58 protein-coding genes, 1 pseudogene and 2 other annotated features (1 of these 61 cut by a window edge) are annotated in these 57671 nt (G+C 46.2%); of the genes and pseudogenes, 57 read left to right on the top strand and 2 right to left on the bottom strand.

Annotated elements, in window-relative coordinates; genetic code table 11:
- Nucleotides 1-1014: the 3' portion of an IS1182 family transposase gene (locus tag BN1765_RS19135; protein ID WP_050614516.1), read on the top strand. 555 nt of this gene lie to the left of the window's left edge; only the last 1014 of its 1569 coding nucleotides appear in the window; its start codon lies off the left edge, out of view; the stop codon is at nucleotides 1012-1014.
- Between the two features lie 223 nt (nucleotides 1015-1237).
- On the opposite strand, the gene BN1765_RS19130 is transcribed toward BN1765_RS19135, so the two are convergent.
- Entirely contained in the window at nucleotides 1238-1756 is a 519-nt protein-coding gene (locus tag BN1765_RS19130; protein ID WP_050616619.1) for a DUF2529 domain-containing protein, read from the bottom strand.
- Nucleotides 1757-1982: 226 nt separating this feature from the next.
- Here BN1765_RS19130 and BN1765_RS19125 point away from each other — a divergent pair, with 226 nt between their 5' ends.
- The 56 genes and pseudogenes from BN1765_RS19125 (at nucleotide 1983) to spoIID (ending at nucleotide 56742) form a co-directional block, all read left to right on the top strand.
- Nucleotides 1983-2354 (top strand): response regulator, encoded by a 372-nt coding sequence (locus BN1765_RS19125; RefSeq protein ID WP_050616618.1) that lies wholly within the window; start codon nucleotides 1983-1985, stop codon nucleotides 2352-2354.
- Between the two features lie 260 nt (nucleotides 2355-2614).
- Nucleotides 2615-3472 (top strand): class II fructose-bisphosphate aldolase, encoded by an 858-nt coding sequence (locus tag BN1765_RS19120; RefSeq protein WP_050616617.1) that lies wholly within the window; start codon nucleotides 2615-2617, stop codon nucleotides 3470-3472.
- Nucleotides 3473-3916: 444 nt separating this feature from the next.
- On the top strand, nucleotides 3917-5203 hold the full coding sequence (locus BN1765_RS19115) for a UDP-N-acetylglucosamine 1-carboxyvinyltransferase (protein ID WP_050616616.1): 1287 nt from the start codon (nucleotides 3917-3919) through the stop codon (nucleotides 5201-5203).
- 155 nt (nucleotides 5204-5358) lie between these two features.
- Entirely contained in the window at nucleotides 5359-6324 is a 966-nt protein-coding gene (gene glpX / locus BN1765_RS19110; protein ID WP_050616615.1) for a class II fructose-bisphosphatase, read from the top strand.
- A 427-nt stretch (nucleotides 6325-6751) separates the two neighbouring features.
- Entirely contained in the window at nucleotides 6752-8035 is a 1284-nt protein-coding gene (gene rho, locus BN1765_RS19105; protein WP_050616614.1) for a transcription termination factor Rho, read from the top strand.
- 186 nt (nucleotides 8036-8221) lie between these two features.
- Nucleotides 8222-8434 carry a 50S ribosomal protein L31 gene (gene rpmE, locus BN1765_RS19100; RefSeq protein WP_050616613.1) on the top strand — a complete coding sequence of 71 codons (213 nt, stop codon included), beginning with the start codon at nucleotides 8222-8224 and terminating at the stop codon, nucleotides 8432-8434.
- Nucleotides 8435-8943: 509 nt separating this feature from the next.
- Nucleotides 8944-9576, top strand: coding sequence for a thymidine kinase (locus tag BN1765_RS19095; RefSeq protein WP_050616612.1), 633 nt, complete (start codon nucleotides 8944-8946; stop codon nucleotides 9574-9576).
- A gap of 114 nt (nucleotides 9577-9690) precedes the next feature.
- Nucleotides 9691-10758 (top strand): peptide chain release factor 1, encoded by a 1068-nt coding sequence (gene prfA, locus BN1765_RS19090; protein WP_050616611.1) that lies wholly within the window; start codon nucleotides 9691-9693, stop codon nucleotides 10756-10758.
- 2 nt (nucleotides 10759-10760) lie between these two features.
- Nucleotides 10761-11627: a peptide chain release factor N(5)-glutamine methyltransferase gene (prmC, locus tag BN1765_RS19085; RefSeq protein ID WP_050616610.1), complete on the top strand. Its 867-nt coding sequence runs from the start codon at nucleotides 10761-10763 to the stop codon at nucleotides 11625-11627.
- Between the two features lie 174 nt (nucleotides 11628-11801).
- Entirely contained in the window at nucleotides 11802-12734 is a 933-nt protein-coding gene (locus BN1765_RS19080) for an ABC transporter ATP-binding protein (RefSeq protein ID WP_050616609.1), read from the top strand.
- Between the two features lie 12 nt (nucleotides 12735-12746).
- Complete coding sequence (locus BN1765_RS19075; RefSeq protein WP_050616608.1) at nucleotides 12747-14009, top strand: ABC transporter permease; 1263 nt, start codon at nucleotides 12747-12749, stop codon at nucleotides 14007-14009.
- Nucleotides 14010-14011: 2 nt separating this feature from the next.
- Nucleotides 14012-15118 (top strand): ABC transporter permease, encoded by a 1107-nt coding sequence (locus tag BN1765_RS19070; protein WP_050616607.1) that lies wholly within the window; start codon nucleotides 14012-14014, stop codon nucleotides 15116-15118.
- 85 nt (nucleotides 15119-15203) lie between these two features.
- On the top strand, nucleotides 15204-15974 hold the full coding sequence (spoIIR, locus tag BN1765_RS19065) for a stage II sporulation protein R (protein WP_050616606.1): 771 nt from the start codon (nucleotides 15204-15206) through the stop codon (nucleotides 15972-15974).
- 320 nt (nucleotides 15975-16294) lie between these two features.
- A complete protein-coding gene (locus BN1765_RS19060; RefSeq protein WP_050616605.1) occupies nucleotides 16295-16723 on the top strand; it encodes a GNAT family N-acetyltransferase in 429 nt (142 codons plus the stop codon).
- Nucleotides 16724-16902: 179 nt separating this feature from the next.
- Nucleotides 16903-17934, top strand: a complete 1032-nt coding sequence (locus BN1765_RS19055) for an L-threonylcarbamoyladenylate synthase (protein ID WP_050616604.1) — start codon at nucleotides 16903-16905, stop codon at nucleotides 17932-17934.
- Between the two features lie 142 nt (nucleotides 17935-18076).
- The gene (locus BN1765_RS19050) at nucleotides 18077-18592 is read left to right on the top strand and encodes a manganese efflux pump MntP (RefSeq protein WP_050616845.1); all 516 of its coding nucleotides are present in this window, start codon (nucleotides 18077-18079) and stop codon (nucleotides 18590-18592) included.
- A 251-nt stretch (nucleotides 18593-18843) separates the two neighbouring features.
- A complete protein-coding gene (locus BN1765_RS19045) occupies nucleotides 18844-19290 on the top strand; it encodes a low molecular weight protein arginine phosphatase (RefSeq protein ID WP_050616603.1) in 447 nt (148 codons plus the stop codon).
- An 83-nt stretch (nucleotides 19291-19373) separates the two neighbouring features.
- Nucleotides 19374-19724 (top strand): annotated as a pseudogene (locus BN1765_RS20860) (HAMP domain-containing protein); the annotation flags it as partial.
- Nucleotides 19701-20663 carry a methyl-accepting chemotaxis protein gene (locus BN1765_RS19040; RefSeq protein ID WP_390621211.1) on the top strand — a complete coding sequence of 321 codons (963 nt, stop codon included), beginning with the start codon at nucleotides 19701-19703 and terminating at the stop codon, nucleotides 20661-20663. The pseudogene BN1765_RS20860 and the gene BN1765_RS19040, both read left to right, overlap by 24 nt.
- Nucleotides 20664-20840: 177 nt before the next feature.
- Nucleotides 20841-21293 carry a ribose 5-phosphate isomerase B gene (rpiB, locus tag BN1765_RS19035; protein WP_050616601.1) on the top strand — a complete coding sequence of 151 codons (453 nt, stop codon included), beginning with the start codon at nucleotides 20841-20843 and terminating at the stop codon, nucleotides 21291-21293.
- A 12-nt stretch (nucleotides 21294-21305) separates the two neighbouring features.
- Nucleotides 21306-21881 carry a TIGR01440 family protein gene (locus BN1765_RS19030; RefSeq protein ID WP_050616600.1) on the top strand — a complete coding sequence of 192 codons (576 nt, stop codon included), beginning with the start codon at nucleotides 21306-21308 and terminating at the stop codon, nucleotides 21879-21881.
- Between the two features lie 340 nt (nucleotides 21882-22221).
- Entirely contained in the window at nucleotides 22222-23463 is a 1242-nt protein-coding gene (locus BN1765_RS19025) for a serine hydroxymethyltransferase (protein WP_050616599.1), read from the top strand.
- A gap of 433 nt (nucleotides 23464-23896) precedes the next feature.
- Nucleotides 23897-24526: a uracil phosphoribosyltransferase gene (gene upp / locus BN1765_RS19020; RefSeq protein WP_050616598.1), complete on the top strand. Its 630-nt coding sequence runs from the start codon at nucleotides 23897-23899 to the stop codon at nucleotides 24524-24526.
- Between the two features lie 18 nt (nucleotides 24527-24544).
- Nucleotides 24545-25696 (top strand): non-hydrolyzing UDP-N-acetylglucosamine 2-epimerase, encoded by a 1152-nt coding sequence (gene wecB, locus BN1765_RS19015; RefSeq protein ID WP_050616597.1) that lies wholly within the window; start codon nucleotides 24545-24547, stop codon nucleotides 25694-25696.
- A 129-nt stretch (nucleotides 25697-25825) separates the two neighbouring features.
- Nucleotides 25826-28045, top strand: a complete 2220-nt coding sequence (locus tag BN1765_RS19010) for a S8 family serine peptidase (RefSeq protein ID WP_069203111.1) — start codon at nucleotides 25826-25828, stop codon at nucleotides 28043-28045.
- 445 nt (nucleotides 28046-28490) lie between these two features.
- On the top strand, nucleotides 28491-28877 hold the full coding sequence (locus BN1765_RS19005; RefSeq protein ID WP_050616595.1) for an ATP synthase subunit I: 387 nt from the start codon (nucleotides 28491-28493) through the stop codon (nucleotides 28875-28877).
- A 6-nt stretch (nucleotides 28878-28883) separates the two neighbouring features.
- Nucleotides 28884-29594, top strand: a complete 711-nt coding sequence (gene atpB, locus BN1765_RS19000; protein WP_050616594.1) for a F0F1 ATP synthase subunit A — start codon at nucleotides 28884-28886, stop codon at nucleotides 29592-29594.
- A gap of 59 nt (nucleotides 29595-29653) precedes the next feature.
- A complete protein-coding gene (gene atpE / locus BN1765_RS18995; protein ID WP_050616593.1) occupies nucleotides 29654-29866 on the top strand; it encodes a F0F1 ATP synthase subunit C in 213 nt (70 codons plus the stop codon).
- Nucleotides 29867-30037: 171 nt separating this feature from the next.
- Nucleotides 30038-30559, top strand: a complete 522-nt coding sequence (gene atpF / locus BN1765_RS18990; RefSeq protein ID WP_050616592.1) for a F0F1 ATP synthase subunit B — start codon at nucleotides 30038-30040, stop codon at nucleotides 30557-30559.
- Entirely contained in the window at nucleotides 30556-31092 is a 537-nt protein-coding gene (locus BN1765_RS18985; RefSeq protein ID WP_050616591.1) for a F0F1 ATP synthase subunit delta, read from the top strand. The genes atpF and BN1765_RS18985 overlap by 4 nt, the downstream gene beginning before the upstream one ends.
- Before the next feature lie 24 nt (nucleotides 31093-31116).
- Nucleotides 31117-32625 (top strand): F0F1 ATP synthase subunit alpha, encoded by a 1509-nt coding sequence (gene atpA, locus BN1765_RS18980; RefSeq protein WP_050616590.1) that lies wholly within the window; start codon nucleotides 31117-31119, stop codon nucleotides 32623-32625.
- A 36-nt stretch (nucleotides 32626-32661) separates the two neighbouring features.
- Entirely contained in the window at nucleotides 32662-33519 is an 858-nt protein-coding gene (locus BN1765_RS18975; RefSeq protein WP_050616589.1) for a F0F1 ATP synthase subunit gamma, read from the top strand.
- Nucleotides 33520-33605: 86 nt separating this feature from the next.
- A complete protein-coding gene (gene atpD, locus BN1765_RS18970; protein WP_050616588.1) occupies nucleotides 33606-35003 on the top strand; it encodes a F0F1 ATP synthase subunit beta in 1398 nt (465 codons plus the stop codon).
- A gap of 24 nt (nucleotides 35004-35027) precedes the next feature.
- Complete coding sequence (locus tag BN1765_RS18965) at nucleotides 35028-35432, top strand: F0F1 ATP synthase subunit epsilon (RefSeq protein WP_050616587.1); 405 nt, start codon at nucleotides 35028-35030, stop codon at nucleotides 35430-35432.
- Between the two features lie 154 nt (nucleotides 35433-35586).
- Nucleotides 35587-35961 carry an NADH-quinone oxidoreductase subunit A gene (locus BN1765_RS18960; RefSeq protein ID WP_050616586.1) on the top strand — a complete coding sequence of 125 codons (375 nt, stop codon included), beginning with the start codon at nucleotides 35587-35589 and terminating at the stop codon, nucleotides 35959-35961.
- Entirely contained in the window at nucleotides 35952-36464 is a 513-nt protein-coding gene (locus BN1765_RS18955; RefSeq protein WP_050616585.1) for a NuoB/complex I 20 kDa subunit family protein, read from the top strand. The genes BN1765_RS18960 and BN1765_RS18955 overlap by 10 nt, the downstream gene beginning before the upstream one ends.
- A gap of 2 nt (nucleotides 36465-36466) precedes the next feature.
- Complete coding sequence (locus tag BN1765_RS18950; protein WP_050616584.1) at nucleotides 36467-37261, top strand: NADH-quinone oxidoreductase subunit C; 795 nt, start codon at nucleotides 36467-36469, stop codon at nucleotides 37259-37261.
- A gap of 4 nt (nucleotides 37262-37265) precedes the next feature.
- On the top strand, nucleotides 37266-38366 hold the full coding sequence (locus BN1765_RS18945; RefSeq protein ID WP_050616583.1) for an NADH-quinone oxidoreductase subunit D: 1101 nt from the start codon (nucleotides 37266-37268) through the stop codon (nucleotides 38364-38366).
- A complete protein-coding gene (gene nuoH / locus BN1765_RS18940; RefSeq protein ID WP_050616582.1) occupies nucleotides 38366-39364 on the top strand; it encodes an NADH-quinone oxidoreductase subunit NuoH in 999 nt (332 codons plus the stop codon). Before BN1765_RS18945 ends, nuoH begins: the two co-directional genes overlap by 1 nt.
- Before the next feature lie 76 nt (nucleotides 39365-39440).
- Nucleotides 39441-39860, top strand: a complete 420-nt coding sequence (gene nuoI, locus BN1765_RS18935; RefSeq protein WP_050616581.1) for an NADH-quinone oxidoreductase subunit NuoI — start codon at nucleotides 39441-39443, stop codon at nucleotides 39858-39860.
- Nucleotides 39857-40372, top strand: coding sequence for an NADH-quinone oxidoreductase subunit J (locus BN1765_RS18930; RefSeq protein ID WP_050616580.1), 516 nt, complete (start codon nucleotides 39857-39859; stop codon nucleotides 40370-40372). Before nuoI ends, BN1765_RS18930 begins: the two co-directional genes overlap by 4 nt.
- Nucleotides 40369-40683, top strand: a complete 315-nt coding sequence (gene nuoK, locus BN1765_RS18925) for an NADH-quinone oxidoreductase subunit NuoK (RefSeq protein ID WP_050616579.1) — start codon at nucleotides 40369-40371, stop codon at nucleotides 40681-40683. The genes BN1765_RS18930 and nuoK overlap by 4 nt, the downstream gene beginning before the upstream one ends.
- A gap of 76 nt (nucleotides 40684-40759) precedes the next feature.
- Nucleotides 40760-42625 (top strand): NADH-quinone oxidoreductase subunit L, encoded by a 1866-nt coding sequence (gene nuoL / locus BN1765_RS18920; protein ID WP_050616578.1) that lies wholly within the window; start codon nucleotides 40760-40762, stop codon nucleotides 42623-42625.
- Nucleotides 42622-44142 (top strand): complex I subunit 4 family protein, encoded by a 1521-nt coding sequence (locus BN1765_RS18915; protein WP_050616577.1) that lies wholly within the window; start codon nucleotides 42622-42624, stop codon nucleotides 44140-44142. Before nuoL ends, BN1765_RS18915 begins: the two co-directional genes overlap by 4 nt.
- 6 nt (nucleotides 44143-44148) lie before the next feature.
- Nucleotides 44149-45666: an NADH-quinone oxidoreductase subunit NuoN gene (gene nuoN / locus BN1765_RS18910; RefSeq protein WP_050616576.1), complete on the top strand. Its 1518-nt coding sequence runs from the start codon at nucleotides 44149-44151 to the stop codon at nucleotides 45664-45666.
- A gap of 86 nt (nucleotides 45667-45752) precedes the next feature.
- Nucleotides 45753-46003: a binding site (T-box leader), on the top strand.
- A gap of 32 nt (nucleotides 46004-46035) precedes the next feature.
- Nucleotides 46036-46292: a binding site (T-box leader), on the top strand.
- Nucleotides 46293-46364: 72 nt separating this feature from the next.
- Complete coding sequence (trpE, locus tag BN1765_RS18905) at nucleotides 46365-47744, top strand: anthranilate synthase component I (RefSeq protein WP_050616575.1); 1380 nt, start codon at nucleotides 46365-46367, stop codon at nucleotides 47742-47744.
- The gene (locus BN1765_RS18900; protein WP_050616574.1) at nucleotides 47741-48346 is read left to right on the top strand and encodes an anthranilate synthase component II; all 606 of its coding nucleotides are present in this window, start codon (nucleotides 47741-47743) and stop codon (nucleotides 48344-48346) included. Before trpE ends, BN1765_RS18900 begins: the two co-directional genes overlap by 4 nt.
- Nucleotides 48343-49365 carry an anthranilate phosphoribosyltransferase gene (gene trpD, locus BN1765_RS18895; RefSeq protein ID WP_050616573.1) on the top strand — a complete coding sequence of 341 codons (1023 nt, stop codon included), beginning with the start codon at nucleotides 48343-48345 and terminating at the stop codon, nucleotides 49363-49365. The genes BN1765_RS18900 and trpD overlap by 4 nt, the downstream gene beginning before the upstream one ends.
- Nucleotides 49365-50144 carry an indole-3-glycerol phosphate synthase TrpC gene (gene trpC, locus BN1765_RS18890; RefSeq protein WP_050616572.1) on the top strand — a complete coding sequence of 260 codons (780 nt, stop codon included), beginning with the start codon at nucleotides 49365-49367 and terminating at the stop codon, nucleotides 50142-50144. The genes trpD and trpC overlap by 1 nt, the downstream gene beginning before the upstream one ends.
- Nucleotides 50141-50755, top strand: a complete 615-nt coding sequence (locus BN1765_RS18885) for a phosphoribosylanthranilate isomerase (protein ID WP_050616571.1) — start codon at nucleotides 50141-50143, stop codon at nucleotides 50753-50755. The genes trpC and BN1765_RS18885 overlap by 4 nt, the downstream gene beginning before the upstream one ends.
- A gap of 1 nt (nucleotide 50756) precedes the next feature.
- Nucleotides 50757-51959, top strand: a complete 1203-nt coding sequence (trpB, locus tag BN1765_RS18880; protein WP_050616570.1) for a tryptophan synthase subunit beta — start codon at nucleotides 50757-50759, stop codon at nucleotides 51957-51959.
- A complete protein-coding gene (trpA, locus tag BN1765_RS18875; RefSeq protein ID WP_050616569.1) occupies nucleotides 51956-52741 on the top strand; it encodes a tryptophan synthase subunit alpha in 786 nt (261 codons plus the stop codon). The genes trpB and trpA overlap by 4 nt, the downstream gene beginning before the upstream one ends.
- 345 nt (nucleotides 52742-53086) lie before the next feature.
- Nucleotides 53087-53323 carry a DUF1146 family protein gene (locus BN1765_RS18870; RefSeq protein WP_050616568.1) on the top strand — a complete coding sequence of 79 codons (237 nt, stop codon included), beginning with the start codon at nucleotides 53087-53089 and terminating at the stop codon, nucleotides 53321-53323.
- A 145-nt stretch (nucleotides 53324-53468) separates the two neighbouring features.
- The gene (locus tag BN1765_RS18865) at nucleotides 53469-54200 is read left to right on the top strand and encodes a YwmB family TATA-box binding protein (RefSeq protein WP_050616567.1); all 732 of its coding nucleotides are present in this window, start codon (nucleotides 53469-53471) and stop codon (nucleotides 54198-54200) included.
- Between the two features lie 32 nt (nucleotides 54201-54232).
- Nucleotides 54233-55531 carry a UDP-N-acetylglucosamine 1-carboxyvinyltransferase gene (murA, locus tag BN1765_RS18860; RefSeq protein WP_050616566.1) on the top strand — a complete coding sequence of 433 codons (1299 nt, stop codon included), beginning with the start codon at nucleotides 54233-54235 and terminating at the stop codon, nucleotides 55529-55531.
- A 176-nt stretch (nucleotides 55532-55707) separates the two neighbouring features.
- Entirely contained in the window at nucleotides 55708-56742 is a 1035-nt protein-coding gene (gene spoIID, locus BN1765_RS18855) for a stage II sporulation protein D (protein ID WP_230199550.1), read from the top strand.
- A 58-nt stretch (nucleotides 56743-56800) separates the two neighbouring features.
- Here spoIID and BN1765_RS18850 read toward each other — a convergent pair.
- A partial coding sequence (locus BN1765_RS18850) for an IS3 family transposase (protein WP_147554275.1) occupies nucleotides 56801-57671 on the bottom strand: 871 nt, incomplete at its 5' end.

Raw genomic sequence — 57671 nt, 5'->3', positions numbered from 1 at the left:
CAGGAAAGTGAAGAAGAGTTAACGTTGGAAGAGCTCACTCAAATCGTTGAAAAAGTAGATGAAGTGATTTCTGAGTACGATCAAAAAATAGAGGCATCAACGAATGGAGCCGAGCGAAAAGCGTTGAGAAGTGAACGGAAATTCCCAAAACAAGCACGAAAACAATTAATGGACCATATCCAACGAAAACAGAGATATCAAAAAGACTTTGAAATATTCGGCACACGAAATAGTTATTCAAAGACAGATCCCGACGCGACCTTTATGCGTATGAAAGATGATTATATGAAAAATGGTCAATTGAAAGCCGGTTATAATGTACAAGTGGCAACAGAAGGACAATACGCGCTTGCCTACAGCCTCTTTTCGAATCCAACTGATACCCGTACATTAATCCCGTTCTTAGACCAAATTGAACAACATTATTTTGAGTTGCCAAAGCACATCGTCGCAGATGCAGGATATGGAAGTGAACAGAATTATGATGATATCCTTTCAAATCGTAAACGAGAAGCGTTAATTACCTATGGAATGTACGTGAAAGAGCAAAAGAAGAAATATAAACAAAACCCATTCAATACAGCGAATTGGCAGTATGACAAAGAAAAGGATGTATACACGTGTCCCAACCAACAACAACTTGTCTTTAAAAATTATTCAGTACGAACAGATAAAGAAGGCTTCACACGTGAATTTAAGATTTATGAGTGTGAAAACTGTTCAGGATGCCCATTGCGTTCCTCATGTACAAAAGCAAAAGAAGGAAACCATCGAAAAGTAATGGTGAATGAAAAATGGGAACAACAAAAAGAATACGTAAGAGCGAAGCTTTCAGAAGAAGAAACGAGTTCCATTTATCGTAAAAGAAAAATAGATGTGGAACCAGTTTTTGGATTCTTGAAGGCTAATTTGCATTTCAATCGATTTTCAGTTCGAGGAAAATCGAAAGTTGAAAATGAAATGGGCCTTGCATTAATGGCCGTGAATTTAAGGAAATTCACGGCTAACAGGTAAGGATGATTAGAGAAGAATAGAAAAAAGTGAAATTGAGCGCACTCAATTTCACTTTTTTCATTACTTTTTTCATTATTGAAGCTAGTTCTGTCCCAGCCTCTTTTTTATTGCCTCTATTCAGCTGAAAAAGGCTGGCCATCCATTAATCACAGCCTTCATCGATAAAAATGTGGGAGTGTGCCAGAAAGAATGGTATTATTTTCTTATATGGAAGATGTTGCTATCAATCCTGATACTCCTCTAGCAATTCTGTCAATGTGAAGTGTATGCCATGATAGGCATACAGTGCGGCCATTAGCGCCGGGAAGCCGATGCGCCCGCCATTGTCAGCAGGGACAAGCCCTCTTTTTACACGTAGATCGAGGTGCACATCGCACCAATCCTGAATGCCGTTTTCATCGTTTACGACGGTGCTCATGGCGACGAATGGAATCTGTCTGTCATATAGGTCTTTTGCCAACTTGATTGCTTCTGGGTCGTTGTGGTGGCGGACCGCTAGCAGGACGCGATCGGCAGTCGTGACTCCATCCAGCTGATTGAAAGGCTTGCAACTTGGAAGGGCATCGGTGCCTTCTGTTGCTTGCGGAATCAACCCTTTCATTTCAGCAAACCCGGCTATATAAATGGTTCCATCACCGACAGCAGCTTGAGCCAATAGGCGCGCTGCATCCTCGAAGGCAAACTCATCATCATTAATCGCTTTGAACACGCCGCTTAGCTGTGTAGAAAAAATCTTAAGCATAGTAAAACTCCTTTATCACAAGAACTATGTGAATTATATCGGATTCCGGCAACATTAGCGAATCAAAGCTAGTGAAAAGGATGCAGAAACGTTGGATAGTAAAGATGAAGAAGTGCAAGCGGGAGCCAAGTGCCAGTATGGACTCGATTGGTCAACTAATGGTCGGCGAAGGATGAAAAATCCTCCCGATCGATATTTCACTATATAAAAATCAAGGAGTGGTAAAATGGCTGGAAAAATACTCATTGTAGACGATCAATTCGGAATTAGGATTTTATTGAATGAGGTGTTGCAAAAAGAGGGATATGAAACATTCCAAGCAGCAAATGGCGTCCAAGCACTTGATATTGCAGAGAAATATTCGCCGGATCTCGTCCTTCTTGATATGAAAATACCTGGAATGGATGGCATCGAAATCCTCAAGCGGATGAAAGCGAAAGACCAGGGAATAGCGGTGATCATCATGACTGCTTACGGGGAGCTTGATATGATCCAGAAGGCAAAAGACCTAGGTGCCATCACGCACTTTGCCAAGCCGTTCGATATTGACGATATCCGGAGCGCCGTGAAGAAGTATCTTCCTCTTAAAAAGGTTTAAAAGGCAAAGTGAAAGGGAATACAAATTTAAATATTCTATTAATGGACAAACATTTGAGATAAAATAATAACAATTTTTACCCATTCCTGCCAACATGTTGAGAAATGACAGAACAATTGGTATGCTTAACAATGGATTTTAAATTGTTTACTGTTCGCCTATTTTTTCGTATAGTTTACATACCCTTTTGGGAAGTATTCTAAATAGGGAACTCTGCGAAAAAAGCAGTGTGAACAGCTATAACATAAGGAGGAAATAAAATGCCTTTAGTTTCAATGACTGAAATGCTAAACAAAGCATTAAAAGAAAAATATGCAGTTGGTCAATTCAACATCAACAACCTTGAATGGACACAAGGAATCCTTGCAGCTGCTGAAGAAGAAAAATCTCCTGTCATCCTAGGTGTTTCTGAAGGTGCTGCACGTCACATGGGCGGCTTCAAAACAGTAGTAATGATGGTTAAAGGTTTATTAGAAGATATGAAAATCACTGTTCCTGTGGCTATCCACTTGGATCATGGTTCTTCATTCGACAAATGTAAAGAAGCGATCGACGCTGGCTTCACTTCTGTCATGATCGACGCATCACACCACCCATTTGAAGAAAACGTAGAAACAACTAAAAAAGTTGTTGATTACGCTCATGCAAAAGGTGTTTCTGTTGAAGCAGAACTTGGAACAGTAGGTGGACAAGAAGACGACGTAATCGCTGACGGCGTAATCTATGCTGACCCTAACGAATGTAAACACCTTGTTGAAGCAACTGGCATTGACTGCCTAGCTCCAGCTCTAGGATCTGTACACGGTCCTTACAAAGGTGAACCAAACCTAGGATTCAAAGAAATGGAAGAAATCAAAGATCTTACAAACATGCCTTTGGTTCTTCACGGCGGAACTGGTATCCCAGAAGCAGATATCAAAAAATCCATTTCTCTTGGAACTTCAAAAATCAACGTTAACACTGAAAACCAAATCGCTTTTGCTAAGAAAGTCCGCGAAGTCCTTGACAACGATAAAGAAGTTTACGATCCACGTAAATTCATCGGACCAGGACGCGAAGCTATTAAAGCAACTGTTGTTGGCAAAATCCGTGAATTCGGTTCAAACAACAAAGCGTAATGATCTAAAAGGCCGGAATGCAATCGATGCATCCGGTCTTTTTTTATGATCGCAACCATTTTAGTTCTGAAGCTTATGTTGCGAATCAGTCTTTCAGTAACTTCCCCTGTACATTCCACCACATGAATCCTCCATATTGGGTATAATCATTGTTCTTGTAAAAAAAGTTCTTTCTTTTTAAAATGATTGGGAGAGTTCTTTTTTGTTTAAGTAAGAAACGTTACAAAGCTACTAGAAGTTTGTTACAATAAATGGTATATCAATTGGTCATAGGTAATAGAAAGAAACCTATGACTCCTTTTTTTCTATTTTTTACATGATATTTTGCTTTTTGAGTACACTATGTTTTATGTAGAATGGCAGAGTATTTGAATTTGTGTTGGTATATAATGGAATAGTGATCTGTGAGCCCATGGAACTGCTTGATGTAGAAGGGAGCAAATTATGGATAAACTTAAAATTGCCGGCGGATATCCTTTAAAAGGAACAATTCGGGTGAGCGGGGCGAAAAACAGTGCGGTGGCCTTGATTCCAGCCACTATACTGGCCGATTCACCTGTTACGATTGAGGGACTGCCTGATATATCTGATGTTGGACTGCTGAAAGGATTATTGGAGGAAATAGGCGGGGATGTGCAATTCACCGACGGAGAAATGACGATTGACCCGCGCAGTATGGTTTCGATGCCACTGCCCAATGGCAAAGTGAAAAGACTCCGCGCCTCTTATTATCTGATGGGAGCTATGCTTGGACGCTTCAAGAAAGCCGTTATCGGGCTTCCTGGAGGCTGCTATCTTGGCCCGAGACCAATCGACCAGCATATTAAAGGATTTGAAGCACTCGGCGCCCACGTGACGAATGAACAAGGAGCCATCTATCTCCGCGCTGATGAGCTGCGGGGAGCGCGCATTTATTTGGATGTCGTATCCGTAGGGGCAACCATCAATATTATGCTGGCCGCGGTAAGGGCTAAAGGGCAAACGATCATCGAGAATGCGGCCAAAGAACCGGAAATTATTGATGTGGCCACCTTATTGACGAATATGGGAGCCAAAATTAAAGGGGCCGGAACGGACGTGATCCGGATTGACGGTGTGGAAAAACTAAGCGGCTGCCGCCACACGATTATTCCTGACAGAATAGAAGCTGGAACATTCATTATAATGGCGGCTGCTGTTGGCGAAGGCGTGCTTATTGATAATGTCATTCCCCAGCATTTAGAATCGTTGATTGCCAAGCTGCGGGAAATGGGCGTCAACGTTGAGACAAGGGATGACCAAATTTTTGTGTCGCCTGGTGATCGATTGAAAGCTGTGGATATCAAGACATTGGTATATCCCGGTTTTGCCACAGACCTTCAACAGCCATTCACGGCGTTTTTAACAAAAGCGACTGGTTCAAGCGTTGTCACGGATACGATATACGGGGCACGCTTCAAGCATATCGATGAACTGCGCCGCATGAACGCCAATATAAAGGTGGAAGGGCGGTCTGCAATCATTACAGGCCCTGTTCAGCTCCAAGGAGCAAAAGTGAAAGCAAGCGACTTGCGGGCCGGGGCAGCTTTGGTCATAGCAGGCCTGATGGCAGAAGGAATAACAGAAATCACTGGCGTGGACCATATTGACCGCGGCTACAGCCATTTAGAGGACAAGCTGAGCGGATTGGGAGCCACCATTTGGCGGGAAGAAATGACGGAAGAAGAACTGGAACAGTTAAAAAGTTCATAAATTGGAACAGCCTTTTCGCCGATTTTTTCGAATGATATGCATGAACAACAGTTGGAATAGGATAAAAATAGCTTTATCTGCATATTTTCCCTGAATGTGTTATTATATATCTGTAATTGTGATATACTAAATGATTCGTTGGAGGGGAAAGACAAGTGGAGAGAAGTTTATCGATGGAACTTGTTCGTGTCACGGAAGCAGCTGCATTAGCTTCTGCCCGTTGGATGGGTAGAGGAAAAAAAGCAGAGGCCGATGATGCAGCTACAACAGCTATGAGAAATGTGTTTGATACAATTCCGATGAAAGGGACAGTTGTCATTGGCGAAGGGGAAATGGATGAAGCGCCAATGTTATATATCGATGAAAAACTGGGAACCGGCTATGGGCCGCGCGTTGATGTAGCTGTCGATCCACTCGAAGGAACGAATATCGTTGCTTCAGGAGGATGGAACGCGCTTGCAGTCCTGGCGGTTGCAGACCACGGCAATCTACTTCATGCACCTGATATGTATATGGATAAAATCGCTGTTGGGCCGGAAGCGGTGGGGAAAATCGATATCGAGGCGCCGGTCATGGATAATATCCGTGCGGTTGCCCGGGCGAAAAATAAAGATATTGAAGACATTGTGGCCACTATTTTGAACCGTCCGCGCCATGATGAAATCATTCATACACTAAGAGAAGCCGGCGTCAGAATTAAGCTGATTAATGATGGAGATGTTGCTGGCGCCATCAACACAGCATTCGACCAAACCGGCGTCGATATATTGCTCGGCTCAGGCGGTGCCCCTGAGGGCGTCATCGCGGCTGTCGCATTGAAGTGCCTGGGAGGGGAGCTTCAAGGAAAATTGCTTCCGCAGAACGACGGCGAATCGGAACGCTGTAAACGTATGGGGCTGGATACCAATAAAATCCTGCTAATGGATGATTTGGTGAAAGGCGACGACGCCATTTTTGCCGCTACAGGCGTCACGGACGGCGAATTGCTGCGCGGCGTCCAATACAAGGCTAACTACGGAGAAACACAATCAATCGTTATGCGTGCAAAGTCGGGCACTGTCCGTTTTGTGGACGGCCGGCATAGCCTGAAGAAAAAGCCGAACCTGGTGATGAAGGCATAGTGGGCTATAAGCTCTTCATAGGCGGGGAATGGGCAGCGGCTGCTGCCCATTTTTATTTTGTTCGGCGCTATAGCGAATTTTAGAGAATTATATGTCACAAAAAAATATATTTTTTGAATATTTTTAAGTAAAATAGACGAAGTTGAATATGTGTGGTATAAGTAATGAATAAGCTTACTCTATTTCAATGGAAATGGGTTCTAATTGAACTTGTTCTATGCAAGAAGTAGAATACAGATATGCGGCAGGTCATTCTTAGGCCCGTATCTACAAAATAATCCTTCTAATCTTCAATTTTATTGGCGATTTCCTTCATTTAATTCTTCATTAAAAAAAGCTATTATATTCATTTCCTTTATTAAGTTGTAGCTAAATGTGTATGAAATGCCAATTTATGATTGCTATTAATAAAAAGTGTGGTGTACGTATGAATTTAACTATTTCCCATCTGGAACACATGAAGCTGAAAGAGCTTTATGAGTTAGCAAAAGAATTCAGAGTGTCCTATTACAGTAAATTAACCAAAAAAGAATTGATTTTCGCTATTTTGAAAGCCCGTGCTGAACAGGATGGCTTTCTTTTCATGGAAGGAGTATTGGAGATCATTCCTTCCGAAGGGTTCGGTTTCTTGCGCCCAATCAATTACTCGCCTAGTTCCGAAGATATCTACATATCTGCTTCGCAAATCCGCCGTTTTGATTTGCGAAACGGGGACAAGGTATCCGGCAAGGTTAGACCCCCGAAAGAAAACGAGCGCTATTATGGCCTTCTTCATGTAGAGGCAGTCAATGGAGACGATCCAGAGACGGCCAAAGAAAGGGTCCATTTCCCAGGATTGACGCCACTGTACCCTAATCGGCAAATTAAATTAGAAACAACCCAAAGAAATCTTTCTACCCGCATAATGGATATCCTCGCTCCGGTCGGGTTTGGACAGCGCGGACTGATTGTTGCGCCTCCGAAAGCGGGTAAAACCATGCTGATCAAAGAGATCGCCAACGCTATTACAACCAATCATCCGGAAGCGGAATTGATTGTCCTCCTGATCGATGAACGCCCGGAGGAAGTGACAGACATCGAGCGCTCTGTTGCCGGCGACGTAGTCAGCTCCACATTTGATGAATTGCCTGAGAACCATATTAAAGTCACGGAGCTGGTCATTGAAAGAGCAATGCGGCTTGTTGAACATAAGCGGGATGTCATCATTCTAATGGATAGCATCACCCGTCTGGCAAGGGCCTATAATTTATATATTCCGCCAAGCGGACGTACGCTTTCCGGTGGTATTGACCCGGCAGCTTTCCACCGTCCAAAACGATTTTTCGGGGCTGCGCGGAATATTGAAGAAGGCGGCAGCTTAACGATTCTGGCCACTGCCTTGATCGACACGGGTTCCCGCATGGACGATGTGATTTATGAAGAATTCAAAGGGACAGGCAATATGGAATTGCATTTGGACCGCTCTCTGGCCGAAAGACGAATCTTCCCGGCCATCGATATCCGCCGTTCCGGAACACGGAAAGAAGAATTGCTTATTCCAAAAGATCACTTGGACAAATTATGGGCAATCCGGAAAACGATGTCCGATACGCCTGATTTTACGGAAAAATTCCTTCGCAAACTGCGCCAAACGAAGAGCAACGAAGAGTTTTTCGATATGCTTGAGGTTGAAATGAAATCTGCGGCATCGCGGCGCACGAAAAGTGAATAAAGTTTTGGCAACAGGTAAAAAATAGGGATTGAAGAGTATATCGTTTAGTTGCATTTGCCCTGTGGACTTGTTATAATGAGATTATTGTTGACCTTTCATATAGGGCAACAAGAGGGTGGAAAGACCTTTCACCTTCAACATAACTCTGGTTCAGGAAATGAGTCAGGGCGGAAGGAGCTGAAAAGAATGAAAGCAGGAATTCATCCTAATTACAAAAAAGTCACAGTTAAATGTGCTTGCGGTAATGAATTTGAAACTGGTTCAGTAAAAGACGAGGTGCGCGTTGAAACGTGCTCTGAATGTCACCCATTCTATACTGGCCGTCAAAAATTTGCTGAAGCTGGTGGACGTGTTGACCGCTTCAACAAAAAATATGGTATCAAAACAAAACAACAATAATCCGATTATTGGTTTAAAGACAGGCAAGTTCTCTTCTTGCCTGTTTTTTTTCTGAATTTGCCGGAATCCATATACTTGTTACGGGTTTTAAGACACCCGCTTTCATATAAAAGTGAAGACGGAGAAGTGTGAGTGGCAGATCCATTCGGCAGTAGGCTAATGGAAGGCCTCTTATCGAAATAAAGTTTCACTTTCCTGTGCCTTTTCGAAACGGCAAAAGTTATTTGCTGCTTCGAAAAGGCATATCTTATGTCCTTTGGGTTTTTAGAAGAAGGTTGGTCAAACAGGATGGCAGTTAAACCAGTTGAAAGGCATCTGTTGCTTGAAGGCAATCATATCAACCCCATTATTTTACAAAGTCTAAAATGCGACTGTATAAAATTTCTATGGCGTATAGGTGATATTGAGAGGTCATCGACAACAATATAGGTTAAACTAGAGTATATGGTTTTTTGAAGAAGCGCTACCTATGTTAGTAGGCTTTCACATAGGAAGGAGAGAGATATACATTGTACGAAAAGAAACAGGCAGGCTGGATGGAGATCATTTGCGGAAGCATGTTTTCGGGTAAATCGGAAGAGCTGATCAAGAGGGTTCAGCGCACACAATTTGCCCGCCAAAAAGCAATTGTTTTTAAACCGGGCATTGATAACCGCTATGCAGAAGAGGCGGTCGTTTCGCATAATGGGACATCTGTTATTGCTAAGCCTATCAACCAATCGAAAGATATATTCCTTCACATAGAGAACGATTTAGATGTCATTGCCATCGATGAAGTCCAATTCTTTGACGAACATATTATTGATGTGGCACAAGAGCTTGCCAATCGAGGATTCCGGGTGATTATGGCCGGGCTTGACCAAGATTTCCGGGGAGAGCCATTTGGTCCTGTTCCTGCTTTGATGTCACTGGCTGAATCTGTGACAAAACTCCAAGCGGTTTGTTCTGTTTGTGGCAGAGCCGCCAGCAAAACACAGCGTTTAATCGATGGAAAGCCGGCCAACTACCATGATCCGATCATTATGGTTGGCGCTTCGGAGGCTTATGAACCAAGATGCCGCCACCATCACGAAGTACCAGGAAATGATAAAGGGATGGAAGGGCTAGGCGCTTATCGAGTTGACCAAGCGATGAACCAATAAGGAAAAAGACTGCGGTTCTGTTCGCCATTTAGCGAAATGGAGGATTTTGACTGTTATTCTTTTGCTATACTATAATACAGTAAATAGATAGAGAAAAATCTCGAGGTGACTATAGTGATAGACCGATTGCAGGCAGTAGAAGATCGTTACGATCAATTAAATGAACTACTAAGTGATCCTGAAATAGTAAATGATCCAAAAAAATTACGTGACTATTCTAAAGAACAGGCAAGTATACAGGACACGGTCGAAGCATACCGGCAATATAAAGAGCTGCGTACACAATACCAGGATGCAAAGTCGATGCTGGACGAGAAGCTCGATGCCGAAATGAAAGAAATGGTTAAGGAAGAAGTACACGAATTGGAAGATTCCATGGAAAAGCTTGAAGAGAAGCTGAAGATTCTGCTTATTCCTAAAGACCCTAACGATGATAAGAACGTTATTATGGAAATAAGGGGAGCAGCTGGCGGCGATGAAGCTGCATTGTTTGCCGGAAGTCTATACCGCATGTACAGCCGCTATGCTGAGATGCAGGGCTGGAAGACCGAAGTGATCGAGTCGAATCCTACCGGTCTTGGTGGCTATAAGGAAATTATTTTCATGATTAATGGCCAGGGAGCTTATTCGAAATTAAAATTCGAAAATGGGGCCCACCGCGTTCAACGGGTGCCGGAGACAGAGTCAGGCGGCCGCATTCATACATCTACCGCCACTGTGGCTGTATTGCCGGAGGCGGAAGAAGTGGAAATCGAAATCCATGATAAGGACATCCGCGTCGATACGTTTGCATCATCGGGCCCTGGCGGACAAAGTGTAAATACAACTATGTCTGCTGTCCGTTTGACACATATACCGACTCAGACGGTTGTTTCCTGCCAGGATGAAAAATCCCAAATAAAAAATAAAGAAAAAGCCATGAAAGTTCTTCGTGCGCGTGTTTACGATAAATTCCAACGCGAAGTACAGGCCGAAATCGACCAAAACCGTAAGTTGGCTGTCGGTACTGGGGACCGTTCCGAACGGATCCGGACGTACAACTTCCCGCAAAATCGGGTAACAGACCACCGTATCGGATTAACGATTCAAAAACTGGACCAAGTGATGGAAGGAAAGCTTGATGAAGTAATCGATGCATTGATCATTGAGGACCAAGCAAGCAAACTCGAAAGCGGTGAATGAGCATGAGCGTACATCGTTATGAAGCCCTGAACTGGGCTTCTTCTTTTTTAAAAGAGAACGGACGGGATGAAAATGCGGGGGAGCTGCTGTTGCGCCATTATCTTCAGTGCAGCCGTTCACAGCTTTTGGCTGATATCCGGGAAGCGGTTCCGGAAGAAGTGCTGCAAAAGTTCCGGGAAGGCGTTTATCAGCATGCGGAAGGAGTGCCGGTTCAGCATCTGATCGGACACGAAGAATTCTATGGGCGTGAGTTCACTGTAAATGGTGACGTACTGATTCCCCGTCCGGAAACAGAGGAACTGGTATACCATGCCTTGAAGAAAATTCCCGCGTTATTTAAGGGGAACGAAGGCTCGTTGAAGCTTGCGGATATCGGTACAGGAAGCGGTGCAATCGGCATAACAATGAAATGTGAAATGCCGGCGCTGGAGGTGATCCTCAGCGACCTCATGCCTAATGCACTGGAGATGGCAAAGCGCAATGCATCTGCATTGAATGCAGATGTTTCCTTTGTGTTGGGCGATGGCCTGCAGCCGTTCATACAAGCTCAAGAGCGCTTGGATGTGGTCCTTTCCAATCCGCCGTATATTCCGGTCGGTGATGCGGCAAGTATGTCGGAAGTAGTAACTGAACATGAACCGCATACCGCCCTTTTTGCCGGGGAAGATGGTCTCGATCTCTATCGCCGGCTGGTTCAGGAGCTCACTGCTGTATTGAACAAACCGTCCCTTGTCGGATTTGAAGTGGGGGCGGGACAGGGAGAACAAGTGGCAAGCCTGCTGCGCGCCGCATTGCCTGCTGCGCAGGTAACCATTGAATATGATATCAACGGCAAAGACCGGATGGTATTCGCCGAAACGCCAGCTTAGCAATGAAGCTGGCGTTTTTTTTGTATATAGATTTAAAACGATATTGTTGTGGCCCCTATCCATGACTTCAGTCACGTTATTGCCATTAATTGATGACTGAAGATAGTTATCTATCTTTTCAAAAAACTTATAATAAATATAGAGGAGATGAAGAGTGCCGAGGAGGAATGGAACTTGCTTGAAGTGACTGGCCTTACGAAAACATATAAACAGAAAAGTGTAGTCAAGAATGTCAGCATGTACTTGAATAATGGTGAAACAGTTGGCCTGCTGGGGCCGAATGGAGCTGGTAAAAGCACGGCAATCAATATGATTGCTTCTCTCTTAATGCCCACTAAGGGTGATGTATTGCTGAATGGGAAAAGCATTATGAAGAATCCTGCTGATTTGCGAAACATTTTGGGGGTCGTCCCCCAGGAAATCGCCTTGTATGAAGAATTGTCCGCTGAGGAAAATTTGACTTTTTTCGCCCGCATTCATGGTTTGAAAAAAGCAGAATTGCACGAGCGTGTTAATGATGTGCTTGACCTCATCGGTTTAAGTGACAGAAGGAAAGATATTGTCAAAACGTATTCAGGCGGCATGAAGCGAAGGCTGAATATCGGGGTGGCTCTTCTGCATAATCCAAAGCTGATCATTATGGATGAACCGACAGTCGGCATCGACCCGCAGTCGCGCAACTATATTCTTGAAGCCGTTAAGAAACTCAATGAGGAAAAAGGAATCACTGTTTTGTATACCTCGCACTATATGGAGGAAGTGGAGTTTCTATGTGACCGCATCTACATCATGGACCATGGTGAGATTATTGCATCCGGGACGACGGAAGAGCTGAAGGGCATACTCTCTTCAGAAAATACGCTGGTCGTCAAACTGGAACGGTCATCAGAAGAAATGGTGGAAGAATTGAAAAATAGGGCTGACATTAGCTCGGTAAAGGTGAAGGATACAGAGTTAACACTAATTGCACCTAAAAATGTTAACTTGTTTTCTTTAGTCATTGCCTTATCTGAAAAGTGGCAGGTGGCCATTACAAGTATTGAACTGAAAAATCCGACGCTGGAAGATGTATTTCTGCATCTGACTGGCAGAGTCCTGAGAGATTAGGGGTGAATGAAGATGTTCATCCATTTGGCCAAGAAGAATATGCTGGTGCTTTTAAGGAATAAGAATCTATTATTCACCCTATTCCTTATGCCGATGGTGTTGATTGCTATTTTAGGGACCGCCCTTGGGAGTCTGATGAATAGTGAAACAAGCGCCATCAAAGCAAAGGTCTATCTATATGACGAGGGCTCGGAGACGAAGGATGTAGAGCGATTCATCAAGGAAGTGAACCAGTCAGCTTCTATTCCCACTCCAGTGAAGAAGCAGCTGGCCGATGCAGTGGGGCAGATGTTGCCGATTTCCATATTGAAAGAGGAGGTGCTGGGAGGCGAGGAAAACCATAAAAACATAAAATTTCATGCGATCAGCGGAGAGGTTGGCAAATCTCTGCAGAAGAAAGATACCTCTGCTGTTATCCAGGTGCCTGAGCATTTTACCTATGATTTTCTCCGCTATTATTTGCTGAAAGAAGGGCAGCCGCCAACATTGACAATCATCGAGAATGAAAATGAACAGATTTCAGCCGGGATCGTCGATAATATGGTGGATGATTTACGCAATGAATATGCGTTTAGAGCCATTCTCCAAAAAAATGGGCTTCCGGTTGATTTGGCGGCGGTCAATAAAGAAATCAACGTAGAGAAGAAGATGGTTAGCGGCGCACAACCAATCAATGCATCCATCTACTATACATTCGCCATGAGTTCTATGTTTGTTCTGTATGTGGCGTCAACAATGGCTTCTTTCGCCCTGCGGGAGAAAGAGATATTTATCTATAAGCGCATTCAGCTAGCTTCTGTTTCTCCGTGGTCTTATTTGGGAAGTGTCCTGTTTTCCGGATCAGCCATTGCATTCGTTCAATTGCTGCTCCTATATCTGTTTGCCCATTTTTGCTTTGGTGTGGATATTCCGTCCATTCCGATTTTTCTATTGATCACCCTCTTGCTCAGTTTTGCCATCGGCGGACTATCGTCTCTGTTGGCCGCTTTTAGTTTCAAGGACCGCACAGAATCGATCGCCGATGCCTTTGGCGGGATAGTCGTGTCGGTTTTAGCATTTATAGGAGGGAGTTTTGTGCCGCTGGACGTTTTTCCGGATTGGTTTCAGAAAATAGGTGAGTTATCCCTGAATGGAGCGGCTTTAAAAGCATTCATGAAGATGGCGCAGGAATACGATGTTGGGGCCATTTACCCGTATCTAACAACGATGCTGGCCTATGGGATCATCCTTTTGGTTGCGGCTGTGCTGATTTTTCCGCGGAAGGAGGCTGACTAATCATGTTTGCTGTTCTAATGATTAAAATACGTTTATTACTCCGCAAACCGTGGACATTCATTATCATGTCAGCGACGCTTTTCGGATTTGCCTATATGGTCGGATTAAATTATGAGACGAAAGTCGAAGTGCCGGTGTTCAGTTCCTTGCCACAAGAGCAATTGAAGCCTATTCTAAAAGAATTGAATCAATCGGAGACCTTCCAATTCAAGGTGGAGGACAGCAAGAAAGCGAAAGAGGAGGTGAATGAGAGCAAAACCGAAATGGCTATCCAGCTGAATAAAGAATCTGCTGCCATCTATATATCTGCTGCGGGAAAGAATGATGAACTAGTGAAATACGAGATCAAGAAAGCCTATCAATCTTTGAACAAGCGTCAAAATGCCATAAAGGAAGTAAATATATCTTCCCCGCAAAAAGCGGATGAAGTCGATCAACAGCTCAGCCATTTAGATCAAGAGGCACCTTTCACGATTGAGAAGAAAGGCTTCATGGCCAAGGATTCTTTCCGCTATGATTCAAGACTGCAGGCGATTTTCGGTTTCGGGCTGTTTTTCGTCATATTCACGATTGCGTATAACGTTGTTTCCATCCTGATTGAGAAGAATCAGGGGGTATGGGATCGCTTGTTGCTGTCTCCCCTGAAAAAATGGGAGCTGTATGCCGGCAATCTGCTCTACAGTTTTATCGTTGGCTATGCCCAGATGGCGTTGGTGTTCTGTCTATTCCGGTTTGTCCTTCAGTATAATTTTTACGGGGCTTTCGGAAAGACGCTGGTCATCCTGGTTCCCTATACATTTGCAATCATTTCGATCGCATTGATGGTCGCAGCTTTGGTGAAAAACCTGAAGCAGTTCGAAGTGATCATTTCATTTCTTGCCGTATCCATGGCTATGATTGGAGGCGCTTATTGGCCGCTTGAGATTGTGACCTCCAAATTTCTGTTGCTGTTAGCCAAAATGGATCCGGTCACTTACGGGATGGAAGCCTTAAAAGGAGCAACGGTTTACGGTCAATCATGGAGTGAATTATTGGCGCCCATTGGGTTGCTATTCTTGATTGGAGCCGTCCTGCTTGGAGCCGGAATCAAGATTATCGATCGGAAATAAAGCCCCCTGTTAAAAAAATCTATTTTGCTAGTTTAAGATAGAGAACTCCTGCCCATAATGAGTGATACAAAGGGGAGTGAGTGAAATGAAAAAAACAAATTTTGCGGGGCTGTATGTTGTGATGATCTGCTTGGGTACCATCCTGAGCTTATATATACCAAAACCTGAACAAACACAGGCGATGGAAGAAGCCGTGGTTATTCCGAAAGAGGCGATTCGCCTGCGCATCCTGGCCAATAGCGATACTCAGGAAGATCAGGATCTTAAACGCGCCATCCGTGATGAAGTGAATGCGAATATTACGGAGTGGGTTAAGGACCTGACCTCGATTGAAACGGCAAGAACAGTGATTAAAAGCCATACTGAAGATATTCAACAGTTGGCAGAGCGGCACGTAGCAGAAGCGGGAGCCAACCAATCGGTGAATGTCACGTTCGGAAAGGCGAATTTTCCTACGAAGCTGTACGGACAGTTTTTGTATCCGGCTGGTGAGTATGAAGCGATTGTCATTACGCTTGGTGCCGGCGCAGGCGCCAATTGGTGGTGCGTCCTGTTCCCGCCTCTCTGTTTCCTTGATTTCTCTAACGGTACAGCCGTTAGTGCCCAGGCGATGAGTGACGATGCTGAAGCGGACGAACAAAAAGATGAAGAAAAGAATCAAAAGGAAGAAACAGCGGAAGAACACCATCTGTCACCGGCTGCACAGGTAGAAGACCAGCCGCCGCTATCACCGGAATCTGCACGTGAAGAAGAGTCCTCCGTACAGGAACCGCTGTATAACGCTCAGGATGAAGAACCGTTGAAGGTAGAAAAGAAATGGTTTTTTGCCGAAATGATGAAGGATTTATTTGAATGAGAATAGATAGAAGAGGGAGCCTGCATGAATGAACCGGGCTCCTTTTTTGTCACATTCTCACTGGCGCTAAGGCTCCCGCTTCGACTGATGCGCGAAATGAAGAAGTGTAAGTGGGGATGAGGCGCCAATAAGAATCTGATTGGTTCAACTAATCATCGGTGGGGATGAATAAAAACGCCCGTCATCACTTTATAGCCAAAACCATGGGGTTGTGAATAACCCTGTGGATATCTTTTTTTGTAAACTCTTACATCCTATTCTATTTTGCTCGATTCTTTCATAGTCATAATAGTAAGCAAAACAGAAAAGGGGGAATGAAGATGTTAAGGTTGATAGTAGGGAAGAAGGAAGATGAAAAAAGAATCCAGTCGTTTATCAAAGCGAGTGAAGCAATCTATGACGCAGACTGTATGTTCATCCTGGCAGAAAATGAGGGTGAGGAGCTGTTGGCCGTCATGGGGTTTCAAGTGATCGATCAGTTTTGTTTATTACGCTCATTTGTCTTTTCATCCGGCTTCCCAGCGGAAAATCTGCCTCTTGTTTTCGAAAAGATTATCGGTAAAGCCAGGGAATTGGGTTGCCATTCAATTGGCCTAGCAACCCATAAGGAAACGAATATAACCTTCTTTGAAGCATTCGGTTTTTCCTGTCTGGAAGAAGGGAAAGTGCCGGATGCCGTTAAGTTATCAACAGCATATAAGAGGATACAGGCATTTTCGCCGCTCTTTTTCATGTGGAAAGCACTGTGATTTATATACATATCCACAAAATTATCCACTGTTTATAAGTTATTATCCACAATTTGTGGATAATAACCCTCTTATGCACAAGTTTTTCCGGAGGTACAAGGGATGCGTTCGATTGGCAATTAGGGTTATAATAGAAACAGAATGCAAGACGAATCGTCTTAAAGTAGAAGGTGTACACATTGAAAACAATTGTTTGGAAAATAGATCCGGCCATTGAGCATGCTCCACAGATCAAAGCGGCGGCCGAGTTGTTGAAGGGAAATGAAACCGTGGCATTCCCCACGGAAACGGTATATGGATTGGGGGCAAATGCAACCAATGACCAGGCTGTCCAAAAAATATTCGCGGCAAAAGGACGGCCTAGCGACAATCCGTTGATTGTCCACATAGCCAAAGTCCAACAGCTGGAGGATTTGGTTGAGGAAGTGCCTGAACATGCGCGGAAACTGATGGAGGCTTTCTGGCCAGGCCCTCTTACCATCATTCTAAAGAAAAAAGGTAGATTGTCGGACAGCGCGACTGCTGGTTTGGATTCGGTCGGCATCCGCATGCCTGACCACCCAATTGCGCTTGCCCTGATTGCAGCGGCAGATCTGCCGATTGCAGCGCCAAGTGCCAACCTGTCCGGCAAGCCAAGCCCGACGACTGCGGGGCATGTAGCCAATGACCTGACAGGCCGAATCAGCGGAATAGTCGACGGAGGAGAAACCGGGGTCGGACTGGAATCAACCGTGGTGGATTGCACTAGAGCGGTTCCGGTCATTCTGCGTCCCGGCGGTGTCACAAGAGAGGAACTGATGGCTGTCGTGGGAGAGGTGCGAGAAGATGTGGCGCTCCATAATCCAGAAGAAGCCCCTAAAGCGCCGGGAATGAAATATACCCACTATGCGCCGGATGCACCGTTCATTTTAATGGACGGCAGCGTGCGATTCATACAAGCCGCAATCGATCAGAGCAAGTCTGAAGGGAAAAAGACAGGCGTGCTTACAACAGAAGAAAATAAAGATGCCTATACAGCGGATACCGTCATTTCCTGCGGCAGCAGAAAAGACCTGGCGACAGTGGCTGCCGGTATCTACGATGCGCTACGCACTTTTGATGAAAGCGGGACGGATGTCATTTATGGGGAAGTATTCCCTTACGAAGGAATCGGCGATGCTATTATGAACCGGTTGATGAAAGCTGCAGGGCACCATTTAATGAAAGAATAGAATGAAAGAAGCCGTAAAAGGCTTCTTTTTTTCGCCATTCGCCTTCTAAAGGAAGTGGGACGGGCATATCTTTAGAGAGCAAGTCCAAGGGAGGTTGAAAAATGTGCATGCGGCAATCGGCGAATTCGTTACATTATTATTGATGGCTTTTGCGCTTGGAATGGATTCATTCTCTGTGGGCCTCGGGATGGGAATGTATAAGCTGCGTTTAAGGCAAATCGGGATCATAGCTGCCACTGTGGGCCTTTTCCATATTGTTATGCCATTGATCGGCATGTCGGCCGGGCGTTTTCTATCCGATCAATTTGGTGCTTACGCCACCTACGCGGGGGGCTTATTGCTTATTTTGCTGGGGGCGGGCATGTTCATTTCCGGATTGAAGGGTGAGAGCAACGGGTTTATCGTACCGGTCGGTTTTGGGCTGATTGTATTTGCCTTAAGTGTCTCCCTTGATAGTTTTTCGGTGGGACTGACGCTGGGCATATACGGAGCAAGGACCTTCTTGGCCATTTCTCTTTTCGGATTGATGGCTACTTTTTTGACCTTGGCGGGTTTATTGATCGGAAGGAAAGTGCAGGGCCTTCTTGGTGTATATAGCCAAGTGTTGGGAGGAAGCGTGCTATTTGCGTTTGGCATTAAACTATTGCTGCCTGTTTAATAGATGAATAATGACAAAATATAGTATAGGACCTTATTGCCCGGCCGGGGGTTGTAAGGCCCTTTTTTGTGTGGGGCCCATTTGACCGTTTAAGCGGCGGCATGGGTATAATAAGAGGAAGCGGCACATTGATTCTCCTGGCAGATGGGGCAATTTTGTGGCAAAAGAACTATAAAAAGAGAAAAGAATCGTTAAATAATAGTTGGAAACGCTGGGAAATATTTTATAATAGATAAAAGGGAGGAAATTCCATGGCTAACGTACTGTTCGTATGCACAGGGAATACATGCAGAAGTCCTATGGCAGAAGCATTGATGAAAAGTAAGCAACCGTTACATATAGAGGTGAGATCAGCTGGAGTCTTTGCCCAATCGGGCCAAAATGCTTCCGTTCATGCTCGGGAAGTGCTTGCCGACCACCAGATTGAGTGTAGGCATTCAGCGAAGATGCTGACAATGGAGGAATTGGAATGGGCGGATTATGTGTTGGCAATGACCCGCTCGCACCAACGCATGATTGAGCAACAATATCCTCAGTTCCAAGGCAAGATTTTTACACTGAAGGAATTTGTCGGCGTGAAGGCTGGCTCCTTGGATGTACTTGATCCGTTTGGAGGGTCGAAGGAGGATTATCAGGCAACCTATGAAGAATTGAATCAACTGATTGATTCCTTGATCGAGCGATTGAGCAGGAATTGAGTTGAGCATAAAGGGATTATAGGGATACCGTGATTGACTGCGATTGTAGGGAGAAGGAACATGGGAATACGGGGGGACTGGGAATGGAAGAGAAAAAAGTTTTTCGGTTTGGGCTTAGGAAGAAACTGGCGCTGTTTATCACTGTTGTTGCAATGATTACGTATTCAATCAGCGGGATCTGTATTTATATTCTGCACCCAATGTTTTTCAGCGGAATCAACCAAGTGGCATTTGCCGTCATCACCCTGCTGCTCGGAACCATCTGGTCGGGCATTATTGCTTTTTTTGCCGCCGGTGTGGTTGTGAAGCCGTTGGAAAACTTGGAAAAGGTCGCAATTAAAGCTTCAGAGGGAAATATAAAAGATGATTTGAAGGTATCGAAATCGGATGATGAGATTCGCTCGCTGGGTATGGCGTTTAACAAGATGCTCCATAATCTGCGGGATATGGTACAGAGCATTGAACAGAATTTTACCCTCACCAACGAGAAAGTGGTGACGATATCAGATGCCTCAACGGTGGCTGCCCAGCAGGCGGATCATATTTCACGGACAATCCATGAAATTTCCATGGGAGCCGATAGTTCAGCCATTTCCATCCAGAATACGGCTGAGTCGGTAGAGGAAATCATTACAATCGCCAAGACGGTACAGGAAAAGGCAAGGATATCTGCTGATTCATCAGCCAATATGGTGAATGAATTGATTGAAAGCAAAAAAGTGATCCATTCACTGATTACGGGTATCCAGAACCTTGCAAAGGAGAATCAGGATTCTTTATCAGCGGTTAAACGCCTGGAAGAGAATGCGAAAAAGGTGGAGCAAATCATCCAGCTCGTGGGCGATATTGCTGCCCAAACCAATCTGCTCGCATTGAATGCCTCCATTGAAGCGGCCAGAGCGGGAGACCATGGTAAAGGGTTTGCGGTTGTGGCGGAAGAGGTCCGTTTATTGGCCGATGAAAGCGCCAAGGCTGTCCAGGGAATATCCGATTTGATCCAGAATATCCAGCAGGATGTGACGGGAGTGGTTGGCCAGATCAGCGATCAAGTGAAGATTGCTGACAGAGAAGCGGAAAAGGGAGCAGCAACGAATGAAATCATTGAAGAAATGACTGCGACCGTCCATAAAGTGGCAGAAGAAGTAAAGGATATAACAGCCTTGGTCGACTGCCAAATGGAAAGCATCGAGCGTACGTCCATGCAGTCGCAGGAAGTGGCCGCCATTGCCGAGGAAACGTCCGCCGCTGCCGGTGAGGTTGCCGCCTCTTCCCGGGAACAGACACAAGTGATCGAGAACGTCGAACATATGACAGCCGATCTTCAGGAGCAAGCGGATAAGCTAAAAAACACGATAACCCGTTTTCATGTTTGAATGAAATCTCCAGGCAGGTGCCTGGGGATTTTTTGCTAAAATGGTCCCCATTCTGAGAGGGTGCTTGTTCAAATAGGATAGAATTCTTATGGTTGTACATCTTTTTAATAGAGGAATGATTAGGTAGAATAGAAATAGATGACGAAATTCAGAGAGAGCAAAAGGAGAAGATAAAGAATGAAAGTAGCGATTGCATCTGATCACGGCGGTATCCATATCCGCCAGGAACTAAAAGCGTTAATGGACGAAATGGGAATCCAATACGAAGACTTTGGGTGCGAATGCGACACATCCGTTGATTATCCTGATTATGCCCTGCCAGTTGCAAAAAAAGTGGCGGAGGGCGAGTTTGATCGCGGCATCCTTGTCTGTGGGACTGGGATTGGCATGAGCATCGCTGCAAATAAAGTGAAAGGCATCCGCTGCGCTCTGGCACACGATACATTCAGCGCACGCGCGACTCGCCAGCATAATGATACCAATGTACTAGCATTGGGAGAAAGAGTGATCGGCCCAGGGCTAGCGCGCGATATCGCCCAAATTTGGCTGACTACAGAATTTGAAGGCGGCCGGCATGAGAACCGCGTCAATAAGATTACTGAGTACGAGAATTCTAATCCTACCTTATAGGGGGCAGTGAACATGGAAGATGAAAGAATCCATCCATATGATGTGGAAGAGATGAAACAACAGTTGGAGAGCATCCTTGACAATCTGAAACAGCATCCGGATTTCGCCCGCTGTAAAGTCCTGGTGGTAGGCTGCAGTACATCGGAAGTGATCGGCAAGGCGATAGGGACCAGCGGCACGGTGAAGGTGGCGGAAGCCATTTTCCAAACCGTGCAGCATTTCTGCAAGAAGAACCAAATCCAAGTGGCATTCCAATGCTGTGAGCACTTGAACAGAGCATTAGTGACCGAAGCCAAAACGATGGCCGAAGGGCGTTATGAAGAAGTATCCGTTGTTCCTGTACGATCGGCAGGCGGGGCGTTGGCCACTTATGCCTATAATCATCTTAAGGAGCCTGTGGTCATTGAGTTTATTAAGGCTGACGCAGGGATCGACATCGGCAGCACGTTGATCGGCATGCATCTTAAGCATGTGGCTGTGCCTGTGCGATGCGAGACAACACATGTCGGAAAAGCTTATGTGACCGCAGCTGTCACACGCCCAAAATTGATCGGCGGCATGCGTGCTGTCTACGAAGTGATCCGTTGATGGCACTGCCTTTTTAAAAAAATCAGTTAGTGAAAAGTAGATTTGTTGTCAGGTAATGATGAAAATACGAACATTATTAGATTTCTATCATAAAAAGTTCGTTATTTTAGAATGAAAGTTATATAATAGGATTACGCCAATATACTACCAACATGAAAGTGAACATGTTAGAATATAGTAGAATTTTCAAAAAAATAGACTGTTATAATTTGCTGGACATTCATGTAGACAGAAAATTCGGGGAAACAATCGGTGGAAAGCTATATGATGCCCTATAGCAGAGTGTTAGAATACTGACAGGTCATAGCCGATAATGGCAAGCGATTTAAGGAGGATGGCAATGAAACATGTACAAGAGCAAGACCGGCAAGTGTTTGAAGTAATTCAAAATGAATTGAAGAGACAGAGAACAAAAATTGAATTGATCGCTTCCGAGAACTTTGTAAGCGAGGCAGTCATGGAAGCTCAAGGATCCGTTCTGACCAATAAATATGCGGAAGGCTACCCTGGCAAGCGTTATTATGGCGGCTGTGAGCATGTGGATGTAGTGGAGGATTTGGCCAGAGACCGCGCCAAAGAGATTTTTGGAGCAGACCATGCCAATGTCCAGCCCCATTCCGGCGCCCAGGCAAATATGGCTGTCTACTTTACTATTCTGGAGCCTGGCGATACGGTGCTTGGCATGAACTTGTCGCACGGCGGCCATTTAACACATGGAAGCCCGGTGAACTTCAGCGGTGTGCTTTATCATTTTGTTGACTATGGCGTGGATGAAGACACCCACTTAATCAACTATGAGGATGTATTGCAGAAGGCAAAAGAACATAAGCCGAAGCTAATCGTCGCAGGTGCCAGCGCTTATCCCCGTGAAATCGACTTCCAGAAATTTCGTGAAATCGCAGATGAAGTAGGGGCATATCTAATGGTGGACATGGCCCATATTGCCGGACTTGTTGCCGCTGGATTGCATCCAAATCCAGTGCCTTATGCTGATTTTGTGACAACGACTACGCATAAAACGTTACGGGGCCCTCGTGGCGGCATGATTCTGTGCAAAGAAGAATATGCTAAAAAAATCGACAAATCTATCTTCCCTGGTATCCAAGGCGGCCCATTGATGCATGTCATTGCAGCCAAAGCGGTTGCATTAGGTGAAGTGCTTGCGCCTTCTTTCAAAGACTATGCGGCTAAAATCGTCACAAATGCAAAACGTTTGGCGGATGCGCTGAAAAAAGAAGGTTTCCAGTTGGTATCAGATGGAACGGATAACCATCTATTATTGGTGGATGTTCGTACGGTTAACCTAACAGGCAAAGCGGCAGAGCATATTTTGGATGAAGTCGGCATCACCGTCAATAAGAACACTATTCCATTCGACCCTGAGAGCCCATTCGTCACAAGCGGAATCCGGATTGGGACAGCTGCTGTTACAACACGGGGCTTTACAGAAGAAGATATGGATGAAATTGCGGCCATTATTTCACTTGCGTTGAAAAACCCAGAAGACCAAGAAAGCCAATCACAAGCCAAAAAACGGGTGGAAGCTTTATCTGGCAAATATGAGCTGTATCCATCCCTTTAATGAAATAGACAAGAGACTGCCATCATGTTGGCGGTCTTTTTCTTGTGCAGGAAAGAGGGCATGGAAGGCAGGCCTTTTGCCAAAAGGGGTAAAGGTGTCCGTATTAAAAAAGTATAGTATTCCTTTCGAAAATATACCGTACCTAAGATGACCGGCCGCACAAAAAATATACCGTACCTAAGATGACCATTTGAAATAGAGAAGAGAGAAATGATCATTTTTAAAAGTGAAAAGGATTATTTTTATTTCCAAAAAAGAGAGAAAAAAATATACCGTACAGAAGAGCGGGACATCCGGGGTATAATGACGTTGAAGCATTGTCATCTTAGCGACACTTTAGCAAGTGTATTGCTACATACAGGCTTTTTAATGTAGAATGAACAGAAGTGTGCGATTTCCTAAGAATCTAAAATAAGAAAAGGAGCGATCCTTCATGACTAAGGTTTATGTATTCGATCACCCATTAATTCAGCACAAACTAACATACATTCGCGATAAAGCGACTGGAACAAAAGAATTCCGTGAACTAGTTGACGAAGTTGCCACATTGATGGCATTCGAAATCACCCGCGATCTTCCATTGGAAGAAGTGGATGTAGAGACACCTGTAGAAGTGTCTAAATCCAAAATACTTTCAGGGAAAAAATTAGGCATCGTGCCAATCCTGCGTGCAGGCATTGGAATGGTGGATGGCATCCTTAAGCTGATTCCTGCTGCAAAAGTGGGACATATCGGTCTATACAGAGATCCTAAAACGTTGAAACCTGTTGAATATTACGTGAAGCTGCCAAGCGACATTGAAGAAAGAGATTTTATCGTAGTAGACCCGATGCTTGCAACAGGCGGTTCTGCGATCGAAGCGATCAATTCATTGAAAAAACGAGGCGGCAAGAACATTAAATTCATGTGCTTGATTGCTGCTCCAGAAGGTGTGGACGCTTTGAAGGAAGCGCATCCTGATGTGGATATCTACATCGCTGCACTTGATGAAAAGCTGAATGAAAAAGGATATATCGTCCCTGGATTGGGAGATGCAGGAGACCGTCTATTCGGCACTAAATAAGAGGAAAAGGGGATAAACATGAGCCAGCGCATAAAGGTAATGACAATCTTCGGGACAAGACCTGAAGCTATCAAAATGGCACCACTAGTCTTAGAACTTCAAAATCAATCACAGCATTTTGAATCAATCGTAACCGTAACTGCTCAACACCGCCAAATGCTGGATCAAGTGTTGGAAATTTTCTCGATTCAACCTGATCACGATCTGAACATAATGAAGGACCGCCAAACGTTAATTGACGTGACGACCCGCGGCTTGGAAGGATTGGACAAAGTCATGAAAGAAGTGAAGCCTGACATTGTCCTTGTTCATGGGGATACTACGACTACTTTCATCGCGGCATTGGCAGCCTTTTATAATCAAATTGTAGTAGGCCATGTAGAAGCAGGCCTGCGTACTTGGAATAAATATTCTCCATTCCCTGAGGAAATGAACCGTCAATTGACCGGCGTTATGGCAGACCTGCATTTCGCGCCAACGCCAAAAGCGGCACAGAACTTATTGGATGAGAATAAAAAGGAAGATAGCATCTTCATTACCGGAAACACGGCGATTGATGCCTTATCTACCACTGTCAAAGAAGAATACAGCCATCCGGTGTTGGACAAGCTTGGGGATGACCGCCTGATCTTGCTGACTGCCCACCGCCGTGAAAACCTCGGCGAACCGATGCGCAATATGTTCCGCGCTGTGAAGCGTTTGGTCGATGAACATGATGATGTCCAAGTCGTTTATCCGGTACACTTAAATCCGGTAGTCCGGGAAATTGCCGATGAAGTACTGGGGAATGATCCGCGTATCCAGTTGATCGAACCATTGGATGTGTATGACTTCCATAACTTCGCATCCCGTGCGCATTTGATTCTGACAGATTCAGGCGGCGTTCAGGAAGAGGCACCGTCCTTGGCTGTACCTGTGCTTGTTTTGCGTGATACAACCGAACGTCCGGAAGGGATTGAGGCTGGTACGCTTAAACTGGCCGGAACAGAAGAAGAAACGATATACAGTATGGCGAAAGAATTGCTTACTAACAAAGAAGCATATGAAGCTATGGCACATGCGGCCAATCCATACGGCGACGGCCATGCATCGAAGCGAATTGCCGAAGCGATCCGTTACTACTTCAAACAAACAGAAGAAGCGCCAAAGCCATATAATCCAGTGAAATAAGAAACCATTTTTTAAGCACCGTTCATCCGTGGACGGTGCTTTTTCTTTTGTTTCGATCATCTAAAAGGCGGCCGGGTGATGATGCATAGATTCAAACAAAAGGAACAAGATAAAAATGGGAGGGATAATATGGGCAAAAATAAGTTTCTTCTATTAATATGCGTTCTTATTACAGTTTGGGCATATAAACCTGATGAGGCGGGAGCTTATCAAGAATATCGGAAAAAAGGTACAGGCAAGTCAACTGTCATGATTGTGATGTACCATTCCGAAAATGACAGGCAAGCAATAATGGAGCAGGTGAAGCAGTTTCCCGGGTTGCATATTCGCCGGGAATACCACGCTTCCATCCGGGGATTTTCAATAGAAGGAAGCCGTTCCGCCCTCTTGGCATTGAGAAAACGGCTTAAACAGGGAAATAACCTATATGATGTTACGACCTATCGCCATGCCGCTGCTGATAGTGTCCCTTTTATCGGAACGGACACGGTCAGAGGAATGTACGATACCAAGAACCAAAGGCTGACGGGCAAGGGTGTAAAGGTAGGCGTCATAGATACAGGGATTGATTACAATCACCCGGATTTGAGCAGGGCCTATAAAGGGGGAAGGGATGCAATCGACCTGGATAATGATCCGATGGAGACCAAAGGTTCTTCTGAAAGAGCGACGCTCCATGGCACACATGTGGCCGGCGTAATCGCTGCCAACGGAAAGAAAATGGGTGTGGCTCCGGATGTCGAACTGTATGCATATCGGGCTTTGGGACCCGGAGGATCAGGAGATACAGAAAGTGTCATAACAGCCATCGAGATGGCCATCAAAGATAAAATGGACATCATCAATCTGTCCTTGGGCAGTCCTGTCAATGCGCCTGATCTGCCGGTGGCGGAAGCATTGAACGCGGCGGTCGGCTATGGGATCACTGCGGTTGTTTCATCGGGTAATTCTGGTCCGGACGTCTGGTCTGTCGGATCTCCCGGCACTGCTTCGAAAGCGATTTCTGTAGGCGCTTCCTCTCCGCCTTCCCATCGGCCCTATTTGTTGGCCGGATTGGGTAGTACAAGGAGAGAAATTCCGTTGCAACAGATTTTGGGTGCCGCTGTATGGGAGGATCGGTCAAGCTTTGCGCTCGTCGATGGCAAAGATGGAGATGGAAAGGAACTCCGCCACGCTAAAGGAAAAATAGCTCTTATTCAAAGAGGCAAGAAAACGCTATACGAAAAGGTGAGGCAAGCAGAACGTTACGGTGCGTTAGGTGTGATTATCTACAATAACGACAAAGGGAGTTTTGTGGGTGGAACCGTGAAGAACACAGGCATACCAGCCGTTTCCATTAGCAGGGAAGATGGACTATGGCTGAAAAGCCACATAAAGGAAGCGCTTGCCATTAACACCGTTTTTCGAGTTAAGCAGGATTTGATTGCTGATTTCAGCTCGCGCGGGCCTGTTACAGTCAACTGGGAGATAAAGCCTGATGTGGTAGCCCCAGGAATAGATATTGACAGTACTGTGCCGGACGGGTACTTGCTCCTGCAAGGGACAAGTATGGCAGCTCCCCATATAACAGGAGCAGCCGCTCTACTGAAACAGGCACATCCTGATTGGAAGCCGCATCAGATTAAGTCGGCCATTATGACAACTGCAAAGATCCTGAAAAATGAAGAGGGAAAAAGGTACAAGACCTACGAGCAGGGAGCGGGGCGCATCCAGATCGATGAGGCAGTCCGTGCTGATACATTTCTCTATCCAAGCTCCGTAACATTTGGGCTGTTCAATCGTACATATAATTCGGGTGAACACGAACAAACAATCACAATTGAAAACGGATCTCCGGTGACGAAGCATTATTCCTTTACACTTCCTCCTGTCCAATCGGGGCTGGACTGGCATCTTCCCAGAAAGTTCACATTGCGGCCGAAAGAAAAGAAAAAAATTGTGCTAGGATTAACAGTGCATCCAGAGGAATTGAAACAGGGGATATATGATGGATATTTAGAACTGTACGAGAACACCAAACGCCTGCATATCCCGTACCTGTACATGAATGAGGAGCCGGGGCACCCGCGCATGATGGGCTTCCATTTCAGCGGTTTGCAGCAGAAGGGCGTCTACCGTTATGAAATGTACCTGCCATCGGGTGCCGATGAATTGAGCATTGCGTTGTATGACTATGACACCTTCCGTTTTGCCGGTTTTTTGGACCGGGCATATAAGGTGCCGAAAGGCCTGGTTGAAAGGGAAATCAGACAGAAGGCTTCCTTCCAAAAGGGCTTGTACCGGGCTGCCGTTCTGTTGGAGAAAGACGGCCGCAGGGATGAGTTTTATAAATACATTCTGATCCGGTAAAAAGGAACGCTTTCATTTTGAGCGTTTTATGAACTTAGCGGCGAAACCCTTGGGAATATGGCAAATTTCTACATCCTTTCATTGACAACCTATATCTGCTATTGTATTATTACTTAGGGTATAAATTGATAGGGTATTCTAAAAATTTTGTACAACCTTTTTTCTAACTTACCCATGTTGGCAACTTTGGTAAATGAATGCCTTTTCATACTGCAAGATAGCGTGAAGAAGTTGTTGGCTTTACGGTGTTCTTGCTTCTTTCAATGTCTCGAACGATAGGTAATATGTACTGATAGGTAGGCGTTTTCGGTGAAAGTAGTCAAATTTGATATTGCAGCCGAGATGCTATTTTTATTATGTGCATCCTTTTGAAAGTGGCACGTGAGGCTTTTGGGTCCAAAGTATAACCTTCAAAAGACGATAACCGGGGAGAAGATTGAAGAATATGCCAGATATACAATATATGTTTAAAAGGCAGCTAAAGTACATACTCTATCTATTAGCTCTGTATGTGTTAGGCTGGGGTTTCACGAACTATCAGGCTGTTTTTGCCGGATTGATTTTGGGAACAACCGTGGGGTTATTCAACTTATGGCTGCTTGCCAGACGATCCATAAAAATCGGCGAGGTTGCCGCTATGGGGAAAAAAGCCCGCTCTGTCGGAAGTGCTTCCAGGTATGCATCGGCCATTCTAGCCACGTTGATTGCTTTGCGTTATCCTGAGCAAATAAGCATCATCGGCACAGTATTGGGATTAGTGACAGCGACAGTTGTCATAATTATAATTTTCATTATCCATGAAACTAAAGTCAATTACGAGGAAGAGAGGTGAATACTCGTGAATCACAGTGCTCCTATCAAAGAATTTGCCGGCCTGCATTTTAACCTGGCAAATTGCATGATGATACTAATAGCTAGTGTAATCACTTTTTTGGTTGCATTCATTGCCACTCGAAATTTGAAGCTTAAGCCTACAGGGAAGCAGAATCTCATTGAATGGGTTTTAGATTTCGTGAAGAATATCATCAACAGTTCCATGGACTGGAAGACTGGCGCCCGCTTTCTAATGTTGGGCATGACGCTGATCATGTACATATTTATTTCAAATATGCTAGGTCTGCCATTCAGTGTCACATATGGGCATGAGCTATGGTGGAAATCGCCTACAGCTGACCCGGCAGTCACATTATCACTATCAGTAATGGTCTTAGCGTTAACCCATTATTATGGTATACGCATGAGAGGCTTCGGCAACTATGCCAAAAGTTATGTACAACCAATGCCATTATTGCTTCCAATTAAGCTTATGGAAGAATTCGCAAACCCATTGACGTTAGGCCTCCGGCTATACGGAAACATCTATGCAGGTGAAATTTTATTGGGCTTGTTGGCAGGTTTGGCGATACCAGTTGGTTTCGGCACAATCGGTGCATTCATTCCGATGGTTGCTTGGCAAGGGTTCTCTATTTTCGTTGGTGGAATCCAAGCGTTTATTTTCGTTCAGTTAACAATGGTTTATATGTCTCACAAAGTGAGCGATGACCATTAATTATATACAATGATGTAAAAAATTTTAAACATTAAATCAATTCTAGGAGGATTTTTAACATGGGTCTTATAGCAGCTGCAATCGCAATCGGTTTAGGGGCAGTAGGTGCAGGTATCGGTAATGGTTTGCTGATCTCTCGTACAATCGAAGGGATCGCGCGTCAACCAGAACTTCGCGGTACGCTTCAAACAACAATGTTCATCGGTGTTGGTCTAGTAGAGGTACTTCCAATCATCGCGACAGTTATTGCGTTCATGGTTATCGGTAGATAATTGTTTGTTAAAGGTACAATGGCGAAGCTGATACCAATAGACTTCGCCTTCCTTTATTGTTTTCAGAGTCACTGGCCTTTGATCAAGGGCCTTAGAGCAGAAAATTAGAATTCAGTAAATGAATGTTACGATATCATACGTGAATAACTCTTTGAAAGGAGTGAACCAAACGTGTTAACAACGGATCTAGTTCTTGGAGCAGCAACTCCGCACTTCAATGGCGGGGATATCATATTCCAATTGTTATGTTTCATTGTCTTGTTAGCATTACTTAAGAAGTTCGCATGGAAACCCCTTGTGAACATGATGAAAGAGCGTGAAGCACATGTCGCATCCCAAATCGATGAGGCTGAGAAAACACGCGCTGAAGCAAGCCGCTATGTGGAAGAACAGCGTGAACTTTTGAAACAATCCCGTGTGGAAGCACAATCATTGATTGAGAACGCCAGAAAACAAGGCGATATCCAACGTGAAGAAATCGTGACCGCTGCTCGTACAGAAGCGGAACGCATTAAAGATAGTGCCAAACTCGAAATCGTTGCCGAGAAGGAAAAAGCTGTCACAGCTCTTCGCGAGCAAGTGGCTTCTTTATCTGTGCTTATAGCTTCTAAAGTCATTGAGAAAGAACTGAATGAAGCAGATCAAGAGAAGTTAATCAATGAGTATCTTCAAGAGGCAGGAGATAAACAATGAGCAATACAATTATAGCGAATCGCTATGGCGCTGCTCTGTTTGAAATTGCCAAAGAAAAGGGCATGATCGATAGCATCCAGGAGGAAGCCCGCGCAGTCAAAGAAGTGTTTTCTTCCAATCATGATTTCTTAAGTTTTCTTGGCAATCCAAAGATTACAAAGGAACAAAAGAAACAACTTCTATCTGATGCTTTCTCTACCACATCGCAGGATTTTCGAAACACCATCAATTTGATGCTGGATCGCGATCGTGTGGAGGAAATCGCACCGATGGCGGCGCATGTAATCGAGCTGGTGAACGAGGAGAAATCCGTTGCTGAAGCAGCCGTTTATACGACACGCCCGCTGACAGATGCAGAACGAGAATCCATTTCAAGCGTTTTTGCAGCTAAAATTGGAAAGAAATCTTTACACATAGATAATATCGTTAATCCGGAGTTAATCGGCGGCATCAAGCTACGTATCGGAAACCGCATATATGATGGCAGCATCAGCGGCAAGCTTGAACGCTTGGAAAAACAACTATTAAATTAACAATCGTAGATAGGGGTGAATTTCATGGGCATTAAAGCTGAAGAAATCAGTGCGCTGATAAAAAAGCAAATTGAGAACTATCAGTCAGAGATTGAAGTAAGCGATGTAGGAACTGTCATCCAGGTTGGTGACGGTATCGCACGTGTTCATGGTCTAGATAATGTAATGGCAGGAGAGCTAGTTGAATTTTCGAATGGTGTATTGGGCCTTGCCCAAAACCTTGATGAAAACAACGTAGGTCTTGTTATCTTAGGACCTACAAAAGGGATTCGCGAAGGCGATGAAGTTCGCCGTACAGGACGCATCATGGAAGTTCCTGTAGGAGAAGAATTGATTGGCCGCGTCGTAAATCCATTGGGACAACCAGTAGATGGTCTTGGCCCGATCAATGCAACAAAAACTCGTCCAATTGAAAGTCCAGCAACAGGCGTTATGGACCGTAAATCTGTCCATGAACCATTGCAAACAGGTATCAAAGCGATCGATGCCCTTGTGCCGATCGGCCGCGGACAGCGTGAATTGATCATCGGTGACCGCCAAACGGGTAAAACAAGCGTAGCCATCGATACAATTCTTAACCAAAAAGACCAAAATATGATCTGTATCTACGTGGCAATCGGACAAAAAGAATCAACTGTCCGTTCTACAGTAGAAACGCTTCGCAAAAACGGCGCGTTGGAATACTCTATCGTCGTGACTGCTTCTGCATCACAGCCGGCTCCATTGCTGTACCTTGCTCCTTATGCAGGTGTATCCATGGCCGAAGAATTCATGTTCAACGGCAAGCATGTATTGATCGTTTATGATGATCTTTCTAAACAAGCTGCCGCTTACCGTGAGCTGTCCTTGCTGCTTCGCCGTCCTCCAGGCCGTGAAGCATTCCCAGGGGATGTATTCTACTTGCACTCACGCCTATTGGAGCGCGCTGCGAAATTGAGCGATGCTCACGGAGCAGGTTCTATCACTGCCTTGCCTTTCGTAGAGACGCAAGCAGGCGATATCTCTGCTTATATCCCAACAAACGTTATCTCCATCACAGATGGACAAATCTTCTTACAATCCGACCTATTCTTCTCTGGTGTCCGTCCAGCGATCAATGCCGGTCTTTCCGTATCACGGGTAGGGGGTTCCGCTCAGATCAAAGCGATGAAAAAGGTAGCAGGTACACTGCGTCTTGACCTTGCTTCATTCCGTGAGTTGGAAGCATTCTCCCAGTTCGGTTCAGATTTGGACAAAGCGACTCAGGATAAATTGAATCGCGGTGCGCGTACAGTAGAAGTATTGAAACAGGATTTAAATAAACCGCTAAAAGTTGAAAAGCAAGTCATGATTCTATATGCATTGACTCGTGGATTCTTAGATGATATTCCAGTTGAAGATATCCGCCGCTTCGAGGCAGAGTTCTTAAGCTGGTTAGACCAAAACCACCAACCATTGTTGGATGTTATCCGCACAACAGGAAACCTTCCTGAAGACAAAGATATGGTAGATGCCATCACTGCTTTCAAGAAGACATTCGCTGTTTCTGCATAAGATCTTTAACTAATGGAAAAAGGGTGGTGAGAAAGAATGGCATCTTTACGCGATATTAAGTCTCGAATCACTTCAACGAAGAAAACGAGCCAGATCACAAAAGCTATGGAAATGGTCTCTGCCTCTAAATTGAGCCGTGCGGAATCTAATGCAAAATCATTTGTTCCATACATGGAAAAGATTCAAGAGGTGGTTGCCAGTGTCGCTTTGGGAAGTGGCAACGGATCGCATCCAATGCTGGTGAGCCGCCCAGTGAAAAAGACGGGTTACGTCGTGATCACTTCTGACCGCGGCCTGGCTGGAGCTTATAACAGCAGCGTCCTGCGTCACGTCTTTCAAGCGATTAAGCAACGCCATAAGTCTGAAGATGAGTATGCAATCATTGTAATCGGCCGTGTTGGTAGGGATTTCTTCAAAGCGCGCAAAATGAATATCGTGCTGGAAATCCTTGGCGTGTCCGACCATCCGAACTTTGAGGATATCCGCAGCATCACTAAGCAAGCTGTAGGAATGTTCGCTGATGGCACACTGGATGAACTGTATCTGTACTACAATCATTTTATCAGCGCAATCCAGCAGGAAGTCACTACGAAAAAATTGCTTCCTCTTGCTGATATAGCGACGAATGAGAAAATGACTTCTTATGAATTCGAACCTTCACCGGAAGAAATTTTGGAAGTATTGCTTCCTCAATATGCGGAAAGTTTGATTTACGGAGCATTGCTTGACGGCAAAGCCAGTGAGCATGCAGCCCGTATGACAGCGATGAGAAGCGCTACAGATAATGCTACAGAATTGATCAACGGCTTATCGTTGGTTTATAACCGTGCACGACAAGCAGCAATCACACAAGAAATCACCGAAATCGTCGGTGGAGCAGCTGCATTAGAATAGAAGATGCACAGGAGGAAGAGAAGAACAAATTTCTTCTCGTTCCCCTGTCATCGATTGTTGTAAAAGTTATGATAGGAGGGAAAACGATGAATAAAGGACATATTACCCAAGTTATGGGTCCAGTTGTTGACGTGAAGTTCGGCAATGGCCAGCTTCCTGAAATGTACAATGCATTGAAAGTTGTCAATGCATCAACTGGAGACACAATTACACTTGAAGTAGCCCTTCATTTAGGTGACGATACAGTTCGTACTGTTGCCATGTCTTCAACAGATGGACTAACTCGTGGTGCTGAGGTTGAGGATACAGGTGCTCCTATTTCTGTCCCTGTAGGAGATGTCACTTTAGGACGTGTATTCAACGTTTTAGGCGAAAATATAGATTTGGATAAACCGCTGCCTGAGAGTGTGCGCAGAGATCCAATCCACAGACAGGCACCGACATTTGAACAGCTTTCCACACAGGTGGAAATCCTAGAAACAGGAATCAAGGTCGTTGACTTGCTTGCACCATATATCAAAGGTGGTAAGATCGGTCTGTTCGGTGGTGCTGGTGTAGGTAAAACTGTATTGATCCAGGAATTGATCAACAATATCGCGCAAGAGCATGGCGGTATTTCCGTATTCGCGGGTGTTGGTGAACGTACTCGTGAAGGAAATGACTTGTACTATGAAATGAGCGATTCAGGCGTTATCAAGAAAACAGCAATGGTCTTCGGCCAAATGAACGAGCCGCCTGGCGCACGTATGCGTGTTGCCTTGACAGGTTTGACAATGGCAGAATTCTTCCGTGATGAAGAAGGACAAGACGTGCTGTTCTTTATCGATAACATTTTCCGATTCACTCAAGCTGGTTCCGAGGTATCCGCGTTGCTTGGCCGTATGCCATCTGCCGTTGGTTACCAACCGACATTGGCTACAGAAATGGGCCAATTGCAAGAGCGTATCACATCTACAAATAAAGGTTCTGTTACATCCATCCAAGCGATCTATGTACCAGCCGATGACTATACCGATCCGGCGCCGGCTACAACATTCGCCCACTTGGATGCTACAACTAACCTTGAGCGTAAACTATCAGAAATGGGTATCTATCCAGCGGTGGATCCACTTGCTTCCACTTCCCGTGCGCTTTCTCCAGAGATTGTCGGCGAAGAGCACTATAAGGTTGCCCGTGATGTACAACAAATGCTTCAACGCTATAAAGAACTTCAAGATATCATCGCCATCCTTGGTATGGATGAATTATCTGAAGAAGATAAGTTGATCGTTGGACGTGCGCGTCGTGTTCAAAACTTCTTATCACAAAACTTCCACGTAGCTGAACAGTTTACTGGCCAACCAGGTTCATATGTTCCTGTAAAAGAAACAGTAAGTGGTTTCAAAGAAATTCTGGAAGGTAAGTATGATGATCTGCCAGAAGATGCATTCCGTTTGGTTGGACGCATCGAAGAAGTTGTTGAAAAAGCAAAATCAATGGCTTAATTCAGGGACCTAGGAGGGTATGAAATGAAGACGGTAGAAGTCAGTGTTGTCACTCCCGATGGCCCAGTATTTAACGGTGAAGCCGAAATGGTCAGCACAAAAGCCAAAAGCGGTGAGCTTGGTATTTTGCCGGGCCATATCGCAATGGTAGCTCCTTTAGAAATTGGAGCTGTGCGCATTAAGCAAGGCGGAAAGACGGAATTTGTCGCTGTCAGCGGCGGTTTCCTGGAAGTCCGTCCCGATAAGGTTACTATTTTAGCCCAAACGGCCGAACTAGCAGAAAACATTGATATTGCTAGAGCAATGGCTGCCAAGTCAAGGGCAGAACATCTTCTGCACGATCAGCAACGTAATGTAGATGCAAAAAGAGCTGAGTTGGCGTTAAAACGTGCCATCAACCGAATTAACATATATGAAAGCCTGAAATAAATAAGGAAAGTCTGCATGGAAACATGCAGGCTTTTTTTTGTGCTGTTTTTTCGTTTTTGCCGACAAAAAGAAATTCTATAAATAAAATAGGCACCCGTCTAATATGCTTGTATAAGGACGGATTGGGTTTTGATAGTAAACAAGGGGGAGTGGCATGGATTCATTGCACGTTTACCAGAATAATTATGTCATTGTGCTGATTTTCTTATGTCTGGGTGTATTACTGCCTGTGGTTGCCCTTTTTATCGGCAAATGGTTAAGGCCCTACAAGCCTTCAGCGGAGAAGTATACGACCTACGAGAGCGGAATTGAGCCGTTTCAAGATTCAAGGGGCCAATTTAATGTCCGCTATTATATGTTTGCCTTGTTGTTCGTCATTTTTGACGTGGAAACCGTTTTTCTCTATCCGTGGGCAGTAGCATTCGATCAGCTAGGATTGTTTGCCTTGATAGAAATGATGCTTTTTGTGGCCGTGTTGCTTATTGGACTAATATATGCATGGAAAAAGAAGGTGCTGAAATGGACTTGAAATTGGACGGCATTACTCAGCAAGAGATGAAAGAACTGCGGCAGAATGTCTTTCTCGCCACATTGGAACAAGTGAAAGGATGGGCAAGGAGCAATTCTCTGTGGCCGATGACTTTTGGACTGGCCTGCTGCGCCATCGAAATGATGGGAGTAGGGGCTTCCCATTATGATCTGGATCGGTTTGGTTCCTTCTTCCGCACCTCGCCGCGCCAGTCGGATGTCATGATTGTCTCCGGGACTGTCACGAAGAAAATGGCCCCTATCATCCGTAGGCTCTATGACCAAATGCCGGAGCCGAAATGGGTCATTGCCATGGGCTCTTGCGCCACAGCCGGGGGACCGTATGTTTATTCATACAGTGTAGTGAAAGGAGTCGACCAGATTGTGCCGGTCGATGTCTATATACCGGGATGCCCGCCGAATCCGGCTGCCCTAATGTATGGAATCAATAAGCTCCGTGAAAAAATCCGCTATGAAGCCAAGCATGGAAAGCGGGTGATGTAAAAGTGAAAGAAAAGCAACTGTCTCAGCAACCATCGGCAACCATTGAACCCATTAATCCCAACCAAACATTGCCCTCATCCCAAGAAACGATTCCTTCAAAAGAAGATAACCTTCATCAACCGCATAAGGGAGCTCCAACAGAACAGATATCGGTCAAACCCATAGAAGAAACCACAAAAACAACCACCGATCCTGACTTGCAAGCAGAAACCGAAAAAGCCAAGAAAATAGCGGAAGCCAAAGCGAAGGCGGCACTGTTGGCAAAAGAGCGCGCTGCCAAAAGAAAAAAGGAAACAGCAGCGGAAGAACGAGTGCCTTCACCCAATCAGCCGGCCTTGGATCGCATGATCGCGCGGATCGAACAGCGGCTTGGCAAAGAAACGATCCATTCGGCTGCCATCAACCGGCTGTCAAAGCATCTTCCTGTCATTGAAACCTTACCTGAGCACTACTATACATTGGCTTCCTTCTTGAAAGACGATGGGGAAATGCAGTTTGATTATTTGGCTGAATTGCATGCAACAGATTTCATCGACCATTTTGAGGTCTATGTGCAGCTGTGCTCTTCCACATACCGGCACTCAGTCGCCGTAAAAGTGAAAGTCGACCGCCATAATCCGGTTTTACCTACTCTTTCATCTTTATGGAAGGGGGCTGATTGGCCGGAGTGCGAGGTGTATGACCTTTTGGGCATCACCTTCACCAATCATCCAAACCTTAAACGCCTGCTTCTTGGCGAGGACTGGGTGGGGCATCCGCTAAGAAAGGATTATGAACCGTATGATGGGGAGGTGTAAATAAATGATCCGCACGGAAGAAATGCTTTTGAATGTAGGTCCCCAACATCCAAGCACACACGGTGTATTCCGCCTTGTGCTGAAAATCGATGGAGAAACGATTGTCGAAGCTACACCGGTGATCGGGTATTTGCACCGCGGCACGGAAAAAATCGCTGAAAACCTGCAGTATACACAGATTATTCCTTATACCGACCGTTTAGATTATCTGGCGGGCATGACCAATAATTATGTGTTATGCCATGCGGTGGAAACGATGATGGGCCTAGAGATTCCCGAGAGGGCTGAATACCTTCGAGTGTTGGCCATGGAACTTGGGCGGATTTCTAGCCATCTTGTTTGGTGGGGGACCTATCTGTTGGATATCGGGGCCATCAGTCCGTTTCTTTATGCGTTCAGGGAAAGGGAAATGATTCTTAATCTGCTGAACGAACTGTCGGGAGCCAGAATGACATTCAATTATATGAGGGTCGGCGGAGTGAAATGGGATGCGCCGGACGGCTGGATCGATAAGGTGAAGGCCTTTGTCCCCTATATGAGGGAACAGCTGGCAGGATACCATGATTTAGTGACTGGCAACGACATTTTTATTAACAGAATAAAAGGGGTCGGCGCCTATACGAAAGAAGAAGCGCTGAACTATTCATTGAGCGGGGCGAATATCCGTTGTACCGGGGTCGATTGGGATTTGCGCAAGGATGAGCCGTATAGCATTTATGACCGGTTCGATTTCGACATTCCGGTTTATGAGACGGGCGACGCATGGGCCCGCTACCATTGCCGGATGGACGAAATAGAGCAGTCGCTGCGGATCGTCGAGCAGGCGGCCGAACAATTTCCTGCAGATGGACCAATTCTTGGCAAGGTGCCGCGGATTGTAAAGCCTCCAGCAGGCGAAGCGTTTGTCCGGATTGAATCGCCGCGAGGAGAATTGGGCTGTTATATCGCCAGCGAAGGGAAGAAAGAACCGTACAGGCTCAAATTCCGGAGGCCGTCTTTCTACAATTTGCAAATACTGCCGAAGCTGTTGAAAGGCGAAAATATCGCCAACCTGATTGCCATTCTGGGTGCAATCGATATTGTGCTTGGGGAGGTGGATGGCTGATGGTGGCAAATTGGCTGAATACCGAGCCAAGTTGGCATACTTTTTTGGCATTTGCTGTCTGCGCCATCATTTTTCTGTTCATCCTGCTTGGCTTTGTGACGTATGCCATCCTGGCTGAACGGAAGGTGATGGGCTTCATGCAGCTCCGCTTCGGCCCTAATACCGTCGGCGGGAAATGGGGCATCCTCCAGACCGTTGCCGATGTGCTGAAGCTGCTTTTAAAAGAAGACATTATTCCGAAGCTGGCTGACCGGCCGCTGTTTATAGTGGCGCCGATTATTGCTTTCGCGCCAGCTTTCATGGTACTTGCTGCCATCCCGTTCACAGAGCATTTTCAATTCGCTGACCTGGGAATCGGGCTCCTTTACTATATTGCTGTGTCGGGAATCACAACAGTGGGCATTGTGGCGGGCAGCTGGGCTTCCAATAATAAATATGCCCTGCTTGGCGGAATGCGGGCGGCAGCCCAAATGATCTCCTATGAAATCCCGCTTGTGATGTCGGTTGTCGGTGTCATTATGATTGCCGGAAGCCTCAATTTGAATGACATCATCGCTTCCCAAAAGCAATTGTGGATGATTGCTATGCAGCCGCTCGCTTTTGTGATTTTTATCATTGCATCTGTCGCTGAGTTGAACCGGACGCCTTTCGATTTGCCGGAAGCGGAATCCGAGCTGGTGGCGGGCTTTCACACAGAATACTCCGGCTTTCGCTGGGCATTCTTTATGCTCGCTGAATATGTGTATCTGTTTGCCATGAGCGCCCTTACCGCCATTTTGTTCCTTGGCGGCTGGCTTCCTTTGCCGTTCCTTGGCTTTATTCCGGGAGCCGTATGGTTCGCGCTTAAATTCAGTCTGGTTGTCTTTGTGCTGATCTGGTTGCGGGCTTCATGGCCGCGGCTACGCGCCGACCAATTGATGGAATTCGGCTGGAAGGTGCTATTGCCATTGGCGCTGGCCAATATTTTTCTTACAGCGCTTGTTAAGGTGCTGTTCTAAAGAGTATTCAGCCAGTAGGGAGGCAAATCTCCCGCCAAAGTGATATCTGCTTAACCATTTACAAAGGAGTGGGATCATGCTCGGACTTTTTAAGGGGTTGACTTATACGCTCAAGAACCTTTCTCGTTCCAAGGTTACGTATGCCTATCCGGATGAGCCCTTGCCAGTCCCTGACAGGTTCAGGGGCATCCAGAAATTCTATCCGGAGAAATGCACAGTATGCAATCAATGCGCGAATATATGCCCGACCGATTGTATCAACTTAAAGGGCAGCAAACATCCGGACCCGGAAAAAAAGGGGAAGATCATCGAGACATTCGATATTAATTTTGAGATCTGCATATTATGTGATTTATGCACGGAAGTGTGTCCGACGGAAGCCATTATTATGAGCCATCAATTTGAGCTGGCTGAATTCAGCCGTGATCAATTATTTAAAAATCTGGAGTGGCTTGACGAAAACGACCGCAATCTCAGAAAGGAGAACAAGGCATGAATGTTTCCGGTGAATATGTTGCCTTTATAGCCTTGGCAGCAGTGGTGGTGGGGGGCGGATTGATGATGCTGGCGATGAAGAAGGTGGTCCATATGGTGCTTGCGGCCGTCTTCACTTTCATCAGCATTGCCGGTTTATATATTCTCCTGTCGGCAGAATTTCTGGCGGCGGTCCAGATCCTCATCTATTCAGGTGCCATTACGATTATGATGCTGTTCGGCATTATGCTGACGAAGCAAAATGATGAAGAAGAAAAGCGGAGAAAAAAGCAGGGTAAATGGTTTGCTTTGGCTGGAATCGCTATATTCGCCGCGGTTGTGTATATGGGCATTTACGACTTAGATTTCGGTTCTGAAGGAGCGGCTCTTCATGAAGACAATACGAAACAGATCGGCATGGAGTTGTACAGCAAATATCCGATACCGTTTGAATTGGCTTCCGTTCTTTTATTGGCGGCGTTGGTCGGAGCAGTAATCCTGGCGAAAAGAGAGGAAGGAGAGGAAGCCGAATGAACGGAGTGCCATTGTCCGCTTATCTTGTACTGGCGCTGGTGCTGTTTTGCATCGGGCTGTACGGAACGCTGACGAAACGCAATATTGTCATCGTTTTGCTTTGCATCGAATTCATGCTCAACGCAGTCAATCTGAATCTGGTCGCTTTCAGTAAACATGGCCTGGTTCCATCTATTGCCGGCCAGGTGTTCTCTCTTTTCAGCATGACTGTAGCCGCGGCTGAAGTCGCAGTCGGCTTGGCCCTCTTGATCGCTTTTTACCGTACACGCCAGTCGGTCAACGTAGACGATGCTGATTCCATGAAGCATTGAGAAGAGCAATCTCTATGATACCAGAAATAACCATATGACCTTTTGTATCAGGCATATGGGCTAAAGGGGAATAAATATGATGGAAAATGCTTGGATTATCCCTCTGCTGCCGTTGTTATCGTTCATCGTGCTGCTTTTGTCAGGGAAGCATCTGAAGGAAAGGAGTGCATATATAGGCATTGCCTGTACGATGGTTTCTTTTCTTTTGTCTGTTTTCGTCCTTTGGGAAAGGATGGCGGGTCCTTCTTTTAAAGCAGAGGGAGTATGGCTTCGTATCGGAGACGCCCAGATTACGGCAGGGATTGAAATCAATCCGTTAAATGCGCTGATGCTTGTCATTGTGTCGTTGGTCAGTCTTTTGGTTCATACATATTCAAAAGGATACATGCGCGGAGACGGCCGTATTTCGACTTTTTATGCGTATCTTGGCCTGTTCACCTTTTCCATGCTCGGCTTGGTCATGAGCCCAAACTTGCTGCAGCTGTATATGTTTTGGGAACTAATGGGGCTGGGTTCGTTTTTATTGATTGGTTACTATTTTGAAAAAAGAGAAGCCCGCGACGCTGCCAAAAAGGCGTTTATTATGACGCGGATTGGCGATGTCGGCTTATTCATAGGGATAATCCTCTTATTCTGGAAAACAGGCAGCTTTGAATTCAGCGCTATTTTTCAGGCGGTGGACGCAGAAATCCTCTCCTCGGGAACCATCACATTGATTGCCGTGTTGATTTTTATTGGGGCGATCGGCAAGTCCGGCCAATTCCCTCTCCATACATGGCTTCCCGATGCAATGGAAGGGCCGACTCCGGTCTCGGCACTCATTCATGCCGCGACAATGGTGGCTGCAGGGGTTTATTTGGTTGCAACGATGTATCCGCTTTTTGCGGCAAGCGATGCGGCAATGCTGACAGTCAGCATCATCGGTTGCTTTACGGCCTTATTCGCAGCCATCATTGCCATTACGCAAAATGATATTAAGAGAGTGCTTGCCTATTCAACAATCAGCCAACTGGGCTATATGATGCTGGCTCTCGGTTCGGCTGGATATGCGGCGGGGATTTTCCACCTGATGACGCATGCATTCTTCAAGTCTTTGCTGTTTCTGGCAGCGGGCAGCATCATTCATGCCCTGTCGACACAGGATATCCGCAAGATGGGCGGGCTCTGGGGAAAATTGAAGCTAACTGGGCCCTTTTTCCTGATAGGGACGCTGGCATTATCCGGTTTTCCGCTGTTGTCCGGATTCTTCAGTAAGGATGAGATTCTGGTAGCCGTCTGGAATGATGGCCATTACATCTTGTTTTTTATCGCTTTGCTGACCGCTTGTATGACCGCTTTTTATATGTTCCGCTTGTTTTTCCTCATTTTCGCCGGACGCGGAGAAACGAAGGACCGGACGATTAGCGAGGCGCCGGTTTCGATGCTGCTTCCCATCATGATTCTCGGAATTTTGGCGGCGGTGAGCGGCTATGTGAACACGCCATGGTTCGGCACCTATCTGGAAGACTGGCTTGCAGACGGCAATCACCTGTTGGCAGGTACACACGGAGGAGGAAGCGGCTGGATCATGCTTGCCAGTGTGCTTGTGTCTCTGGCAGGCATAGGCGCTGCGTATAGGCTGTATGGTAAAAAACGCAATAGGGAGAAGTCAGGATTTGCGGCAAGCAAAGGGTATCTGATCGCGAAGAATCACTTCTATGTGGACGAATGGTATGGCCATAGCGTGATTCCGGCTGTACAAAGCATCAGTATTTTTTTGCTGGCTGTCGAAATGTTTATCGTTGAAGGCCTTATGAAGGCAATCGCGAGCGGCGTCCGGCAGTTAGCGAAAGCAGGCTCTTTCTTTCAGAATGGGCAAGTTCAGCTGTATGGAACGGTCGCCATAATAGGGCTTGCCGCTATGCTGTTCATTTTTGCTGCGACGGGAGGGTATATCGGATGAACGGATTCGTGTTGTTGTTGGTGGTTCTTCTCCCTTTGATCGGTGTATTGGCCTTATGTTTTGTGCCTAAAGGAAATGGCCGGTTGATTAAAGGCATCACGCTAGCCGCGGTCCTGCTGCCTTTTTTGCTGTCCTTGTATGTATCCTTCCGTTATCGGGGGGGAGCGCCGCTCGAGGTGTTTGATGCTTCGTGGAAATGGTTCCATTTCGGCAATTTTGCCAAGGTCCAGTCGTCGCTTTTTTCCGTGAATATCGAATTGGGCTTGAATGGCCTGTCGCTGTTGCTGTTATTGCTTTCGACACTGCTTTCTTGCTTGGCTTTCTTTGCCTCGCTGCGCTGGATCCAACAAGGATGGAAAGTGTATGGGATCCTCCTGTTGCTGCTTGAAACAGGGATGATCGGTGTATTTGTTGCCGGTAATTTATTGTTGTTTTTCGCTTTCTTCGAAATGACGCTTGTATCGCTGTTTTTTCTGGTCGCAAAATGGGGAGGCGAGTGGAAGGAAAAGGCTGCTTTCCGGTTTTTGGTCTACAACGGGCTCGGCTCTTTGCTTCTGCTTGCAGTCTTTATGGTCATCTTCGCCAAAACGGGAACCGACCAGATCGGCGCCTTGCAGCAACTCTTGCCGTATGGCGGTTCAACGGTCACTTATATGAGTGAACCACTGAGATACAGCCTCCTTATTGCCTTGCTGATTGCCTTGGGGGTGAAGCTGCCTATCGTGCCTCTCCATTCGTGGATGATCGCTGTCCATCGAGAAGCGCCGCTGCCGATTGTTATGCTCCACTCGGGTGTTTTATTAAAGATTGGCGCCTATGGCCTGATTCGTTTCGGCATCGGCTTTTTTCCCGAACAGTTCAAGGATGCAGCAACCATCATCCTGGCTCTTGGCTTGGTGAATCTATTGTATGGGGCTTTCCTGGCTTTGCTTCAGAAAGATGTGCGCAGTGTGCTGGCTTACTCTTCGGTATCCCATATGGGAATTGTGTTGATTGGGCTGAGTGTCATGGACGAAGCTGGCATTCAGGGCGCCGTCGTCCAAGTAGTTTCCCACGGCTTGATCTCGGCGCTGTTCTTCCTGCTGGCTGGTTGCCTGTATGAACGGACGGCTACTTTACAGCTCGATGAAATGAGCGGTTTGGCTAAAGAAATGCCGCGCCTTTCCGGCTTTTTATTGGCTGCTGGGATGGCGTCCATCGGTTTGCCGGGCACATCCGGCTTTATCGGTGAATTCCTTCCTTTTCTTGCCCTGTTCCATATCCAGCCTGTGTGGGGGGCGGTAGCGTCGCTTGCTTTGGTGTTGACGGCTGTATATATCCTGCGGTTGGTGATGGGGATCACTTACGGCCCGGTCCGGTTTCAGTTGTTCCGTCCTAAGGGGGACTTGCAGGCCGGTGAATGGGCGCCTGCTTCCGTGCTCGTTTTATTGGTTATTGCCATCGGTATTTATCCAGCTTTGCTGCTGGAGTATGCACAACCGGCCATTACACAGATTACGACTGGATTAGGGGGATGATGAAAGTTGGATATGAAAACGGTGCTTTCCTTTCAGTGGAGTGCCATGCTGCCTGAATTCATCATTCTTGGCATGGCTGTAGTTTTGTGTACGATCGATTTATGCATGCCCGCTAAATATGGACGCCGCAATCTTGGATATGGGGCGCTTGCTGGTACGGTTTTAGCCATTGCATCATTGGTGCCCCTGATGTCCGAAGAGGTTGTTTCCATTCTTGGGGACACATTCCGCTTGGATTCTTTTGCGGTGGCGTTCAAGTTTATCCTGTTGGTAGGCGGTGCACTCGTTCTTCTATTGGCGGTCAGCTATCGTCCGAAAGAGGGGATGAAGGAGACACGGGGAGAATTCTATTATTTATTCATGATTGCTTTGCTTGGAGCCATGATGTTGGCATCAAGCGGAGATTTGGTCACTCTGTTTGTAGCGCTTGAGACTTTATCTATTTCTTCCTACATATTGGTCGGCATCCGGAGAGGGAATGCGAAGAGCAGCGAGTCTTCGATCAAGTATGTGATCAACGGGGGAATATCAACGGCAATTACCTTGTTCGGGATGAGCTACCTCTATGGTTTGACGGGGACGACCAATCTGAAAGAAATGGGAACCATCCTATCCCAGATTGGGGATGGGCAGCTTCTGTATATTTGTGGAATTGCCTTTTTCATGATGTTTGTCGGATTATGCTTCAAGCTGGGAGCCGCGCCTTTCCATATGTGGGCGCCGGACGTTTATGAAGGCAGCCCAACGCCTGTCGCAGCTTTTCTTAGTGTCATCAGTAAAGCAGCCGGCTTTATTCTGCTCTTGAGGCTCCTTCTTGCCCTGTTCCTGAATGCACCGGGTGATATGGAAGGAATCGTCGGGTTTTTGGACAGGTACAAGATTTTTATCGGGGTCGTGGCGGCTGTGACGATCCTGATTGGCAATCTCGTGGCGCTGAAGCAAAAAAACCTGAAGCGCTTAATGGCCTACTCGAGCGTTGCCCATGCTGGCTATATATTGATTGCTATCGGAGCGCTTGGCTACTTCACGACCAGTGCCATCTGGTTTTACTTGGCGGCCTATTTATTTATGAGTATAGGTGCATTTGCAGTCATACAGCATGTCGGGGACCAAACAGGAAGTGAAGATATTTCTTCGTTTGCCGGCATGTATAAACAGGCCCCGGTGCTTGCTGTCCTTTTTGCCCTGTTTCTGCTATCGATGGCCGGTATTCCGGGAACCGCGGGATTCATCGCCAAGCTTTCCATATTATTGGGTGCATTCGCTATGGATCCCAGCCATTATGCGCTGGCTGCCATTCTGCTGGTCGGGACTATTATTTCGTATGTTTATTATTTCGGTATCATGAAACAGCTGTTTTTCAGAAACCAGGACGGACCCCGTTTTTCATCCCGTTTGCCGGCTGGCGTAATGATTGTGCTTGTGGTTTGTGCATTCGGAACGATCGGTCTTGGCCTAGTTCCCGGCGTTGCTATTGATTTTTTATTCAGCCATTTCGGCGATTTTGAGGATTTCCTGCAATAAAAGCGGGTTTAATAATCTGAAAATTTAAAAGATTGGGGTTTACAGGTAGGTGGAGGTGTGATAATATAATTAAAAATTAAGAATACTTTAGTGCGATGACGAAGAAGAGTATCTATGGCGAAGTCTCAAGAGAGCTGATGGAAGGTGCGAATCAGCGATGGGTTCATAGTGAATGGGCTTCCGAGCATCCGGACCGAACCGTTTGAAGTAGGCTCCGGCGAATGACCTCTCCGTTATAAGAGGCGGGTATTCATATGCATGCAGGGCATGCGTCGATACCGGTTGAGTGGCTGTTTACAGCCAATAAAGGTGGCACCGCGGGTTTCTCGTCCTTTGGGATGGGAGCCCTTTTTGTGTGGAAATAGAATAAAAAAATCGTTGAATAAGAGTAAGTAGAATGGAATCATGCTTTTTCAGAGAGTCGGCGGCTGGTGCGAGCCGACAGGCATTTCCGTTTGAATGGGCTTATGAGAGGCCCGCTGAATCTAGTAGGTAAGCGGGCACGGTTTCCTCCGTTATAGGGATAGGGTATACCAAAGATGTCTTTCTTTGCGTACCTGAAGAAAGTGAAAGAAATAATTTATTTCTTTAACAGAGGTGGCAACGCGGTCTCGATCGTCCTCTACAAGCATTCGCTTGTAGGGGATTTTTTTATGTTCCGGGCACGCTGCTTTTAAATAACGTTGAGGGGTGATTGGATGAAGAAACTATTCGTGAAGGAACTCGAAGGGGATATGCTGACGCCGATTGGCATCTACCACAGCATCACCGGCAGCAAGAAATGTTTGTTGGAAAGCTCTCTCAAGCATGAACAGCAAGGGCGCTATTCATTTATAGGCTGCAATCCCGGCCGGGAGCTGGTCTCTGCTGACGGAGCCACGATTGTGCTGGAAGGAGGAGATTCTATCCAAAAAGAAGGCCGGTTTCTGGATGTGCTGAGCAGCTTTCTGCAACAAGAAAGCGTGCATGGAGATTCTCCTTTTCCTTTAGTGGGAGGAGCAATCGGCTATATAGGCTATGACATGATCCGCCAATATGAGGAGATTGGGGGCGAGCTTCCCGATTGCATTCAAATGCCGGACGCCCATTTGCTGTTTTACCAGGATATTGTTGTCTATGACCACATCCTGCAGAGGGCCTATATCCTTTCGGCAGGCAGTGACCAGGAAGAAGCGCACTTTCAAAAACGCGCAGCCGAAATTGCCGCTGACATCTACCGGGGAGTAAAGCCACAAGGGAAAAAAGCAGAAAGCGGTGCGACGGTTGATTTCAACAGCCATCTTTCAAAAGAAAAATTCATGGCCATGGTCGAAGCCGCCAAAAAAGCAATCGTCGCTGGGGAGGTTTTTCAGATCGTCTTGTCGTCCAGGTTCTCGGCTCCTTTTGAAGGGGACTCTTTTTCTTTCTATCGCAGCTTGAGACGGAATAATCCCTCCCCCTATATGTACTATATCGATTTTGGGGATTATCAAGTGGTGGGATCTTCGCCGGAAAGTCTATTGAAAGGCGACAGAGAGACCGTCTATACGAACCCGATCGCCGGAACGCGCAAAAGAGGGCGTTCTCCGGAAGAAGACGGCCGGTTGCAAAGTGAGCTGCTCCGCAATGAGAAGGAGTTGGCTGAGCATATGATGCTGGTGGATTTGGGACGCAACGATCTTGGCAGGGTGTGCAGGATCGGTTCGGTGGAATTGGTTAAATACATGCTGATCGAGAAATACTCGCATGTCATGCATATGGTTTCGGAAGTGAGGGGCATCAAAAATCCGGGCATTTCAAATGAAGAGGTGCTGGCATCATGCCTTCCCGCCGGCACCGTTTCAGGGGCGCCGAAAATCCGGGCAATGAACCTGATCAATCAGTTGGAAGCTGAAAAACGAGGGCTGTATGGAGGAGCGGTCGGTTATTTCTCTTACAGCGGACGCTTTGATTTTGCCCTTGCCATCCGGACGATGGTCGTGAAAGAAAGCAAAGCGTATATCCAGGCGGGAGCTGGCATTGTCTATGATTCAGATCCGGCTGCGGAATTTGGGGAAATCCTTCATAAAGCGAAGGCGCTCATGGAGGTGGAGGTATGATTTTAATCCTCGATAACTATGATTCTTTCACCTATAACCTCTATCAACAGATCGGCAAGTACGAGAGTGATGTGGAAGTGGCCAGGAACGATGCCCTTTCCTTGGAGCAACTGGAGAACCTCCAGCCAAGTGCAATTGTGCTCTCACCGGGTCCGGGGAGGCCTGAAGATGCCGGCATATGCATGCAGGCAGTAAAGAAATTCAGCGGCATAATTCCGATATTGGGCATTTGCCTGGGACATCAAGCGATTGCTGCTGCTTTTGGGGGAGAAATCGTCGGAGCCCAACGGATTATGCACGGAAAGCGTTCAATCATCAGCCATTCGGGAACGGGCATCTTTGCCGGCACGCCTGAATCAATCGAAGTCATGAGATACCACTCGCTGGCAATGGCTAGCGAAAGCCTGCCAGAAAGTCTTTGCATCACTGCACAAGCGGCCGATGGGGAAATCATGGCATTGCAGCATAAGCAGCATTTGACGTACGGTCTGCAATTCCATCCGGAGTCGATCGGAACGGAGAATGGGGAGATATACATCCAGAATTTTTTGCGCCAGGTAAACGTGTATCACGGAGAAAGGAAAGGGGAGATCAGGATTTGAAACATTATTTGCAGATGTTGACGAGCAAGCAATCATTGTCGCATGAAGAAATGAAGGCGGTTGGATCGGCGCTTTTTAAAGAGGATGTGTCAGACAGCGAAATAGCCGGCTTGTTGATCGCGCTGAAATCGAAAGGCGAAAGTGTAGGGGAAATAACGGGGCTCGTGGAAGCTTTGCGTGAACAAGCGCTCCCTTTTACCTCGCGCATCAAGGGGGTTATGGATAATTGCGGGACGGGCGGGGACGGGACGCATAGCTTCAATATCAGTACCACTTCTTCTTTTGTCATAGCGGGTGCCGGCATTAAGGTTGCAAAGCACGGCAATCGCAGTGTCAGCAGCAAAACAGGAAGCGCCGATGTATTGGAAATGCTCGGCGTGGATCTGGAACAGCCTCCGGCAGCTGTGGCTGAATTGCTGGATGAGGTAGGCCTTGCCTTCTTATTTGCCCCCTATGTCCATCCGAATTTGAAACGCATCATGAAAGTAAGGCAAGACTTGAAAATCCCGACGATCTTTAACTTGATCGGCCCACTGACCAACCCAGTCTCCTTGGACTTTCAGCTTCTTGGCCTGTATGGGCGGCAATATGTGGGGTTATTTGCCGACGTTCTTAAAAAGCTCGGCCGCAAGCGTGCAGTGGTGGTCAACGGGGCGGGTTTTATGGATGAAGCCTCCCTGGCCGGTGAAAACGTGATGGCGGTGCTCGAGAATGGATGTGTCCATCATTTTACCTTTTCCCCGGAAGAAGTGGGGCTTGCGGCTGTTCCGAATGAAGCCATCAGAGGAGGGGATGCAGCAGAGAATGCCCGTATTCTTGTATCTGTCCTTGAAGGCAAAAAAGGGGTATATCGGGATACCGTCCTATTGAACGCGGGATTGGGCATCTATGCCGGTGGCAGGGCGGCTACGGTTAAGGAAGGAATTAAAAGGGCGGAGGAAAGCATCGATAGCGGTAAAGCCTACAGCATCCTGCGGAAGTTGGCCGAAAAAAGCTCAAGAAGGAGGATGGTCCTATAATGAATATTCTTCAACAGATACTGGCGGAAAAAGAAGAAAAGATCAAACAATTGAAAGCAGAGAGTATCCTTCCCCTAAAGAGGGAGCCGCTATCGCTGAAACAAGCGATCCAGAAGCAGCACCCTCTTGGTGTGATTGCCGAAATCAAGCGCCAGTCGCCTTCGAAAGGCGAGCTGAAAAAGGACATCGATCCTGCTGCCAGAGCCATCCTGTATGAAAAGTCAGGGGCTGCGGCCATCTCGGTTCTGACCGATGAACCATTTTTTAAAGGAAGCTATGGAGATTTAGAAGCAGTCAGGAAGGCGGTCGGCATTCCGATCTTATGCAAGGACTTCATTATCGATCCCATTCAGCTGCGGAAAGCGCAATCGGCCGGCGCGGATGCTGTTTTGTTGATAGTGGCGGCGTTGGAGGAAAGACAACTTCAGTATTTATACAAAGAAGCCACTGCGTTAGGATTGGAAGTTCTGGTCGAAGTCCATGACAAACGGGAGTTGGAGGCAGCTTTGGAGCTGGGCGCAGAGGTGATTGGCATCAATAACCGCAACCTTTCCACCTTCGAAGTCACGCTCGACACGACAGCTGAATTGATCCCTTTAGGCAAAAAAGATAACACTCTTTTCATTTCAGAAAGCGGCATCCACACACGCCTGGATGCAGAAAAAGCGCTACTATCGGGAGCCGGCGGCATTCTGGTCGGAGAGGCGCTGATGTGTGCGGACAATATAGAGGCCGCCATGGCTGAATTGACCCGGCCCGTGAGGAGGGAAGGCAGATGAAAGTGAAGATATGCGGAATGATGGATGCAGAACATGCATCAGCAGCCCTCCGCATGGGAGCGGATGCTTTGGGATTTGTCTTTGCCTCCAGCCCACGGCAGGTTTCGCTGGAAAGGGCCAGGTCAATCATTAGGCAGCTGCCGCAAAAGGGAGAAAAAGTCGGGGTTTTCGTAAATGAAAGCCGTGAAAACATGGAAGCGGCTGTTGATTATTGCGGGCTGACGATGGTGCAGCTCCACGGCGATGAGAGCGATGTGTTGTGTAGTTCGCTCTCTGTCCCGGCCATTAAAGCGGTGGGGATCCGCAGTGAGAAAGATGCCTTCCGCGCCTTCCGGTACACCAGCCCTTACTTGTTGGCGGACAGTCCGAAAGAGATCTACCACGGTGGCAACGGCAAAACGTTCGACTGGGGGCTGCTCACCCGCTTGCAAGCTGGAATGGAAGGGCGAAAGCTGATTTTAGCAGGCGGACTGACAGCTGATAACGTGGAGCAAGCCATTGCTCTTGCAAAGCCTTATATGGTGGATGTGTCGAGCGGTGTGGAAAGCAATGGCGTAAAGGATCTGAAAAAGATGGAGGCATTTATCAAAAAAGCAAAGGGAGCGATGTGAAATGGCAGCTTATTCATTGCCAACCAAGGACGGGCGCTACGGGATCTATGGAGGCCGGTTCATTCCGGAAACGCTGATGGAAGCCGTTGTCCAATTAGAAAAAGAATACGAAGAAGCCAAGAAGGACCCAGATTTTCAAAAACAACTGGACTATTATCTAAAAGAATATGTGGGCCGGGAAACGCCGCTTTATTATGCGGAGCGGCTGACAGAATATGCCGGGGGCGCCCGGATTTACTTGAAGCGTGAAGACTTGAACCATACCGGCGCCCATAAGATCAATAACACGATGGGGCAGGCCCTATTGGCAAAAAGGATGGGCAAGAAGAAGGTGATTGCAGAAACAGGAGCCGGCCAGCACGGGGTGGCAACGGCGACAGCCGCTGCTTTGCTGGATCTTGAATGCCGGGTGTTCATGGGCGAGGAAGACATTAAAAGGCAGAAATTGAATGTATTCCGCTTGGAAATGCTGGGAGCTGAAGTGATTCCGGTGTCATTAGGAAGCGCCACGTTGAAAGACGCAACCAATGAAGCACTGAGATACTGGACGGCACACGTGGAAGACACCCATTACCTGATTGGTTCTGTTCTCGGCCCGCACCCGTTTCCACAGATTGTGCGCGATTTCCAAAGTGTCATCGGCCGCGAAACAAAGGCCCAATTTCAACAAAAGCACGGACGGATGCCAGATGCGGTCGTTGCTTGTATCGGCGGCGGTTCCAATGCAATGGGAATGTTTTATCCATTCTTAGAGGAAAAAGCGGTCAGGTTGGTCGGCGTGGAGGCAGCAGGCAAAGGAATTGATACGCCTTGGCATGCAGCTTCGTTGACCAAAGGCAAGACAGGCGTGCTGCACGGAGCAAAAATGTATCTTCTCCAGGATGGCGACGGCCAGGTAATCGAGGCGCACAGTATTTCTGCGGGTCTTGATTATCCAGGCGTCGGTCCGGAACACAGCTTCCTGAAAGATAACGGAAGGGTGGATTATACAGCGGTGTCCGATGAAGAAGCATTAGAGGCCCTTCAACTGTTATGCAGGAAAGAAGGCATCATCCCGGCTCTCGAAAGCGCGCATGCTGTCGCCTACAGCATCAAGCTGGCCAGCCAAATGCCGAAAGACCATAATATCGTGGTCTGCCTATCCGGAAGAGGAGATAAAGACGTGGAAGCAGTAAAAGGATATTTAGGAGGGAGAGCCAAATGAGCCGTATTGAAACAGTGATTCGACGTGTGAATGAGAGCGGAAAGAAATGCTTCGTTCCTTATATAATGGCCGGAGACGGGGGCCTTGATCGATTACTGCCGACTCTAAAGCTGCTGCAGGAAGCGGGCGCTACCATGATTGAGATAGGGATTCCTTTTTCCGACCCGGCCGCTGATGGCCCTGTCATCCAGGAAGCAGGGAAGAGAGCGCTGGCAGAAGGCACAACCTTGCCGGGGATTTTTGAGGCACTTCGGGATGTCCGTGAGCATATCCATATCCCGCTCATCTTTATGACCTATTTCAATCCGATTCTTGCCATGGGCGCAGCCTCCTTTGCGCAATCCTGCGCCGCACTCGAGATAGACGGCTGCATCATCCCTGATCTGCCGCTCGAGGAGGAAGTGGAAATCAAGCCATACCTGCAGCCCTATAAGATTGACCTGATCCGTTTGGCATCCATTACAAGCCCGCTGCAGCGGCTGCAGGCTCTTGCGGACGGCGCGGAAGGTTTTCTCTATGCTGTGGCGGTTAAAGGAGTAACAGGAGTGCGTGAAAAAACCGAAGCCAGCTCGCTTGCGTATATCAGAAGACTAGCCGGCCTCAGCTCCATCCCAGTCCTGGCGGGATTCGGCATCTCCTCTCCCGGGCAGGCCCGCCAAATGGGCGAAGCCTGTGCGGGCGTCATTGTCGGGAGCCAGATCATTAATCATTTGCAGGAAGGAAAAATAAAAGAGATCGAGGACTTCATTCATGGAGCGAATGGAATAGGCATGCGGGAATAAGCGAAACATTGTCCCCCTGCCTTCATGAAGGTTGGAAATGGGAGTCCTAGAGCCAGTTCGAACAGGATACATGTTATGGGAGCAGCCACTGTAAAGCTGCTCTTTTTTCGTGCGGTTTCTATGTATTTGGATATAGCCGGGAATGCCTGGGGGCAGGGTTCTAGTCTAAAATTCCCTTTTTCTAAAAAGAAAAAGTATTTTGTTTACTAGCCGGCTGTTTATTTATATAATATATAGGTTGGTATTTGGGAATTTATTGTAATATTTGTATCCCACCGAAAATCCTCTTTTTTCAGCCAATCTATGTTAAAATGGAAGGTGGAGTTATAAAAGGAGGAAGCCGGCATGTTTGCAAATCTCGGACAACAAGCGATGCTTGGAATTGCTTCGCATCTATTTTTCATAGCTATCACTTGGTGGGCCCTCCAGGCTTTACACTTTGACAAATTGCTCAGAGGAAACCGGGTCGTGCAGGCAAGAGTGCTGTATATTCTCTTGACGATTGCCATCGGGACACTGGTGAGTACGTTTTTCCTGAATTACTTATCATGGTCAAGACAATTGCCTTATCTATTTCGGTAAATGTTTAATCGCCCTGGCAGTCCGTTTTGGTATATTTGTGCTTTTTTTAACATACCAGCTTCACAGATTAATAGGAACATAACAAGTATATGGTTGGCCTTTTCTGGAGAGACTTAATAGCAAGTATCTTTCGGGGGGCAAAAAAATGAAACGTTTTTTGATGTATGCCATTATATTTGGTTTCATATGGTTCTGTGTTGGGAATATAACGACTGAGGCTACGAGCGATGAAGCTGATTTGGATCGGATTTATAGCATTTTAAAAGAGAATAAAAACATAAAAATAGAGGGATGGTCGCTGACAGCTAGAGAATTGCTACTCTCTATCTCCGATGAAAATGAATTCAAAGAGCAACTTAACCAACTAAAAGCTAAACTTCCTAGTTTCAAATGGAATATGGATCACCAGCCTGACAAGATAACGGCGGTGGGCGTATACCGGGATGCAGATGTGCGGGAGACCGTGACGTTTGCTCTTGCACGCACGAACAGGCAAGAGTCATATATTACATATGAAATCCAGGGAACGACATATAGGCCTCAATGGAAACAAGAAATGAAAGAACGGATTCAAAACAGGAAAAAATTTTTATTCAGGCAAAATACCACATTTTTCACTTGTATCAAAGGGCGCTTCAATGATACTATTGACGAGGTTTTAACTTCTAGAATAAACGCCTGGATGAAAGATTTCAAGGCAGTGGAAATAGAAAGTTTAAAAGAAAAAAAGTTTATTTCCATTACGGCGAAATCGCCTTTATTCAAGCAGACATATGTGAACAAACAATATAATTTACAACTAGCCATGAGATCTGATGGAATGGGCTCAAGTACTTCCTTTGTAATTGGCACACCCATCATAACATTTGAATATTAATATAGAGAAAATGGACGCGGAGGGGAATACTTTTGGAAAAGATCATCGTCCGCGGCGGAAACAGACTGACTGGAACGGTCAAAATTGAAGGAGCTAAAAACTCCGTACTGCCTGTTATCGCTGCAACATTATTAGCAAGCAATGGTAAATGCGTTATTAAAGACGTGCCTACTCTCTCCGATGTATTTACGATTAACGAAGTATTACGCAACTTGAATGCTGATGTAGCATTTGACAATAACATGATCACTGTAGATGCATCCAGAGAGCTATTTGTTGAAGCACCATTTGAATATGTACGAAAGATGCGCGCATCTGTTTTAGTTATGGGCTCACTTTTGGCTCGAAACGGAAAAGCGCGTGTTGCTTTGCCGGGAGGCTGTGCGATTGGATCCCGTCCGCTTGACCAGCACCTTAAAGGATTCGAAGCAATGGGTGCGAAAGTAAAAGTAGGCAACGGATTTATTGAAGCTGAAGCTGAAGGAAAACTGCACGGCGCGAAAATCTATTTAGACTTCCCGAGTGTAGGCGCAACTGAAAACATTATGATGGCTGCGACGCTTGCCGATGGTACAACTATTCTTGAAAATGCTGCTAAAGAACCTGAAATCGTGGATTTAGCAAACCTTCTTAATAAGATGGGCGCTAAAGTCAGAGGTGCGGGAACTGCAACGATTCGCGTCGAAGGCGTTGAATCGCTTACAGGGACTACCCATACTATTATCCCTGACCGTATTGAAGCCGGTACATTCATGGTAGCTGCAGCCATTACAGAAGGCGATGTATTGGTGAAAGGCGCTGTCGCCGAGCACCTGTCATCCCTTATTGCAAAAATGCAGGAAATGGGTGTAGAGATTACTGAAGAGAGCGAAGGCTTGCGTGTAAGAGGAACAAAACACTTAAAAGCAGTCGATATCAAAACGATGCCTCACCCAGGCTTCCCTACAGACATGCAATCACAAATGATGGCATTGCTGTTGAAGGCTGAAGGAACAGGCATGATCACTGAAACGGTTTTTGAAAACCGCTTTATGCACGTGGAAGAATTCCGCCGCATGAATGCCGATATCAAAATTGAAGGACGTTCAACCATCATTAACGGACCGTCCGATTTACAAGGAGCGGAAGTGGCAGCAACCGATTTGCGTGCAGCTGCAGCACTTATCCTTACAGGACTTGTAGCCGATGGCGTTACACGTGTAACGGAATTGAAGCACTTGGATCGTGGTTATGTGAATTTCCATGGTAAATTGGCTGCCCTTGGTGCAGATATTGAACGTATTAATGAAGATTTGAATACAGAAAGCAAAGTAGCCGAAATTAAAGCATGATTTCCGCCTTTGCACAAAAACGAGCCCTGCCGCTAATCCGGCAGGGCTTTTTTTGATGGTTTTAAGATTGCTAGAATAGCCGGTAAAATGGGGGATTGAGAGAGAAAAAGGTCATAATTCCCGCACGGATCCCATAGGATGTTACAGTGAGACAGATTGAGAGGGAGGCCGTTCTAGTGAAATCTATCAAGCCTATCGCTGTACTAATGATGATTGTGGCACTCATTACTGTATTAATCCCTGCCGTCTTGGTGCTTCCGTTTTACAAAGAGGGTCAAGAGAATGGCGCCTTGCTGGAAGAGCATCCATCCACCAATAAAGAACAGGATGATGCACTGCAGGCATTGAATGATTCCAAAATCGAAGTGGCTGTATTGAGGCATGCCACTCAGAAAACGGAAAAGCTGCCGCTGGAGAAATACGTGGCGGGTGTTGTGGCGGCAGAAATGCCGGCAACGTTTGAACTGGAGGCGTTAAAGGCGCAAGCACTGACAGCGCGCACATTTATCATTGATTCCATGGTCAGGGGCGGCTCCGGCGATTTACAAGGAGCGGATGTTTCCGACACGGTCAATGACCAAGTCTATAAGAGCGATAAAGAAATGAAAGCCATATGGAAAGATGATTATAGCTGGAAGCTTAACAAAATCGCCAAAGCAGTCATCGCGACAAAAGGCGAAATTATTACGTACAATCAACAGCCGATTACCGCCTTCTTCTTTTCCACCAGCAATGGCTATACGGAAAATTCGGAAGCCTATTGGAAAAATGCGGCCCCCTATCTCAAAAGTGTGGCATCTCCCTGGGATAAGGCTTCGCCTAAGTTTGCCGACACTAAAATCATGACCCTTGGCCAATTTCAGAAGAAACTTGGCATCAATCTGAAAAATAAAACGGATATCGGCCAAATAACAGGGCGGACACCGGGGAAACGAGTGGCGTCCGTGAGCTTCGGAGGGAAGGAACTGACCGGAAAAGCCATCCGTGAACGCCTGGAACTGAAATCGACGGACTTCACTTGGAAGAGGAAAGGGAACAATATCATTATCACGACAAAGGGTTATGGCCACGGCGTAGGAATGAGCCAATATGGAGCCAATGGCATGGCCAAAGAAGGAAAAACATACAAAGAGATTATTGAATATTACTACCAAAATGTTCAGATTGCCTCGGCAGATCCGGTAGTGAATAAGATTGTCGCCCGAAAATAAAGCAATAGGAAAAAGCACTGTCTTCATTGAGGTGACCCCCAAAAGTTAGAGTTTTATATTAAGCAACTAATTGGCTGGCGTGAAGACGGTATTGAACCGGGCTCATGCCAGCTAATTTTTGTTTAATTCGCTTGTTATTATAATAATGAATATAGGTTTCAATCTTCTCTTTAAGATCCTCATACGTACACAGAGCTTCTCCATAATACATCTCTTGTTTGAGTAATCCGAAAAAGTTTTCCATCGGTGAATTATCCAAACAGTTCCCTTTCCGGGACATACTTTGGAATACCTTGTTCTTCTGGAGGGTTTTGACCCATTTTTTATGTTGATAGTGCCATCCCTGATCGGAATGAACGGTTGTTCTATAGGGAGAATCTTTCACGATATCCAGTGCTTTCTCAAGAGGCTGGAGGGCAAGCTCTAAGGTTGGACGCGGCCCTATTCCATACGAAAGAATTTCACCATTGAATAAATCCATAATAGGGTTTAAATACAGTTTTACACCCTCTTTACACTTGAACTCTGTGATATCAGTGGTCAATTTTTGATGACACACATTCGTGTAAAAACGTCGGTGGATGCGGTTCTTAGCTATTGTCCCGACGTTCCCTTTGTATGAGCTGTACCGACGCGATTTCCTTCTGAATTTATCTCCTTTAAGCCCTTGTTTCTTCATGAGGCGCTGCACCTTTTTATGATTTACCAGGATCCCCCTGTTTCTCAATTCCAGGTGGATTCGACGGTATCCGTAATTGCCATTGTTCTCTTCAAAAATGGCTTGAATACACACTTCAAGTTCTTGATCCGGATTCTCTTCCTTCATCTTTTTTATATGATAATGATAAGTGGCTTCAGGTAGATTCACCCTACATAACACATCTTTTAATCGGTATTTTTCTTTGAGTTCGTATGATAACGCTGCTTGT

Source organism: Bacillus testis (genome assembly GCF_001243895.1).
GTDB classification, from domain to species: domain Bacteria; phylum Bacillota; class Bacilli; order Bacillales; family DSM-1321; genus Bacillus_AD; species Bacillus_AD testis.
This window is presented reverse-complemented; position numbering and strand designations above follow the sequence as displayed.

Coding starts and splice junctions, on each gene's coding strand:
- nuoK (WP_050616579.1), top strand. CDS start 40,369: ATGAACGGAGTGCCATTGTCCGCTTATCTTGTACTGGCGCTGGTGCTG.
- nuoI (WP_050616581.1), top strand. CDS start 39,441: ATGCTCGGACTTTTTAAGGGGTTGACTTATACGCTCAAGAACCTTTCT.
- BN1765_RS19005 (WP_050616595.1), top strand. CDS start 28,491: ATGCCAGATATACAATATATGTTTAAAAGGCAGCTAAAGTACATACTC.
- BN1765_RS19115 (WP_050616616.1), top strand. CDS start 3,917: ATGGATAAACTTAAAATTGCCGGCGGATATCCTTTAAAAGGAACAATT.
- nuoL (WP_050616578.1), top strand. CDS start 40,760: ATGATGGAAAATGCTTGGATTATCCCTCTGCTGCCGTTGTTATCGTTC.
- prmC (WP_050616610.1), top strand. CDS start 10,761: ATGAGCGTACATCGTTATGAAGCCCTGAACTGGGCTTCTTCTTTTTTA.
- trpB (WP_050616570.1), top strand. CDS start 50,757: ATGGCAGCTTATTCATTGCCAACCAAGGACGGGCGCTACGGGATCTAT.
- BN1765_RS19040 (WP_390621211.1), top strand. CDS start 19,701: ATGGCGTTTAACAAGATGCTCCATAATCTGCGGGATATGGTACAGAGC.
- BN1765_RS18965 (WP_050616587.1), top strand. CDS start 35,028: ATGAAGACGGTAGAAGTCAGTGTTGTCACTCCCGATGGCCCAGTATTT.
- BN1765_RS19010 (WP_069203111.1), top strand. CDS start 25,826: ATGGGCAAAAATAAGTTTCTTCTATTAATATGCGTTCTTATTACAGTT.
- BN1765_RS19125 (WP_050616618.1), top strand. CDS start 1,983: ATGGCTGGAAAAATACTCATTGTAGACGATCAATTCGGAATTAGGATT.
- BN1765_RS18915 (WP_050616577.1), top strand. CDS start 42,622: ATGAACGGATTCGTGTTGTTGTTGGTGGTTCTTCTCCCTTTGATCGGT.
- BN1765_RS19060 (WP_050616605.1), top strand. CDS start 16,295: ATGTTAAGGTTGATAGTAGGGAAGAAGGAAGATGAAAAAAGAATCCAG.
- upp (WP_050616598.1), top strand. CDS start 23,897: ATGACTAAGGTTTATGTATTCGATCACCCATTAATTCAGCACAAACTA.
- rho (WP_050616614.1), top strand. CDS start 6,752: ATGAATTTAACTATTTCCCATCTGGAACACATGAAGCTGAAAGAGCTT.
- trpC (WP_050616572.1), top strand. CDS start 49,365: ATGAATATTCTTCAACAGATACTGGCGGAAAAAGAAGAAAAGATCAAA.
- BN1765_RS19025 (WP_050616599.1), top strand. CDS start 22,222: ATGAAACATGTACAAGAGCAAGACCGGCAAGTGTTTGAAGTAATTCAA.
- atpA (WP_050616590.1), top strand. CDS start 31,117: ATGGGCATTAAAGCTGAAGAAATCAGTGCGCTGATAAAAAAGCAAATT.
- BN1765_RS18985 (WP_050616591.1), top strand. CDS start 30,556: ATGAGCAATACAATTATAGCGAATCGCTATGGCGCTGCTCTGTTTGAA.
- BN1765_RS18870 (WP_050616568.1), top strand. CDS start 53,087: ATGTTTGCAAATCTCGGACAACAAGCGATGCTTGGAATTGCTTCGCAT.
- BN1765_RS18955 (WP_050616585.1), top strand. CDS start 35,952: ATGGACTTGAAATTGGACGGCATTACTCAGCAAGAGATGAAAGAACTG.
- trpA (WP_050616569.1), top strand. CDS start 51,956: ATGAGCCGTATTGAAACAGTGATTCGACGTGTGAATGAGAGCGGAAAG.
- atpE (WP_050616593.1), top strand. CDS start 29,654: ATGGGTCTTATAGCAGCTGCAATCGCAATCGGTTTAGGGGCAGTAGGT.
- BN1765_RS19120 (WP_050616617.1), top strand. CDS start 2,615: ATGCCTTTAGTTTCAATGACTGAAATGCTAAACAAAGCATTAAAAGAA.
- spoIIR (WP_050616606.1), top strand. CDS start 15,204: ATGAAAAAAACAAATTTTGCGGGGCTGTATGTTGTGATGATCTGCTTG.
- wecB (WP_050616597.1), top strand. CDS start 24,545: ATGAGCCAGCGCATAAAGGTAATGACAATCTTCGGGACAAGACCTGAA.
- trpE (WP_050616575.1), top strand. CDS start 46,365: ATGAAGAAACTATTCGTGAAGGAACTCGAAGGGGATATGCTGACGCCG.
- BN1765_RS18865 (WP_050616567.1), top strand. CDS start 53,469: ATGAAACGTTTTTTGATGTATGCCATTATATTTGGTTTCATATGGTTC.
- BN1765_RS18930 (WP_050616580.1), top strand. CDS start 39,857: ATGAATGTTTCCGGTGAATATGTTGCCTTTATAGCCTTGGCAGCAGTG.
- rpmE (WP_050616613.1), top strand. CDS start 8,222: ATGAAAGCAGGAATTCATCCTAATTACAAAAAAGTCACAGTTAAATGT.
- BN1765_RS18945 (WP_050616583.1), top strand. CDS start 37,266: ATGATCCGCACGGAAGAAATGCTTTTGAATGTAGGTCCCCAACATCCA.
- BN1765_RS18885 (WP_050616571.1), top strand. CDS start 50,141: ATGAAAGTGAAGATATGCGGAATGATGGATGCAGAACATGCATCAGCA.
- nuoH (WP_050616582.1), top strand. CDS start 38,366: ATGGTGGCAAATTGGCTGAATACCGAGCCAAGTTGGCATACTTTTTTG.
- BN1765_RS18900 (WP_050616574.1), top strand. CDS start 47,741: ATGATTTTAATCCTCGATAACTATGATTCTTTCACCTATAACCTCTAT.
- BN1765_RS19050 (WP_050616845.1), top strand. CDS start 18,077: ATGGCTTTTGCGCTTGGAATGGATTCATTCTCTGTGGGCCTCGGGATG.
- rpiB (WP_050616601.1), top strand. CDS start 20,841: ATGAAAGTAGCGATTGCATCTGATCACGGCGGTATCCATATCCGCCAG.
- BN1765_RS18960 (WP_050616586.1), top strand. CDS start 35,587: ATGGATTCATTGCACGTTTACCAGAATAATTATGTCATTGTGCTGATT.
- BN1765_RS19130 (WP_050616619.1), bottom strand. CDS start 1,756: ATGCTTAAGATTTTTTCTACACAGCTAAGCGGCGTGTTCAAAGCGATT.
- BN1765_RS19075 (WP_050616608.1), top strand. CDS start 12,747: ATGTTCATCCATTTGGCCAAGAAGAATATGCTGGTGCTTTTAAGGAAT.
- BN1765_RS19030 (WP_050616600.1), top strand. CDS start 21,306: ATGGAAGATGAAAGAATCCATCCATATGATGTGGAAGAGATGAAACAA.
- atpD (WP_050616588.1), top strand. CDS start 33,606: ATGAATAAAGGACATATTACCCAAGTTATGGGTCCAGTTGTTGACGTG.
- BN1765_RS19070 (WP_050616607.1), top strand. CDS start 14,012: ATGTTTGCTGTTCTAATGATTAAAATACGTTTATTACTCCGCAAACCG.
- BN1765_RS18975 (WP_050616589.1), top strand. CDS start 32,662: ATGGCATCTTTACGCGATATTAAGTCTCGAATCACTTCAACGAAGAAA.
- BN1765_RS19045 (WP_050616603.1), top strand. CDS start 18,844: ATGGCTAACGTACTGTTCGTATGCACAGGGAATACATGCAGAAGTCCT.